This is a genomic window from Paenibacillus sp. IHBB 3054 (assembly GCF_051594305.1).
In the GTDB taxonomy this organism is placed as follows: Bacteria; Bacillota; Bacilli; order Paenibacillales; family Paenibacillaceae; genus Paenibacillus_AQ.
Genome location: NZ_JBOFBG010000045.1, coordinates 1 through 57,671, shown reverse-complemented (window position 1 = coordinate 57,671; position 57,671 = coordinate 1). Strand labels below are relative to the sequence as shown.

The 57,671-nt window shown below is 45.8% G+C and carries 52 protein-coding genes, 1 tRNA gene, 1 pseudogene and 1 riboswitch (1 of these 55 running past the window's edge); of the genes and pseudogenes, 15 read left to right on the top strand and 39 right to left on the bottom strand.

Translation table 11 applies throughout. The features are described 5' to 3' along the window. The 3 genes from ACQ76X_RS30945 to ACQ76X_RS30935 all read right to left on the bottom strand — a co-directional run. Positions 1-574, bottom strand: the 5' portion of a protein-coding gene (locus ACQ76X_RS30945) for a helix-turn-helix domain-containing protein (protein ID WP_438497595.1). It extends 215 nt beyond the left edge of the window; the window shows 574 of its 789 coding nt (coding positions 1-574); its start codon is at positions 572-574; the stop codon falls past the left edge of the window. Positions 575-678: 104 nt separating this feature from the next. Further along, positions 679-1,590, bottom strand: a complete 912-nt coding sequence (locus ACQ76X_RS30940) for an alpha/beta fold hydrolase (protein WP_438497586.1) — start codon at positions 1,588-1,590, stop codon at positions 679-681. 156 nt (positions 1,591-1,746) lie between these two features. Beyond that, positions 1,747-2,499, bottom strand: coding sequence for a MerR family transcriptional regulator (locus tag ACQ76X_RS30935; protein WP_438497585.1), 753 nt, complete (start codon positions 2,497-2,499; stop codon positions 1,747-1,749). A gap of 167 nt (positions 2,500-2,666) precedes the next feature. On the opposite strand from ACQ76X_RS30935, the gene ACQ76X_RS30930 reads away from it, so the two are divergent. The 3 genes from ACQ76X_RS30930 (at position 2,667) to ACQ76X_RS30920 (ending at position 5,933) form a co-directional block, all read left to right on the top strand. After that, complete coding sequence (locus ACQ76X_RS30930) at positions 2,667-4,358, top strand: M3 family oligoendopeptidase (protein WP_438497584.1); 1,692 nt, start codon at positions 2,667-2,669, stop codon at positions 4,356-4,358. A 179-nt stretch (positions 4,359-4,537) separates the two neighbouring features. Further along, positions 4,538-5,188 (top strand): Vat family streptogramin A O-acetyltransferase, encoded by a 651-nt coding sequence (locus ACQ76X_RS30925; RefSeq protein ID WP_438497583.1) that lies wholly within the window; start codon positions 4,538-4,540, stop codon positions 5,186-5,188. A gap of 22 nt (positions 5,189-5,210) precedes the next feature. Further along, positions 5,211-5,933: a class I SAM-dependent methyltransferase gene (locus ACQ76X_RS30920; RefSeq protein WP_438497582.1), complete on the top strand. Its 723-nt coding sequence runs from the start codon at positions 5,211-5,213 to the stop codon at positions 5,931-5,933. Between the two features lie 65 nt (positions 5,934-5,998). On the opposite strand, the gene ACQ76X_RS30915 is transcribed toward ACQ76X_RS30920, so the two are convergent. Together ACQ76X_RS30915 and ACQ76X_RS30910 are read right to left on the bottom strand one after the other, a co-directional pair. After that, a complete protein-coding gene (locus tag ACQ76X_RS30915; RefSeq protein ID WP_438497581.1) occupies positions 5,999-6,337 on the bottom strand; it encodes a hypothetical protein in 339 nt (112 codons plus the stop codon). Positions 6,338-6,603: 266 nt separating this feature from the next. After that, positions 6,604-6,831, bottom strand: coding sequence for a helix-turn-helix domain-containing protein (locus tag ACQ76X_RS30910; protein ID WP_438497594.1), 228 nt, complete (start codon positions 6,829-6,831; stop codon positions 6,604-6,606). A 203-nt stretch (positions 6,832-7,034) separates the two neighbouring features. Between ACQ76X_RS30910 and ACQ76X_RS30905 the strand changes: the two genes are divergently transcribed. Beyond that, positions 7,035-7,559, top strand: a complete 525-nt coding sequence (locus ACQ76X_RS30905; RefSeq protein WP_438497580.1) for a helix-turn-helix domain-containing protein — start codon at positions 7,035-7,037, stop codon at positions 7,557-7,559. Then, entirely contained in the window at positions 7,552-8,520 is a 969-nt protein-coding gene (locus ACQ76X_RS30900; RefSeq protein ID WP_438497579.1) for an alpha/beta fold hydrolase, read from the top strand. The genes ACQ76X_RS30905 and ACQ76X_RS30900 overlap by 8 nt, the downstream gene beginning before the upstream one ends. A gap of 516 nt (positions 8,521-9,036) precedes the next feature. Here ACQ76X_RS30900 and ACQ76X_RS30895 read toward each other — a convergent pair. From ACQ76X_RS30895 to ACQ76X_RS30885, 3 genes are all read right to left on the bottom strand, one after another. Further along, on the bottom strand, positions 9,037-9,270 hold the full coding sequence (locus tag ACQ76X_RS30895) for a hypothetical protein (RefSeq protein ID WP_438497578.1): 234 nt from the start codon (positions 9,268-9,270) through the stop codon (positions 9,037-9,039). Between the two features lie 297 nt (positions 9,271-9,567). After that, entirely contained in the window at positions 9,568-10,203 is a 636-nt protein-coding gene (locus ACQ76X_RS30890) for a hypothetical protein (RefSeq protein WP_038589222.1), read from the bottom strand. Between the two features lie 134 nt (positions 10,204-10,337). Then, positions 10,338-11,102 carry a hypothetical protein gene (locus ACQ76X_RS30885; RefSeq protein ID WP_438497577.1) on the bottom strand — a complete coding sequence of 255 codons (765 nt, stop codon included), beginning with the start codon at positions 11,100-11,102 and terminating at the stop codon, positions 10,338-10,340. A gap of 229 nt (positions 11,103-11,331) precedes the next feature. On the opposite strand from ACQ76X_RS30885, the gene ACQ76X_RS30880 reads away from it, so the two are divergent. Together ACQ76X_RS30880 and ACQ76X_RS30875 are read left to right on the top strand one after the other, a co-directional pair. Further along, positions 11,332-11,706: a hypothetical protein gene (locus ACQ76X_RS30880; protein WP_438497576.1), complete on the top strand. Its 375-nt coding sequence runs from the start codon at positions 11,332-11,334 to the stop codon at positions 11,704-11,706. Between the two features lie 152 nt (positions 11,707-11,858). After that, positions 11,859-12,746 carry a stalk domain-containing protein gene (locus ACQ76X_RS30875; protein ID WP_438497575.1) on the top strand — a complete coding sequence of 296 codons (888 nt, stop codon included), beginning with the start codon at positions 11,859-11,861 and terminating at the stop codon, positions 12,744-12,746. A 96-nt stretch (positions 12,747-12,842) separates the two neighbouring features. Here ACQ76X_RS30875 and ACQ76X_RS30870 read toward each other — a convergent pair whose 3' ends face one another. The 19 genes from ACQ76X_RS30870 to ACQ76X_RS30780 form a co-directional block, all read right to left on the bottom strand. Continuing rightward, positions 12,843-13,487, bottom strand: a complete 645-nt coding sequence (locus tag ACQ76X_RS30870; RefSeq protein ID WP_438497593.1) for a formylglycine-generating enzyme family protein — start codon at positions 13,485-13,487, stop codon at positions 12,843-12,845. A gap of 64 nt (positions 13,488-13,551) precedes the next feature. Next, positions 13,552-13,920 carry a DUF4180 domain-containing protein gene (locus tag ACQ76X_RS30865; protein WP_438497574.1) on the bottom strand — a complete coding sequence of 123 codons (369 nt, stop codon included), beginning with the start codon at positions 13,918-13,920 and terminating at the stop codon, positions 13,552-13,554. A 24-nt stretch (positions 13,921-13,944) separates the two neighbouring features. Further along, on the bottom strand, positions 13,945-14,598 hold the full coding sequence (locus ACQ76X_RS30860) for a TetR/AcrR family transcriptional regulator (protein WP_438497573.1): 654 nt from the start codon (positions 14,596-14,598) through the stop codon (positions 13,945-13,947). Positions 14,599-14,776: 178 nt separating this feature from the next. Then, positions 14,777-15,691 (bottom strand): class I SAM-dependent methyltransferase, encoded by a 915-nt coding sequence (locus ACQ76X_RS30855; RefSeq protein ID WP_438497572.1) that lies wholly within the window; start codon positions 15,689-15,691, stop codon positions 14,777-14,779. A gap of 479 nt (positions 15,692-16,170) precedes the next feature. Beyond that, a complete protein-coding gene (locus ACQ76X_RS30850; protein ID WP_438497571.1) occupies positions 16,171-16,485 on the bottom strand; it encodes a hypothetical protein in 315 nt (104 codons plus the stop codon). Positions 16,486-16,808: 323 nt separating this feature from the next. Beyond that, complete coding sequence (locus ACQ76X_RS30845) at positions 16,809-17,111, bottom strand: hypothetical protein (RefSeq protein ID WP_438497569.1); 303 nt, start codon at positions 17,109-17,111, stop codon at positions 16,809-16,811. Positions 17,112-17,193: 82 nt separating this feature from the next. Next, positions 17,194-17,742 carry a hypothetical protein gene (locus tag ACQ76X_RS30840; RefSeq protein ID WP_438497568.1) on the bottom strand — a complete coding sequence of 183 codons (549 nt, stop codon included), beginning with the start codon at positions 17,740-17,742 and terminating at the stop codon, positions 17,194-17,196. Positions 17,743-17,865: 123 nt separating this feature from the next. After that, the gene (locus ACQ76X_RS30835) at positions 17,866-18,114 is read right to left on the bottom strand and encodes a hypothetical protein (protein ID WP_438497567.1); all 249 of its coding nucleotides are present in this window, start codon (positions 18,112-18,114) and stop codon (positions 17,866-17,868) included. Positions 18,115-19,038: 924 nt separating this feature from the next. Next, a complete protein-coding gene (locus ACQ76X_RS30830) occupies positions 19,039-19,584 on the bottom strand; it encodes a hypothetical protein (RefSeq protein WP_438497566.1) in 546 nt (181 codons plus the stop codon). 5 nt (positions 19,585-19,589) lie between these two features. After that, positions 19,590-21,431, bottom strand: coding sequence for a polymorphic toxin-type HINT domain-containing protein (locus ACQ76X_RS30825; RefSeq protein ID WP_438497565.1), 1,842 nt, complete (start codon positions 21,429-21,431; stop codon positions 19,590-19,592). A gap of 293 nt (positions 21,432-21,724) precedes the next feature. Further along, positions 21,725-22,027 (bottom strand): hypothetical protein, encoded by a 303-nt coding sequence (locus tag ACQ76X_RS30820; protein ID WP_438497563.1) that lies wholly within the window; start codon positions 22,025-22,027, stop codon positions 21,725-21,727. Continuing rightward, the gene (locus ACQ76X_RS30815) at positions 22,024-23,046 is read right to left on the bottom strand and encodes an RHS repeat-associated core domain-containing protein (protein WP_438497562.1); all 1,023 of its coding nucleotides are present in this window, start codon (positions 23,044-23,046) and stop codon (positions 22,024-22,026) included. The genes ACQ76X_RS30820 and ACQ76X_RS30815 overlap by 4 nt, the downstream gene beginning before the upstream one ends. 267 nt (positions 23,047-23,313) lie before the next feature. Next, positions 23,314-23,673: a transposase gene (locus tag ACQ76X_RS30810; protein WP_438497591.1), complete on the bottom strand. Its 360-nt coding sequence runs from the start codon at positions 23,671-23,673 to the stop codon at positions 23,314-23,316. A gap of 243 nt (positions 23,674-23,916) precedes the next feature. Next, a complete protein-coding gene (locus ACQ76X_RS30805; RefSeq protein ID WP_438497561.1) occupies positions 23,917-24,375 on the bottom strand; it encodes a helix-turn-helix domain-containing protein in 459 nt (152 codons plus the stop codon). Between the two features lie 338 nt (positions 24,376-24,713). Beyond that, a complete protein-coding gene (locus ACQ76X_RS30800; RefSeq protein WP_438497560.1) occupies positions 24,714-25,541 on the bottom strand; it encodes a rolling circle replication-associated protein in 828 nt (275 codons plus the stop codon). Between the two features lie 871 nt (positions 25,542-26,412). Then, the gene (locus ACQ76X_RS30795; protein ID WP_438497559.1) at positions 26,413-26,760 is read right to left on the bottom strand and encodes a hypothetical protein; all 348 of its coding nucleotides are present in this window, start codon (positions 26,758-26,760) and stop codon (positions 26,413-26,415) included. Then, positions 26,757-33,737 carry a DUF6531 domain-containing protein gene (locus ACQ76X_RS30790; RefSeq protein ID WP_438497558.1) on the bottom strand — a complete coding sequence of 2,327 codons (6,981 nt, stop codon included), beginning with the start codon at positions 33,735-33,737 and terminating at the stop codon, positions 26,757-26,759. The genes ACQ76X_RS30795 and ACQ76X_RS30790 overlap by 4 nt, the downstream gene beginning before the upstream one ends. Positions 33,738-33,762: 25 nt before the next feature. Then, positions 33,763-35,796 carry an S-layer homology domain-containing protein gene (locus tag ACQ76X_RS30785; protein WP_438497557.1) on the bottom strand — a complete coding sequence of 678 codons (2,034 nt, stop codon included), beginning with the start codon at positions 35,794-35,796 and terminating at the stop codon, positions 33,763-33,765. A 144-nt stretch (positions 35,797-35,940) separates the two neighbouring features. Continuing rightward, positions 35,941-36,034, bottom strand: a riboswitch (cyclic di-GMP riboswitch). Between the two features lie 272 nt (positions 36,035-36,306). Beyond that, entirely contained in the window at positions 36,307-36,987 is a 681-nt protein-coding gene (locus ACQ76X_RS30780; protein WP_438497556.1) for a TetR/AcrR family transcriptional regulator, read from the bottom strand. Positions 36,988-37,289: 302 nt separating this feature from the next. On the opposite strand from ACQ76X_RS30780, the gene ACQ76X_RS30775 reads away from it, so the two are divergent. Then, on the top strand, positions 37,290-38,078 hold the full coding sequence (locus tag ACQ76X_RS30775; protein ID WP_438497555.1) for an SDR family NAD(P)-dependent oxidoreductase: 789 nt from the start codon (positions 37,290-37,292) through the stop codon (positions 38,076-38,078). A 39-nt stretch (positions 38,079-38,117) separates the two neighbouring features. After that, entirely contained in the window at positions 38,118-38,483 is a 366-nt protein-coding gene (locus ACQ76X_RS30770) for a VOC family protein (RefSeq protein ID WP_438497553.1), read from the top strand. A 126-nt stretch (positions 38,484-38,609) separates the two neighbouring features. Here the strand turns inward: ACQ76X_RS30770 and ACQ76X_RS30765 are convergent, their stop codons facing one another. From ACQ76X_RS30765 to ACQ76X_RS30730, 8 genes are all read right to left on the bottom strand, one after another. Then, positions 38,610-39,842 carry an RICIN domain-containing protein gene (locus tag ACQ76X_RS30765; protein ID WP_438497590.1) on the bottom strand — a complete coding sequence of 411 codons (1,233 nt, stop codon included), beginning with the start codon at positions 39,840-39,842 and terminating at the stop codon, positions 38,610-38,612. 418 nt (positions 39,843-40,260) lie between these two features. Then, complete coding sequence (locus ACQ76X_RS30760; RefSeq protein ID WP_438497552.1) at positions 40,261-42,189, bottom strand: FtsX-like permease family protein; 1,929 nt, start codon at positions 42,187-42,189, stop codon at positions 40,261-40,263. Next, positions 42,173-42,964, bottom strand: a complete 792-nt coding sequence (locus tag ACQ76X_RS30755) for an ABC transporter ATP-binding protein (RefSeq protein WP_438497550.1) — start codon at positions 42,962-42,964, stop codon at positions 42,173-42,175. Before ACQ76X_RS30755 ends, ACQ76X_RS30760 begins: the two co-directional genes overlap by 17 nt. A gap of 104 nt (positions 42,965-43,068) precedes the next feature. Next, the gene (locus tag ACQ76X_RS30750; RefSeq protein WP_438497549.1) at positions 43,069-44,112 is read right to left on the bottom strand and encodes a sensor histidine kinase; all 1,044 of its coding nucleotides are present in this window, start codon (positions 44,110-44,112) and stop codon (positions 43,069-43,071) included. Continuing rightward, positions 44,109-44,792: a response regulator transcription factor gene (locus ACQ76X_RS30745; RefSeq protein ID WP_038599269.1), complete on the bottom strand. Its 684-nt coding sequence runs from the start codon at positions 44,790-44,792 to the stop codon at positions 44,109-44,111. Before ACQ76X_RS30745 ends, ACQ76X_RS30750 begins: the two co-directional genes overlap by 4 nt. Positions 44,793-44,892: 100 nt before the next feature. Further along, positions 44,893-46,977 carry a serine hydrolase gene (locus ACQ76X_RS30740; RefSeq protein ID WP_438497548.1) on the bottom strand — a complete coding sequence of 695 codons (2,085 nt, stop codon included), beginning with the start codon at positions 46,975-46,977 and terminating at the stop codon, positions 44,893-44,895. Between the two features lie 169 nt (positions 46,978-47,146). Continuing rightward, positions 47,147-47,473 carry a carboxymuconolactone decarboxylase family protein gene (locus tag ACQ76X_RS30735; protein WP_379143006.1) on the bottom strand — a complete coding sequence of 109 codons (327 nt, stop codon included), beginning with the start codon at positions 47,471-47,473 and terminating at the stop codon, positions 47,147-47,149. A 20-nt stretch (positions 47,474-47,493) separates the two neighbouring features. Then, positions 47,494-47,886 (bottom strand): tautomerase family protein, encoded by a 393-nt coding sequence (locus ACQ76X_RS30730; protein WP_438497546.1) that lies wholly within the window; start codon positions 47,884-47,886, stop codon positions 47,494-47,496. Between the two features lie 110 nt (positions 47,887-47,996). On the opposite strand from ACQ76X_RS30730, the gene ACQ76X_RS30725 reads away from it, so the two are divergent. Next, entirely contained in the window at positions 47,997-48,887 is an 891-nt protein-coding gene (locus ACQ76X_RS30725; protein WP_438497545.1) for a LysR family transcriptional regulator, read from the top strand. Between the two features lie 303 nt (positions 48,888-49,190). On the opposite strand, the gene ACQ76X_RS30720 is transcribed toward ACQ76X_RS30725, so the two are convergent. Together ACQ76X_RS30720 and ACQ76X_RS30715 are read right to left on the bottom strand one after the other, a co-directional pair. Next, positions 49,191-49,263, bottom strand: a tRNA-Lys gene (locus tag ACQ76X_RS30720). A gap of 144 nt (positions 49,264-49,407) precedes the next feature. Continuing rightward, complete coding sequence (locus ACQ76X_RS30715; RefSeq protein WP_438497543.1) at positions 49,408-50,739, bottom strand: APC family permease; 1,332 nt, start codon at positions 50,737-50,739, stop codon at positions 49,408-49,410. A gap of 305 nt (positions 50,740-51,044) precedes the next feature. Here ACQ76X_RS30715 and ACQ76X_RS30710 point away from each other — a divergent pair, with 305 nt between their 5' ends. Then, positions 51,045-52,133 carry a low temperature requirement protein A gene (locus ACQ76X_RS30710; protein ID WP_438497542.1) on the top strand — a complete coding sequence of 363 codons (1,089 nt, stop codon included), beginning with the start codon at positions 51,045-51,047 and terminating at the stop codon, positions 52,131-52,133. A 121-nt stretch (positions 52,134-52,254) separates the two neighbouring features. Here the strand turns inward: ACQ76X_RS30710 and pyk are convergent, their stop codons facing one another. Further along, the gene (gene pyk, locus ACQ76X_RS30705) at positions 52,255-53,349 is read right to left on the bottom strand and encodes a pyruvate kinase (protein ID WP_438497541.1); all 1,095 of its coding nucleotides are present in this window, start codon (positions 53,347-53,349) and stop codon (positions 52,255-52,257) included. Between the two features lie 132 nt (positions 53,350-53,481). Between pyk and ACQ76X_RS30700 the strand changes: the two genes are divergently transcribed. From ACQ76X_RS30700 to nfi, 4 genes and pseudogenes are all read left to right on the top strand, one after another. Continuing rightward, positions 53,482-54,369 (top strand): fructose bisphosphate aldolase, encoded by an 888-nt coding sequence (locus ACQ76X_RS30700; RefSeq protein WP_438497540.1) that lies wholly within the window; start codon positions 53,482-53,484, stop codon positions 54,367-54,369. Between the two features lie 226 nt (positions 54,370-54,595). Continuing rightward, on the top strand, positions 54,596-55,207 hold the full coding sequence (locus ACQ76X_RS30695) for a Crp/Fnr family transcriptional regulator (RefSeq protein ID WP_438497539.1): 612 nt from the start codon (positions 54,596-54,598) through the stop codon (positions 55,205-55,207). An 81-nt stretch (positions 55,208-55,288) separates the two neighbouring features. Then, positions 55,289-56,128, top strand: a pseudogene (locus ACQ76X_RS30690) (DNA alkylation repair protein). Positions 56,129-56,200: 72 nt separating this feature from the next. After that, a complete protein-coding gene (gene nfi, locus ACQ76X_RS30685; protein WP_438497538.1) occupies positions 56,201-56,878 on the top strand; it encodes a deoxyribonuclease V in 678 nt (225 codons plus the stop codon). A 62-nt stretch (positions 56,879-56,940) separates the two neighbouring features. On the opposite strand, the gene ACQ76X_RS30680 is transcribed toward nfi, so the two are convergent. After that, the gene (locus tag ACQ76X_RS30680) at positions 56,941-57,615 is read right to left on the bottom strand and encodes an Imm3 family immunity protein (RefSeq protein WP_438497537.1); all 675 of its coding nucleotides are present in this window, start codon (positions 57,613-57,615) and stop codon (positions 56,941-56,943) included. Between the last annotated feature and the right edge of the window lie 56 nt (positions 57,616-57,671).

Genomic DNA, 57,671 nt, shown 5'->3' with positions numbered 1-57,671 from the left:
GCGAGAACATTCCGATGGACAGCCCGCCGATGGCGAAGACCCCAACGGCAAGACCCCCAATAGCGATAATTCCTGCGGCCAGTCCGCCAATGGCCAGAAGCAAGCCGAGAGCCAGCCCGGCAATACTGATCATCCCCCCTGCAAGTGCGCCGAAGCATAGGCCGCCAAGTGAGAGGATTCCGACTGACAAACCGCCAACGGCAATATTCCCAATAGCCAGAACTCCCTTGGCGACATAAATTCCGCGTCCGACATTAATATGCACCAGCGGAATCCCGAACAACGTTCGTTTGCTCTTGTATTCATAATGATACTTTGCAGTTACATCAGCGTGGAAATTCCCAGTAACGAGTGGCGGGACTGCTTCCTGATTGCCCGAAACTTCTTTGACCATATGGTCCATACTTACACCAAAGAACTCGCTTAAGGCAATCATCTTATCCATTTCCGGGTACGACTGGCCCGATTCCCACTTAGATACGGCTTGCCGCGACACACCGATGACCTCCGCCAAATTTTCTTGGGACATCCCCCTTTGTTTTCTGTAGCCTTGCAATTTATCCGCAAAATCCATCATCATCACCTCAAGCTTATCGTATTAAACCGTCATGTTCCTGACTACCAAGCGACGTTAACAATCTGTCAACCACAGGTTGCATATGTTCGGAAACACGGTTTTTAAAGCATTTGACGGATTCCTTGAGCTACGATATCGGGTCGTTCGATATGAATATTATGTCCGCTGTCTTCCACAACGACCAGTTCGCCCTGGTCAGACAAATGGGACATTTCTTCAGCTACATCCAATAAACAGCTTGTTATTTTATCGGCTATCCCTACCGGCACTTTCTCTAAATGCTCCACTTTTCCACTTTTTAGTACAAGCAAGGGCATTCCTGGCGGAAGATTTTTTTTTCGGACTGCATCATAGCCAAGCTGTAAATTTTTGAATTCCTGATATACTGCCAATCCTGTCGCTCTCTGTGGGGTCATTAGTCTCATCCGTAGCGCTATAGACTCAGGGAACTGCTTCAACAGAGCTTCAAAATCCTTCAGCTTGTTCCGCTGCAGTAGCCATTTCAGAATACCTGCTCTAGTCAACCAATATAGCATCCGAAACATCAATATTCCCGACTTTTGGCCCTTCACATGTTCTCTTGGGAACCGGTCTGTCAGCTCATCTTCGTGACTCGCATCAACAAGCACGATGCCAGCCAGATTTTCCGGATACCGCTCCGCATAAAGACGCGCATTTACACCACCATAGGAATGGCCCACATAGATAAAAGGCTGTCGAACGCCTGCTGCCTGAAGCAGCTCGTGCAAGTCTTCAACAGCTTCCTCATTGTTTCTAGGAACGGATCCCTTCTCACTCCAACCATACCCCGCCCGATCGTAAACAACAGTCTGTGCAAATGGCGCTACTTTCTCCTCAACTAGTGACCATGTATCCGAATAAGATCCGTAGCCGCAGCCATGATCGAAAACAACGGTCTTACCTCCTGGTAACCCACTTATTCTGATATGCATCTGTTTGCCTTTAACCCGAATTAACTTTCCTGGTGGTGGGATCAACTTCGTCTTCAACATCAGCACTCCTTTGCTGAACAGATGATAACATGGATGCATTTGGATTTCCGTGACAAAAAAATAGTCTTGTACCGTATCACCAAAAACCGCCAAACACTCAAACGTGCTTGGCGGAATAACGGTGCGTACAGCTCTGCTGTCCGTTTGGAATTCACTCTACTGCGCTTGCGCTGCAAAATAATCAGCTGCCGCAGACAGATAATAAGCAAGCCCGGTCTGCTGGCCTTCAAGCATCTGCAAATGAAAGTCATCCCCGAGGAAAAAGCGGTTCTGCAGTGCAAAATCCTGTGCTGAAACCGGATGCCCCTGACCCTTCAAAAATCCGAGATGGCTTTCGATTAACTGTGTGATGGCCACATCACTGTGCTTCACTCCTGAACGCAGAGCTTCTGCCATCGCCTTCATAAAAGCTGCTGCCTCCGCCGCCATCTCATTCATCCCCTGAAGATCAACGGGAGCTGTACCGAGCAAATCAAAATCATATGTTTCTTTCAAATGCTCATGCTGTGGCTGCATGGCCTCCGCCCACTTTTCCTCACTCTCAAAACCTGTAAACAGCTCTTTATCCTCCATTTGTTCTCCCTTCTTTCTGCTTATAATAGATTTTTTTAATGTTTCCAGCATACTTTCCAGCCTTTGCTTGCGGAGAAGCAAAAGCTTCTCCTGCTCCACAAGAATCGTTAGTCTATCCGGCTCATCTTCCAGCAGCTGCTTGATTTGCTCCAGGGTAAGATCCAATTCCCTGTATAAAAGAATCTGCTGCAGCCGTTCAAGCTCCTCCGTCCCATACAAACGGTACCCCGCTTCACTGATCTCACACGGCATCAGCAAGCCGATTTTGTGATAGTGATGCAGAGCTTTGACGGTTACCTTGGATAGTGCGGCTGTCTCCTTTACGCTATAAAGCAACTGAACCCGCTCCTTTCAAAACTTAGTTTAGGGCCTCCTCTAAGAGGAGAGTCAATACCACCCGTCCAAATTAATTAAAGGTCTCCGAACATTAATTTTTTTGTTTTTTTGAGGCTCCAGCGTATATAATATAGTGCATATGGTAGAGAAAGGATGTTGATGGTTTCATGAAATTTACAGAATACCCTTATGAACGCCCCGACGCAAACAAGTTCAAACTGGAGTTCACGGCGCTGTTAAAAGGTCTCGAAGCGGATAACTGGGAGGAACAAAAGGCCGCAATCCTTGCGCTGAACAAACTCCGCAGTTCTTTTGAAACCATGACAAGCCTCGTCTACATCCGGCATTCCATCAACACTGAGGATGAATTCTACAAGGCAGAACAGGATTACGTAGATGAGATCAGCCCCATTGTCCAGGAATACATAACTGAATACTACGAAGCGCTCGTAAACTCCAAATTCAGAGCTGAAATTGAAAAGGAATGGAGCCCGCAGCTGCTCCAGCTGGCTGAAATTTCGCTCCGGATCTTCAGCCCGGAAATTATTGAGGATCTGCAGCTGGAGAACAAGCTCTCCACCGAATACTCTCAGGTGATCGCTTCCGCCAAGATCCAGTTCGATGGGGAAGAACGCACCTTGTCCCAATTGACACCGTTTGAAACGGCAACAGACCGCGATACGCGCAAACTTGCTTATCTGGCCAAAAATGAATTTATGGCCGCACATGAAGCCGAATTCGACCGTATTTACGACGAACTCGTTAAGGTTCGTGCCCGCATAGCCAAGAAGCTGGGTTACGCCAGCTTTGTAGAACTCGGTTATGACCGGATGATGCGAACCGACTATAACGCCGGGATGGTCGCCAATTTCCGTAAGCAGGTGCTGGAGCATATCGTTCCCGTCTCCCTGAAGCTGAAGCAGCGCCAAGCCGAGCGTCTGGGTCTGGATGCCCTGAAGTATTACGATGAAGGCTTTAACTTCAATACAGGCAATGCTGAACCCAAAGGCGATCCCGAGTGGATTGTGGCAAATGGTGCAAAGATGTACAAAGAGCTTTCTCCGGAAACAGATGAATTTTTCACTTTTATGAAGAACAACGAGCTCATGGATCTGACAAGTAAAAAAGGCAAACAATTCGGCGGATACTGTACCTATCTGAGCCAGTATCAGGCCCCGTTCATTTTCTCCAATTTCAACGGAACAGCAGGAGATATTGATGTGCTGACCCATGAAGTGGGCCATGCCTTCCAGGTCTATTCAAGCCGTAATATGCTGTTACCTGAGTATGAGTTCCCGACTTCCGAAGCGGCGGAAATTCACTCGATGAGCATGGAGTTTTTTGCCTGGCCGTGGATGGACCTGTTCTTTGAGCAGGATGCCGACAAATACCGCTTCAACCATCTGGCATCCGGATTGGAGTTCATTCCCTACGGTGTTTCTGTAGATGAATTCCAGCATTTTGTCTATGAGAATCCAGAGGCCACACCGCTTGAGCGCAAGCAGGCTTGGCGGGCAATTGAGAAGAAATATTTGCCGCACCGCGATTATGACGGCAACGCTTATCTGGAACAAGGCGGGTTCTGGCATAAGCAAGGACATATCTTCCGCTCACCGTTCTATTATATCGACTATACGCTGGCCCAGCTCTGCGCTTTCCAGTTCTGGAAACGTTCAAATGAAGATTTCAAATCTGCCTGGAGCGATTATTTGCGCCTCTGTGAGGCCGGGGGAAGCCAATCTTTTGTAAAGCTGGTTGAGCTTGCCGGTCTGATCTCACCATTCAAGGATGGTTGTGTCAGCTCCGTCATCGGAGAGATTGAAGGCTGGTTAAATTCCATTGACGATAAAGCACTGTAACTGATAAAGCTGCAACACAAAAAGCAATTCCTGCCGGGTTGGAGGAGTTGCTTTTTTCGCTTTTCCCTAAGTCTCTTGAGCTTGACGGACTGCCATAAGTTAGTAAGAATAGAATGACTGCGGAGTTTCGCTTGCCCCTGCTTCAATATTCCGTAAATATAACTCGCGAGGTGAAAGCCATGATGGTCGGGCCGGATAAAAACAAGCTGTACCCCAATGAGAATATTAAAACTGTGTGCTATATCCGTAATCTGCCAGCCAGGGCAAATGTGGAAATCGGTGACTATACCTACTACAGTGACAATAACGACAGCCCGGAGCATTTCTATGAACACATTCTGCACCATTATGAATTTTTGGGCGACAAACTGATCATTGGCAAATTCTGCGCCATTGCAGAAGGTGTTACGTTCATTATGAACGGTGCCAATCACCGCATGGATGGACTGACAAGCTATCCCTTTAATATTTTTGGCGGCGGCTGGGAAAAGGTGACACCTACGCTGGACCAGCTGCCTTTTAAAGGAAATACCGTAATTGGCAATGATGTCTGGATCGGCCAGCAGGTTACAATTATGCCGGGTATCACTATTGGGGACGGCGCCATTATCGCTTCCAATTCAACCGTAACAAAAAATGTAGAGCCTTATTCCATTGTCGGCGGTAATCCCGCCCGTTTAATTCGAAAACGCTTCAGTGATAAGCTGATCGGGCTGCTGTCCAAAGTGCAGTGGTGGAACTGGGATGAGCACAAGCTGTTTCAACATCTAGAGTTGCTGGTATCGGGCTGTGACGAAGAAGAACTTCAAAGTTTGCTAGAGGAAGGTTAATTGGGAAAAGGGGGAGAGCAGAATGCACAAGGAGTCGGTTTCGCTGGATTCTTATGAAGAAATGGCAGAATACTATCTCAACTATGTGGACAAAAAACCTTATAATGCTTTCTATGAACGGCCAGCTACCTTATCTCTGCTGCCGGATGTGGAGGGCAAATGCGTAGTGGATGCAGGATGCGCGGCTGGCTGGTATAGTGATTGGCTGCTTGGCAAAGGTGCTTCGGTTACCGCGCTCGATTTCAGCCCCAAAATGATCGAAATGACCCGGAGAAGAGTTGGCGACCGGGCCAAACTTGTCTGTGCGGACCTGAATGAGCCCCTTGATTTTATCGGGGATGACTCCACTGACCTGGTGATTTCCTCGTTGGCATTGCATTATCTGAAAGACTGGACACTCGTTATGCGTGAATTCCATAGAATCCTGAAACCGGGCGGGTCCCTCGTTTTTTCCGTTCATCATCCGTTTATGGATTATACCGTATTTCAACGGGAGAATTACTTCCTGACTGAATTGCTGGAAGATGATTGGGATGTCAATCACGTCAAAGTGAAGGTTCAGTTCTACAGACGGCCTCTAAATGCGATTATGTCCGCTGTACTTCACGCTGGCTTTATACTCGAAGAGCTGCTGGAGCCTATGCCGACGGAAGAATTCAAGCAGGCGCTGCCTGGTTCGTATGAGAAGCTGCTGCGCAAACCGCAATTTTTATTTATCCGGGCAAGAAAAGCCTCCGAACGCTGATGCCATTATTTCTTGTGAAGGCTTGGGGATTAACCACCTGTGGTTGTCCCCTCTCAATTCCACTTCTACACTTTCCGTTTTGCGATTGCCCGGTAATTGTCGGTCACGGCGACAGGTATACTTCCTTTGAGATAAAAGCGGTCTCCCACTTTCCACGTGTGGCTGCCCTTGTTTTCTCTGCGCATATAGACATAGTTATACGGGGATGTGGCATAGGTACGATACCCTTTGGCGCTGCATCTGCGTAAAAAAGCAACATCTTCCCCCAGCGAACGATCCGAAAAACGTACCTGCCTCGTCACTTGCCTGCTGAACAGCAGCGTTCCCCCCTGCACAAAATCCGCAGCTTTATTCTTTTCTCTGGGCGATCTGATGATGAGCCGTTTGGTGCCTGACAGATACACAAGACAAGCATGTTTTCCGACGATATCACTTTTGGTACGCTTGAGCGCATTAATCTGCTCCTTCAAATAGTACGGGGAGTAGTAATCATACAGTATTTTGCGGCAGGAACAGAGAGAAAATCAACAGTACAAGGCGAAGGATATGGAGTTATAGATAGCCTTTTTTACTTCATATTATTTCAGCGTACTACAATTTTACTGTTCATCATCTTGATGAGATATGATTATACACATCATGTAGTTGAGTAGAATAAATCATATTTGCTCTATGAATTGTAAATTACTTTAAATCCTTTTGGAAAAAACTGGTCTACCGATACATCTAAAAGAGTAACAAGCTCATAAAAGCTTTGCAGGCTTGGGTGCTGTCCGCTGTTCTCTATGGACGCAACATATCGAGGGGCAAGGTCTACCACCTCGGCTGTCATTTCCCGCGTCCATCCCTTTTTATTCGGGCTTCCTTTATAGCCTGTCTCATAGCTGTAAAGTCGTATTTAGCTTTCTTTGACATAGTAATATCACCCTATGTCATTTTACAATTCGCACCACAAAAGCTAAACGATTACACACAATACATTATGTAGTTTTTTGTTTCCATTATATATAAATATGCAGAACAAGAGCTTCATTATAATAAACTCTTGATTAATCTCATAAATGGTATTATTATAATATTTAAGAACAGTGGAGGTGAATCATGCCTAAAGACATATACGAAATTATGCTAAACCCTACGCGAATGAGAATTGTACAAACGCTCGCTATCCATGAAAATATCACAACAATGGAATTATGCGAAGTAATCAAGGATGTTCCACGCACTACGCTTTATCGCCATATTAGCATTTTGATTGATGCTAATATTCTTGCTGTCATTGCAGAAAAGAAAATCCGTGGGAGCTTGGAAAGAACACTTGCGCTAAATGTTGATGAACTTAAGCGTCATAATACGACAGAGGATATATCACAACAGGCGCTCCGATTTATGATGAATACCTATGTAAAGTTTGAAAAGTATTTTGGCAGAGATAATTTTATGCCGGGAACAAACAAGATATTTATCAACAACACAGTAATGATGCTGAGTGACCAAGAGTTTGACTTATTTTTATCGGAATTGCAAGCATTGTTTGTTAAATATCATTTTGAGGTAGTAGAAGGGCGAAAGGCACGAGATATATCAATTATATCTGCACCTCCGGCGGTGAATGAAAATGAGTAAAGGAAAAAAGAAACGAGGCGGAAAAATCTTGACTGTGCTTGCAATTATTATAGGTATTATCGTTTTATTGAACCTTATCAGCCTGTTTATCAATCAGGTTTTCTTTTCCCACGAACTTGACAATATAGCTCCCTATGGTGAATTGGTAGAGGTCAATGGGGAAAATATGCACGTTTATTCTATGGGCAATGGCAAGAAAACGATTGTCTTGCTGCCCGGCTTCACAGTTCCCTTGCCGAGCGCAGATTTTGCACCATTAATGAGGGAGCTATCCAAAGAATATACGGTTGTCTGTATAGAATATTTCGGTGTGGGTTTTAGCGACATAACAGATACACCCCGCACGAATGAGAACTACACAGAAGAAATTAGGCTGGCCTTAAATGCTGCCGGTTTTTCACCGCCTTATGTTCTCATACCCCACTCCGGCTCGGGAATATACACTGAATATTACGCTACAAAATTTCCCGATGAAGTGTCTGCAATCATTATGCTCGACACCACATCATCAGCCGAATTAAGCACCAATGTACCGAGGTTTGTTTACGGTTTGGGCAAAGTACAACAGGCCATTGGACTTATGCGGCCGCTCAATTCTATCGTAGTTAAGTCTACGCTTGAAATAAGCGAGGGCAACGGATATACACAGTCAGAAATTGCCGATTACACAAAATTCATGAACCACTATTACAACGATACAATCGCAGACCAGTTATCACGACTTAACGACAGCATAGAGGAAGTAATGACTATGCCTTTCCCAAGCGAAGTGCCAGTGTTAAAACTTGTTGCTTCCGAAACTGCACAAGGCAAGCAAACGGGTGAAGAGTACCAAAACGCCCACATAGGCCGATTGGGTGAAAATGCAAAGTGGATAGTCATTGACGGAAACCATTTTCTATATCATGGCCATGTAGAAAACATTATAAATGCAACTACTAGCTTTTTACACGGCAGATAATTGACGAATATGGACTGCTGCCAACGGAAATAATAAAAAACGTTGTAGTGGTGGCCGAGTATCTATGCGCCAAGACAAAAATACAGTGAGCCTAACGGCGGTTTTGACATAAATCAAAGCCGCCGTTTTCCTTTTTCAAAAACTGGGTTTCGGTGAGTGTGTTAAAGTTGCTTTTTAAGGATATGGCGGTATCAAGGGAGGTATCATTATGTCCAATCCTATTAGTATTTGTACCTTTGAAAACAAGCCTTTTATTAGTTACGGCTTGCTTTAATCAGAAAAAGATAATGTAACAAAGATATTGAAGATATGGTAATCGCCAAGCTAATAAAAGCTGCTATGCAGTTTAGGCTTGATTATGAGAAATAATGGGAGATAGCGAAAAGACATATCAAATCCACGAAAAACTGTCAAGGGTCAAGATGAACGGCTGCGCCGCCCTTGACGGTTTTTCCTGCCTTTGCTGTATGGCAGCTAAGAGGGTGTAAGCAGAAAACTGCCTACACCCTCTGATAATTATGGGATAAAGAGAAAAATATCATTTAACCCCTTGACAATATCCGTTCTGGGATAGGCGCGTATTTTACTTTGATACTGCTTCAGATTCATGCTGTTTCTGTTAAGTATAATGATTAATTCTTTCGTTTTGTATTGCTGACTTCTAAAGCTGCCTAACAGATTATCAAAAAATTGCGGGCGGTTGGTGCACACGATGATTGAAACGCCGTATGGATCAGCTGCTTTTCCCAAGGCCGTTCTCCCCTCTCCTGTCGTCCATTCAACATATGAGCAGGAACAAGCTGCGGTTCGGGCTTATGGTTTGTGATTTTATTCGCTACACTAAAATGATTATAATGATATACCAATATATGTAATATATAGACCATTGATTTCACTGACCTTATATTTTATAGTCAGCCAATTGCCTCTGCGGCAACTACGCTCTTCTCGGTCCGACTAAACGCTCTGAAGTGTGTACTGTAAATTACAAAAGCAACCCCGCCTGGTGGCAGGGTTGCTTTTGTATGGTTTCATGCTTTTCACATTTTAGTCCAATCCATGCTCTTTACGAATATTGTACATGCCTGTAATCAGCAGCTCAGACGGATCACGGTTCAGCTGCAAATGGGTTAGCAAGAAATGTAGCGGAATCGCACAAACGTTAGGGCCATCAGTAATGGCCGGGAATCCGGCTTCCAGGACCGGGCCATGCTCCGGGTTCAAGGCAAGCCCCGCGTGAATTTGCTCAGGAGCAAATTCTTCACGAATAGCTTCGATGCATTGCGGAACCAACACGTTGTCGATGACCGCTTTTGCTTCTTCCTCGTTTGCAGGCGGTTTGGGAAGATCCTTGCCTCCTGGAGTCTTCATCAGCTCGTGGAAGAAAGAAGCCATCCAGATCGCAGGATCATTACCCGACTGAAATCTTGCGATCAGCTCGCGAAGGAAAAACCCGCAGAAATAGTCATTGTTCGACGCATCCTTAACACGGTACACAAACACCGCACCGTAAGCCTCCAGCTGCGACACTTGTCCTTCCACTTCATTAAAGCTCATTTTCAAAGCTACGAGGCCGTTATGATGAACAGCGTTCAGAAGCTCGGACCAATTCTCGGCAGACATATTCTCTTGATTGCCTTCTACTTCCTCGTTTGTTGGTTCATTCGTTGTCTCATTATTCATTGTCCAATTCACCCCACTTCCTATCATACCATTCAGCAGCTTGGGAGACTATCTGTACCGATTAAGAGCACGCGTGTTTTGAAAATTGTCACTTATAAGCTTCTTACCCGTCCTCCTGCTGCTAAAGGTCCTGTTTATTCTGTTATTTTCTTCAGTTTCGAAGGGTTGTTGATCTTATACTTTACAGGATGCTGGGTGAGCTTCTTGGCAACCACCTTTGCTTCAAAAGAAACTTTATCCCCGACCGCAAGTTCAAGTTTCTTTAATGTGGCGCTGTGGCTGGACCAAACTTCCCCGAGCTCCAGCTCGTGGCCTTCTATAGCTACCTCATCATAAATGATGACTTCATCATCATTATCTGAAAAGTGGTTGGGCACGGTGGTAAACTCTTTGACTGTAGCGGACATTTGCAATTTCTCTTCAGGCAGTTCAAGCGCTGCTTTCTTTTTCGCTTTCTCCTGTTTCTTCAAGGGTTCTTGCGGTTGTTCCTCTGCCTTCACACCGGCAGCCGGCGGAAGTGGTGTTGGTTCGATTGCCGCTGGTTCAATTACGGTTTCTTCACTTACCGCTTCATTGCCAGCTTCATCCGCTCCCTCTGTCACCTCAACTTCAGCAGCTGCTGCTGATTTTTGTCCAAAACCGGAGGTCTGCATCTCCTTTAAATAAGCAGGGTGAATGCAGTGCTGCTGCTTATTCTCAAACTGTATCACTACAGTCATACTATCGACGTACCCCACAATTTCACAAGGCAGCGTGATGCCGTTTCTCTTGTACTGATAGGTCTTCACCCGTGTTGCTGTACTCGACAGGAGATTCCATTCCTTGCATTTGTTTATCAATTCATCTTCACTGTCAAATTCCTGCAGCTCTATAGGTCCAATTGCGAACGAATAGGTCATCTAAATTCTCACCTCTCCAATCATTGTAACTTATTATCCCACATTTCCAGGGTCAGCTCAAAACGGATGGCTCGGCGATAGCCGATTCCCCCCGCAACACAGGTATCAGAAAACGATAATTAATTCATTGACGGGTGGTAAAATATAACTTATTATCACCGGGTAAACTGGCATCAGCTTTCTTCAAACTGTTACCCGTTTAGTATAAATCCCTTAAAGGAGAGAATGTATGCTGAATCCACAATTATATTTGAATGGTGATTGCTGCAAAGCTATCGAACTTTATCAAAAGGCTTTTAACGCCACTACAGATTCCATCATGTATGATCCCGACAAGGAGCCCCAGAAATTTGTCATTCACGCGGAAATGCATATTCTCGGCCAAAGGGTTATGTTCAGCGACTACGGCGGCAACAAAGAACATTCATCCGATTCTATCTTAGAGCTGGTCGCTACCTTTGATAACGAAAAAGTTCTGCGGGAGGCCTATCAGATCATGAATGATGGAAGCACCACCATTACGCTCATAGGTCCGGTATTCTTTAGTCCATGTATGGTCCAATTTGTGGACAAATTTGGCGTTCGATGGTGTTTTATGGTGTAAACTCCAAAACTCTCTCTATTCTTCCTTGATAATAACATTAAAGTTGACGATAAGAATAAGGTACTATAAATTAAAAAGAGAGGAAAATTAAACCTCATTTAAAGTACATAGTCAAAATAAACCAAGCGATGAATTAGGAGGATTTAATATTTATGCACATTTCAAAAAAAGCATTCGTTTCTACCATTCTGGCAAGCGGATTGTTGTTCGGGGCTGCCGGTGTCTATGCTGCTGACGGGATTTCTTTAGTCAAAGCTTACCTGAATAGCACAATTAAGTTTACTGTAGATGGAGCTTCCTGGACTCCTAAAGATGCCAGCGGAAACAAAATCTCCCCTCTGGTCTACAACGGATCTACTTATCTTCCCGCCAAAGCCGTCGGTGAAGCGCTGAATGCGGAAGTCCTCTGGAACAGCGGCAGCAACACCGTTGTCATTTCAACCACTGGTGGCGCCAATGCCGGTATCCCTTATAATGATGCTGCTCCTAGCACACCATCAGCGAGTGCTCCAGCAGCCAGTGCTCCAGCAGCCAGTGCTCCGGCAGCCAGCGCACCTGCAACTCAGACGGCCAGCACACCGGCTGGTTTGATTACACTGCCTGCGAATCATGATCTCAATGCCTCAGGTGACAAATACAAATCCGTAGGATTGGCATTTATCCAATCCTACGGCAAGGCCGTTAGCTCCGGTTCAACTGCCGATTACGATGCCCTGGTGGATAAATATGTGATCGATGATTTAAATGACTATGACATGGGCTACAAAAAAAGAGCGAAGGAAAACTTCGCCAAAACTGTCCAAGCCTTTGTCAAAGTCAATGAAAAAGATATTCTCACGAAATATGCGGCTATTCTAAAAAATGCAACTGTCGACGGTGTAACGTTAGACACGACATACTCTGATAAAGGTGCTACTTATACTACTATGGTTTATGAAGTTGACTTGCCCGGTTTCTTCATCTCTAAGTTCAGTGTCTTTATGGAATTTGAACTAGACAAGAAGACCAACATGTATTACCTCAAAGCCGTCAATATGTAATTTTGCATTATAGTCCATTGAGCGGGGATCCCCTCTAGCAAATAATTGGAGACACTATGGTTGATCCGATTTATTTCTAGGGGGGGTCCCGCCTTTTTATTGGGATCTGGCAACACGAAATCCGAGATCGTCAATGGAAAATGTAGGGTGACTGCGGCGGCGGCAGGTTGCTCCACAACCTCTGGCTTCTTCCGCCCAGCTCCCACCACGGAACACCCTGTAGGAACCGTATATTTTCGCATCATATTGATCCCAGCACCACTCCCACACATTTCCCAACATATCATGGAGCCCCCATGCATTCGGCTTTTTCCCGCCTACCTCACGGACCCTCCCTTCTGAATTCCCTTCATACCAGGCAACCTCATCAAGCCCACCGTATTGATACCCGTAAGTTCCTGCTTTACACGCATACTGCCATTCCGCTTCTGTAGGCAGACGGTACCCATTTGCTCCCCAGTTACAGACAACACTCTCGCCATCATTACTTACCGAGTAACATTCTTTTAGACCTGCTTGCTGAGACAGCAAATTACAAAAGAGGATCGCATCATGCCAGGAGACATTCACTACCGGAGTCTGAAGATCGTCCATAGGTCCAGATGCACCCGGCAATATCGAGACATATAACTCTTTCGTAACAGGAACCGGCGCAAGCCAAAATGATTTCACCTCTACAGCCCATGAGGTCTTTATCCGATCATCCCTTAATGTAATTTCTCCTGCAGGAATTTCCACCATAGGAAAACCGGTATGACTGTGCTGCGCTTTTGACAACTGAGTCCCTCTCCCTCCCGGTCTATTTTCACTTCAGTGTGCTTAACTTTTCAATCGCTTGTTGTTCGGTTGGCATGAATAAGAAGTCATTCCCATGGTTACATTCATAGATGAAATCTTTTAGGCTTTGACTGGTATACACAGAAAAATCACCAACCAGCGCAAGCTTCACTTGATAATTAATGAACTTTTGCAGGACCTCGCCAGCCAGGCGTGTTTTCAAGTCGAAAAAGCTGTCGCTTACATTGGATTGGTTCAGAACAATACGGTCACAGTCCGTTTCATATCGTACGGTAGCTATAAAATCCAGCGCTGACTGCACATCCCCAATTAATACTTCGCTGCTGCTCACAACAGCAATATCTACGCCACCTGCTTCTACCTTCGCTACATTCATAATTGTCCTCCTAATATTGCATATTCAATGCTTGGTGAACCTTCTGACATAATCCTCGCAAATGTACCGGTTGTCTTCGCTGCGGCTTGGCGGTATGTCCGCTACTCTGAAGAAGCTTAGTCCTACTACCATAGCCAGCAGCCCATAGGCAGCACTATGCGCATCCTCTACAGTCATTTGTCCCGCCTTGTTGCCGTAATCAAAGATCTTTGCGATGCCATGGACATCAGCCAGATAACTGCTGGACACAACTTCCTGTAAATTACGGTCCAAGACGGCTTTCGAAAAAAACTGAATAAACAGCCTGCCTTGAGCTGAATACGGGATATGCATCTTTTCAATTCCATCCAGCTGCGATACATTAATCTGCTCTCCCGTGTCATTACGGGCTGGCGGTAAGATATGCTTCAGTGTAACGTCGAGCATATCCCCGGCTGTCATGGTGTTTGTAATTTCCGCTTCGATCTTTAGGCCATAATAGGCCAAAAACGACTTAAACGCTTCGATCGTCAGGTTATCCTTGTTCTTAAAATAATAGGTGACTACTCCCTTTGAGCAGTCTGCAAGCTCGGCAACCTTATCCAGAGTCATGCCATCCATTCCGTAAATGCTGATACAGGTTAACGTGGCGTTGATAACCTCAGCCCGGCGAGTGGGTTCCATTCCTAGTTTGGGCATATGTTCTCCTTGCTTTTTTATTTATACTGAACAGTCGGAATAAATAAATTGTACTTAATGATTTAGCATTTTGTCAAACCCTGGAGTATCATGAGTTAAATATTCAGCTGGACAAATAGAAAGAGACCGCAATCTCAAGGAATGCGGTCTCTTTCCTAAGCCTGCGGTCATTGATCGATTATTTTTTTATCGCATGGAGATAATGAATCGTCTCAAAAGCAGACAAATAATCCGTCCGGTGACTGAAGAAACGGTCATTGATCTCAGCCGGTGATAGATGCTCGTAGATTAGTAAGCCTGCGCTCTCCAGCAGCTTCTCGATTTCCGAATACGTGAAGCCTGATTTCATCGGTTCTCCACCGGCTGAAGCCATTTTCACCATATTATCAACTCTATTAGACATCCCTTTTTCCTCAAACAGTCTGTCGTCTGCATAATCAAGGACTATTGAGCTGCCTGACGGGACGTTAGCAAATAAATGATGGATCAAGTTCGAAATTTCCTCTTTCGTTAAATAATAAGAAACTCCCAACAGGCTAAAGAACGTTTTTGTGCTGTCAAATCCCGCCTCTATCAGATGCTGATAAGAAAACTGTTTGGTAAAGTCCATAGGAACAAAATGAAGATTTCTCGGGATTGTTAAATTAGCCTCATCCAACCTGTTCTTCTTCAATTCCTGTGTAGCCGGATGATCAACCTCGAAAATTTCCACGCTGTTCTCCAATTCCGGATGCCTGAAACAAAAAGTATCTAGCCCGGCTCCAAGGATAACATACTGCTTTAGTCCGAGCATCGCTTCATTCAGGAATACATGTTCACAATATGCAGCCCGTGCCAAAGGCGTTGGAGAAAGCTGGACTTGTGTAATCCATTTTAAAATTTCATCCGGGTCCTCTTGATATTTTTGAGCAATCTCTTGGTTAAAAAAGGATATGCCTTGGATCATATTCTCGCTGATGTCTGTAAATTCTTTTGCCGTAATTAAATCTTTAGCAATAAAATCATCGAAAATTTTGGGTGCGTCATATTTACTATGATAGGCTCGACCAAATGCTGAGATTAAGGAAGTTAAACTGGACTCATTTGTCTTCATACAATCATCCTCCGCATAAACAAAAATAAGACTCCCCCTGGCCAGGAGAATCTTATTATAAACGTTAAATTCGGATATGTAAATTATAGCATAAATAATATATTTTGTCAATGATAAATCTGATCAACATTACTTCAACCGATGGTATTGTGCAATTAATTTCTCATCAGTTTCTACCCAATCATATTTAGTTTCCTAATTAAATCCATCTCCAAGTACTGAAATCCGTCCTTCGCCAAATTCACCAAGATAATATTGATTCTTGAATACATTCAACCACCGAAATGGCTTAGCTTTTCGTTCCCTAAGTGCTTGCGATACTACATCTATACTGTGGCCGATAACTTGAATATTTGCGAAAGATGTTCCCATCGCACTGCTCCTTTCCTACTCAAGATTAAAAATATAATAAACTGATATTCGACTTCCCCTCACCATGAGTATTCTTCGTCAATTACTAAGTGGATTGATTACTTGAATCACTCTATCAATGAAGTTCTAACTTCATCCATCTCTTTTTTCAACTGATTAAATAATTCTTTATTTGTTGCAGTATTCTGAATTTTAAAATTTGTTTTACCTAAGAAAGCCATATAAATACTTGCTATCTTTTTTTCTGTTTCCTCCTCTTGTTTAGTATGATCCCGTTCGAAAAAAGCATCTATTTCCTTTCTTAGCCTTTCAGAAAATCCGAAATTATTAATACAACTATTGAGAGAATCAATGATAAAAAGGACTTCTTCTTTAAAATCATTTCCTAAATTCGAGTTCCTTCCATTTCCACCTCTGTCCATTGAGCACCCCGCTAAAATGATTAATGTTAAAAGTATCATGTTCCGTCCAGTCATTTTCTCTTATTGAAATTGTAATATCGCTCTCAATAGAAAAAGCTATATAGATTGAACTTGTGGTTTTAGAGTAAGGATCAGTCGCAACTACGGTGAATATTTGGACTTCCGGCCGCTGTTGTCTTCAGATTTCTTGATTTTACCCGCTATTTAGCGGTAGAAATCCGAAGACAAAGGCGGACACTACCGTTCCTCCAGTTCCAAAATCCCCCTCCGTCGCTCCTTTCCCTTCTCTCAAGTTTTAAGTTCAATCTATATAGCAAATTTGATTATTGATAAAGAGCATCACTAAATACGGCAACAATGCCCATGTATAACTCTGTAAGTATAGTACTATCTGGATCCTTGTTATGAGCAGCTTGACTTACACCTGTTGTGTAAAGGTAGAACAATTGATATGCCAAAGGTTTAGATATTTCATTTCTTCCTTTAGTGAATTTTCTTAGTGCCTCTAAAAAACCCAGTAGTTCTCTTATACTTTCTTCCGGCAACTTCCTATTCGTTCTTATATACAGAAGAATATTTAATATGAGAGTTGATATTTCCTTTTCTAATTGAATTTCATCACTCATAGAATCCACACTACTTTCCAGTCATTTCAGCTGCGCACTCTTCCTTCATTGGTTCATACACATTATCTAGGCATAGAATATATTAAAATCCCTTATGATTTGTGCGTATGTTTATACTGATTACTTGCCCTATATTTCCAATAATACCCTTTTCAAAAAACTTTGCAGGAACTGGAATTAAGTCATCACCATTCAACGTGGAGTTGATCATTCTTTGGTTTGCCAAGTCATAAACAGTCACAAGAACACCGTTCAGGAAAACCGCGGATCTCATGCCGTCATCACTCCAAAGAATTTCAATAGCCTCACTATCTAATTGGAGATGGCCAGAATAACTGAATAAAACATCATTACACTGCTGTACCAAAGTAATCTCATTCTCAACTAAAGACAATACAGTCCTCACTTCGGAACGGGTGTCTTCGACCTCGATAGCCCATTTCCCACCAGGAGACATCTCCATCTTAAGTATTCGTCCAGGTAAAACCGATGTATTCAAATCCAGCCTCATATTTGACATCATAATGTTCATCAAAATTCCCATGGCGTTTATAGCTCTGTCGTTCACAAATATCTCATTGTTCTCTATCCTGATCCTTTTAGACCCGGTTACTTGTGCATCTCCACTCAAGCAGTAACCTTTTGGCCCAAAGACCTTTTGAACCAAATAAACCAGCCATTCCACAATATTAACCGTTTGTTTACTGGAGTTCCACATGATTTGCTTACGATCTTTGGTTGGTATCCAATGCAACTAGAGGTCCGGTTGGCAACTGGGCGGAGTGTTATAATCAACAATGGATGGATCTACGCTCTGTCCAGACTCTGAAAAATCTAATGGATTATAATAAAATTCGCCGTCAACCCCCATATCTTTATCTGGAACCATACTAGAAAGTATCTTGACATCTCTTTTCATTCTTCTTGTTTTCGCAAGGCCTTCCACTAAATGATAGGTCTCTTCATCCAGTTGTCGGTCAAAGTTTATAGCTATCTTCACCATACTTCCCCTCCCAATCGAACAGAACAGCACCCTGAATTCATTTGTGGCTATAAAAAAAATTCAATGTACTGAAACATTTCGTCCTACGCCTACTGCTTTGTTTTGAATTTGGTGCAATAGACTGCTAAGGCTCTATTCACAGTCAAGGGATTCTGACTAAAGTGGCAAAAATGAACAATACACTAAAACTTCAAATGTAATCTGTCTACAATAAAAATTAAATATATTATTTTCATATTCATCAACCTTATATCTGAGACCTTCTAAATGGTCTTTTGAAACATCAGAGATATCGAAAGCTAAACCAAATAAGCCAGTTAAATTTCCTATTTTCAGATCTTGCACTCCTGTGAAAGTTATTAGCAATTGTTCATCGTAATCAAATGTTGATTTGGCAAGAATAATTTGTAAGGAATCCTCAAGGTCTAGGGAAAATAAATATTAAATTTCTTTCATTTGTTTCATGTACTCCTCGTAGGCTTCCTGAATTTTCTGCCTACATATACGTTCCCATAATTCTTTGAATTCAACTTCCATATTTTCATCTTTGTCAACAGGGAACATTTCGCCTCCTAATCCAATCCATGCTTTTGAGTCGGGTACTACCCCAAATTCTCCTGAGTAAGCAAGTTCATGCGGAGCATACGTATAACTAACATTCGGACAATTCTCAGATAAACAATGATATCCAGGGTTACCTATTCCATCTTTTCAACACAAAGGAGGTCCAGAAGTATTGTTTTCACAATATACTTCTAAAAGAACATGCCTAAGTTTCATTGAAACACCTCAATTATAATAATCATTGTGGGCTGTTATAACTTCTACCCCAGTTCATTCGGCACTGGGTGGGGGAAAAGAAAGACCTTGAGAATTGTCGCCCCCAAGGTCGGTTTACTATAGTAGTTCTATTTCGATATCAAATTACTTGCCCCTTAATGCTTCAAAAAATGCTTTTCCACAGTTCATAGGTTCAGTAATGCAATTATAGGGCAGAGAGTACATTTCGTAAAACCTCCGCTTTTTTTGCTCAAATGCTTTCTGACTCCTTCTTATTTGAAAGTCGTTTGTTAAGTCTATTTCCTCTTTCAGGCGCATATCAATAGTTTTCATTCGTAGCTGCTCATTCAAAACTTTGCAAATAAATACAGCCACTTCAAATGTTTCTTCATTGCTAGTTACCGCAAAACGTACCGAAATTTCCTCTATACCTTCCTTTTCAACTAATCCGGCGTTTATTTCGATCTCAACAATACTTTTAACATCTGAATAAACATAATAACATTCCGCCTTTTTCCTTACTGTTATATCGGGTGGCACATATGCTCGAATCCCTTTTATAGATAAAATAGCTTCAACTGCTTTGGAAAAAGGGGTTCTTTTCCCTCCCACATAGTCAACAATATCATCTTCAATAGTAACTTGGGAGTCATGTGGAACTAATAACAAGTTGTATGATTCTAAACCCATTACAATCACCTTCCGTAATAATAATCATTAAGCAACTGATCTGGAGTTTTCTTATAAATGTCTCTGAGTTGCTGCTCTGTTAACATTTTAACTGGTACATTCTCAATGCCTGCTTGCCTTGCAGCTTTAGCCCTATGATGTCCATTTACAATAAAGTTTTTACCATTCATTTGATATATCTCTATTGGGTCGCCAACCCATCCGTTCTTTTTCATATTCTCAGTAATGTCTTTTAGATTCTTCTTTGATATTGCATCGCCCGTTCCCTCTAAATCCCAGACTCTCATTACATCACAACCAGTATTATGAACCCAAATCCCCAAATCACTTACAAAATAGGTATGGAAATTAGCAACCGTAAAGTTGTATACCTTAACTGGGTTATCATGCTTGACTATCTTGATATTGTCAATCATTAAGATATTTCCGTTGCTTTGCTGTAGCTTATCCCCAGCCTGCAAGTCAGCCGCAAGCACCCAACCTTTACCTTCAACCCAGAACGGATGATTGTCGGTTGTCTCAATGACCTGGTTGCCTATTGTAAGTTCATAGATGATTTCCTTGTCATTTCGATACAGATGTGTGACTTCCTTATAAGCCTGCTCTCCACTCTCTTCATCCTTGGAAAGAACCTTATCTCCGACTTCAATGTCTTCAATATTCTTCTCCCCTTCGTCTGTTTGAACCTTAGTACCCGCTACAAAGCAATTACATCCAGATGAAGATTTGCTCTTCGTCTTATTCTGGTTGCCTACACTGCCACGCATACTGACGTTTGTAGCAAATCCCATCGCCATAGCTGCGACATACTCTGCCTCTACTGATTCATAATACGCACTTATTAACTCTTCTCTCGCCCAGCCTGCATTACCGGCACTGTTCGTGTAGGCACTTGTTCCCGTTAACAATCCATATAAGTAATTGTACTGGTTTTTCTTCATGAAAGATGCAAAGTTGTAGTGATTCCATATGAAATCCTTGTACACCTGATAATTCTTATTGGTTGTACTGAATTTAGATTTCACCCTAGCTTCATCCACTATGATTCTTAGCTGCTTGACATTATAGGGTTCCCATGCCATATTCCCGCTAGGATCTGTATACCTCAACGGATTATTCTTTACATACGTATACAAATTCAACGTCTGCGGATCATTAATATCCCCTTCATAAGTATCCTCACTCATAAACCGGCCAATACTAGAGTCAAAATCCCGCGCCTGCGCATGGGAATAGCCGCTGTAGTAATCATAGCCCAGGCTGGTGTAACCGAACAAGTTGTCTGGACCGGACCAGTTCAGGTCGAATTTCTCCGGGTTTTCGGCTATGCCGAATTCGTCGTAACGGTAGCGTGCCGAGATGCTGCCGTCCTGGCCTTCCAGGCCAATCACGCTGCCCTGTGCATCACTCAGATAATAGAGTGTCTTCGGCGCTGCAGCCGCCACTCCTGCACCACTGGCTCCATCAGCCGGTTCCCAATCGTTGCTCTCGTCTCCGCTGACCAGATAACTCATGCTGATCCGCTCTTCACCGGATCCGTAGACGTAGGACTGCTTCCAGTTCTGGCCGTCACCTCCGGTTGCCATAAGAGGCTGTGGAATGCTCATGGTGATGTCATTGGTAAAATAAATATCAATCTGCCGCTTCTTATATTGCGGCTCCCAGCCATCCCGGTTCCCAGCAGGATTGCTTGAGAGATAAGCATCCTGAATAGCACCGTCACCAATGGTGGTCCGCATGGAGACCCGGTTCCCGTCACCGTCATACTTGTATGTGGTGATTTCGCCGTATGCGTTGGTGTTCCCGATCAGCCGGTTCGATGCATCCCAGCGGTTGCTCTCCAGCACTTGAGGGCCTGCTGCCTGCGCAACCTTCAGCAGCGCGTCAGGTTTCAGGACTTTGTCTGTCCCGTATACCTCTTCCGTGACGCCAGATTCAAGTTTTGGCACAGGGTGGTAAAAGGAAAGGCCTTGGGAGTTAATATCATCAAGGCCCTCAAAAATTAAAGATTATTTAGGTTAAAAAAACTTAATTTCTTGTGTATGATAGATTTCCGACGACTGGTTGCTTAAACTTAGTAGGTGTTTTTAATCTCTGTTTCACAAACAGGGCGCAGTCCCGTTTCCTCTCATGTGGTCTTTTATTGATAAAGGCCATCATTGAAAACTGAAGTAATCTTCATATATAATTCTGTAACAATGCTGATATCCTCATCTTTATTGTAAGATATTTGGCTAATAACAGTTGTATATAGATAAAATAATTCATATACTAGTTTTTTAGATATATCATCTCTTCCTTTAGTGAATATTTTTAAATCATCCAAATAATCAATCAACATTGAAATTTCTCCATTTGGTATAATTCTGTCTTTCCTAATCAAAATAAGAATTTTATGAACAATCGATGATATGTCCTTCCTTAATTCAGCTTCATTTGTCATGGAATCCACCCCACAATCGCACTTATTGGAATGTATTTATAAACTGATACTTCACTATCATTCTCTGCCATTTCAGCTGCATATTCAACACCAAATGGTTCATACAGTCCCATAAATTCATATTGTGCGGACTTTTTAATTGAACTAACTTTATTTAAGTCAATCACAACAATTCCATGCTTGCCTCTATATCGCTCATTAGCTATTCTCAACTCTCTAGTTGTAGCTATCCAAGGATCAGAACCCATAGATATATCTTTTCCATCTTCTTTCTTATTTCCATCTAGTATGTGCTCAAGTAAAGACCATTCTCGATGGGGAGGGGTGTGTTTGGAAAGAATACCTCTCCCAGCTACTAGGTTACCGACATCATAGGAACTAAGCGATCTATACACTATATTTTTTGATGTATTTTTTTTTATATCCTCTGCTTCTTCTAAACTTAGAATAGAGATATTTAAACTTTCTGCAACCTTTGTATTTATATATTCTTGATCTTCACCTACTGGAGTTGCAGCAAAAAGCGCGCTTATAAAAGCACTAACAACTGAGCCAATCAGCCCTGTTTTTGAACCTTTCTTAGCCCCTTTAGCTGCCCCGCCTGTTATAACCTTAAAATCTCTAATTACTTCATCTACAGTTTTTGGTAGTGCCTCATGTCCGCTAGGATCCGTATACCTCAACGGATTATTCAACACATACGTATATAAATTCAACGTCTGCGGATCATTAATATCTCCTTCATAAGTATCCTCACTAATAAACCGGCCAATACTAGAGTCAAAATCCCGCGCCTGCGCATGGGAGTAGCCGCTGTAGTAATCATAGCCCAGGCTGGTGTAGCCGAACAAGTTTTCTGGACCGGACCTGTTCAGGTCGAATCGACTTCCATATTTATGTTGAAAGTTTTTTGAAAAAAAGACCACATAGAGGATGGAATACTCTACTGTGGTCAGAAATAGAAGCATAAGAGTAAAGATAACTAGTTCCTGTTTTTCTCCAAGGCGAATTCCTTCCATACCTCATTTTCCGTATTTAAGAATTCTTTTACATCCTGGTACTTTAGTTCAAATTCTTTATGATCACCTGTACCATGAAGAGCGGCTAAACTAATACCGAGGGAATCCTTTGTAAAATAACTGAATGCAAAATTGCTAATCTCAAACGAAGAATCAGCACCGTTGAGGTATTTAAGCAATTCTTCTGAACTAGTACCTTGACCGCATCAAATTTGAGGATAGAGATGTTTTAATTTCCCTCTAGCTTGCTGGGTGGTAAATTGCCAATCAATCGATTTCTGAACGTTCGGCTTCCCATGCCGACACCTCATTTTGTAATTCGGTCATAGAGGCGATTCGGCGGTTCAGGCACTGAATCGTCAGTGTACTAAGTTCAATCTCAGCGATGTTCAGCCAACTGCCATGCTTAGGGGTGTAATGGATTTCTAACCGTTTCGCCAAGGCTAAAGCCTGTTCAGGTGCAAAAGTTTCATACAAAGAAGAGATCGTATGGGTGTTCAAGTTGTCCATGACCAATCGAATTCTTTTCGCCTCTGGATAATGGACTTCTAGCAGTTCTTGGATCTGCAGGGCCCAGTCGGATTTAGTGCGTCTTTCCGAAGCCTGCACGTGACGCCACCCTGCCAGCTGGTTCCGTGAACATAAACAGGCTGCAGCTTCCTTTACGGATATATTCGTAATCTTCTTTCTGAACTTGTCCAGGCTTCATCATTTGTGGAGGCCTCGAATGATCCAGCAATTGAACGGGCTGCTCATCCATACAAATCAGTGGAATTCCCGGGTCGTATGGAAGGGCATAGGTTTCCAGAACATCCTCCATACGAGCAACAAATTCGCTGCTGGATTTAGCCGGAATACACCACTGTTTTTTCAGGTGAGGCTTAAGCCTTGTTTTTTTAAAGTCGTTCGAATCGTCTCCCGTCCTACGGACTCCAAAATATTCAATTCAATCACTCGGCGAGTCAACAGACGTACCGTCCAGCGGGCATAGCCTTTAGGCGGTTCGGAGCAGGCCAGAGCAATGATGCGTGCCTCGACCTCTCCGGTCACTTGAGAAGGCCGTGCAGGCTCGGCACGATCACGGTAACGCAGAGTTTCTTGAATCCCACGAGTGCAATAGTCTCTAACCGTGTTGTGTACCGTGACTTGGCTGACTCCCGCGCGCCTGGCAATTTCCGCGTGAGTGGGAATCACTCCCTGGCTTTCGTCTGCCAGAAGAAGTACGAGACAACGATTTCGAATACCTTTAGATGTGGAAATGCTGTGAAGGAGTTGCTCAATCCATTGGCGCTCCTCTACTTGGAGTTGAATCTCGTATTTTTTGTTCATGTGATGTCCTCCCAAATTCTTCTTATAGGGAGAGCTTAAAGATTAAATCAGAATTGGTCAAGGTACTAGTTTAGCGCTTTTTTTGGTAATTAATTCCTTATAATAAAAGCAAGCATAATACGCTTCGCAGAAGAGTTCAAGCTTTCTCTTCCTCCGTTGTTACTTGGTATTAAGTTCCCATACAGGCTATCCAAGTAGCCTTCGGGGAGCTTAATTCCATGCAAAAACTCTAGTTTAAGCTCTAAATTATGGCTACCTTAAACAGATTGGACCCAAGTGCGCCTGAGGGCCTGGAGGGACTTTTTATACACGTTTCGTTAAACTGCCGAGCTTCACATTTAAGCGATAATTTGATGTGTTTCTAACCGGATATAATCCAAATAGTCCACAGAAAATTGTCTGGATTCCACCAGCTTTAGCTCAACTCCCATTTTCCGAAAGCCCTCCATAAGCTCATCATAGTTACCCTTAATTATTTCAGGCAGCTTTAGATTCTTGCTTTGGAGGAACAGCCGCTTGCCATAGGAGCGCTCATCCGCTTTAAATTCCTGAAGGTTCTTCAAGAGATACTTCTTAAGCTTATTTCTCCGATCTCCTGCAGATAATTCGTAAACCTGCTTAAAATCCACATATCCGTGACCCCAAATATCACTAAACGTACCATCCGCCAGCTCCTCCCTCGGGATACGCGGTAGTTTCGCCAGCAGGTGGAAGTGGATCGTTCCTCTGCCTTGAAATGAACGTACAGCAAGATATTTAAAGTCCCCGTACCGCTCCCGCATCCGCTTCACCCAGTTTTCATAATCCTTACTGGCTTCGACCAACGAAACGTTCTCCTTTCCATACGTTAGGGAGATGTACTTATGACCCTTGGCGAAGTTCAGGTCCATCAGATTTTCGAATCGTTCTCGTTCTGCCAATGACAATCGTCTAGGTTGTAGAGTGCTGTTACACAGGTAGGAATTGCCCTTATCCAGCGATTCCACGATCAACGTTTCAACCTGATTCTGTTCAAGTCTCAAGGACGTGTTAGATTTACTCCCTTCCACTTGGCGCTTATTCATCGTTTGGTAGGGCTTCATGCAGCCAGGGTATATGGGTTTCCCATACATCTTTACCTTCAAGTAGTTCCCTATCCACGTTGCCTGACAGTTATAAGCATTCATACTCTTCTTCCTCCTTAGGGTAAGGCCCCTTTGGGGTAGCCTTTGCCATAAATAAAGTAGGGGGAGAAGAGTGTGCTCCGTGTGTATGCCATGGGTTGAAGATTACTTTTGACGGATTTGTTACGGTTAATTACGAAGATGTTTGAGGGAAGCATGATTGCGGGGACTTAAATGGATACAGCGGATTGTAATAGGGCAAATACAAGCGTAAGTGAAAGTCCAGAAGTTTACCTTACTTACGAATTCAAACACCTCCTGTAGTGCCTTAGAAAGGTATAGCACCCATCTAATCGCAAATGGGGAGGACCGTTTAAGTATTGCTATCCCTCGCTGCGCTCGGAGACTCCGCTTCGCTTCGTCCAGAGTTTGGTTTAAGAAATTAATATGGGATTTGCGATTTTAGTGCTTGTAAAGAAGGTAATTCACGTTTAGAAGGTTCGGCCATCTAGAGTGTTTTCTGAATGCGTAGCATTCGTTCTATTGCTTAGGTTCTGGGCATGTTCTATACGGCTAGTCTACTATGCTGATTCTTTTCAAGAGAATGTTTATTTCAACTCGTCTGGAAGTGTTTAGATGCGAATGAGTGAGTGGGGTGGAGGTAGTCCATTAGCCGAGGAAAGTAGGTATATATTATTAAAATAAAAAAGATACTTTCGTGCAAGATGCACATTTAAAAAGTCGACTATCTTAATTTTTATCACTGATTAATCTAAGTCTGTGTTGCTTAAATAATGTTTTTTAACTTGAGACGAGATACAGAAAGGCCTTGAGAATTGAGATCCTCAAGGCCTAGATATTATCCATAAAAATCCATACTAACGTTATTCCTCATTTATTCCATAACACTGATTGGAAGAACATAGAGACCAAACTACCCTAAGATTTCAAATGTAATCTGACTACAATATAAACTGAATATATTTTCTCCACATTCAGCAACTTTGTATCTGATACCCTCTAACTGGTCTTTAGAAACATCAGTGATATCGAAAACTAAAGGATATACTCCAGTTAAATGTCCTAACTTTAGATCTTGTACTCCCGTGAAAGATATTGATATCTGTTCATCGTATTCAAATGTTGATTTGGCAAGAATTATTTGCATGGAAACCTTCAACCCGTTTAACTGTGTATCTCGTGTTAAATGAAATGAAGTTAAGTAGATAAAGCCTCTTTGCGCTTTATAAAAGTTATCTATAAGATTATTGTATTTGTTCACGGTTGATACTCTCCTTTAAAATGTGTATCATGCTTTAGAGGCGTCTTGCCCGGTCCCCATTCAAAAGTATGATGATGTACTGGATCTATACCAGCCTTTTTATTACCCAATGTATAGTCCGTCCTAGCTTTTATTCTGCCATATTCATCATAGTATGCTGTCCAAGGTTCAATCCTACCACCACTACTTCTATAATACCCTTTCAATTCTGTAGTTCCAGGAGTTACTTGATAAGGAGCTTCTTTCGTCAAATAACCACCAATTTCTAGTAATGTTTCAGCTGATTTTCCAGCCCCCTTTTTTATACCCAGCTTGAGTGCTGACGATGTCAAAGTTTTAAATATAGATGTAAAGGTACCATCAAAAAGATATAAAAATGGATCATCAAGTAAAGGAACTTCTCGGGCTGAACCGTATAATAACTCATTGTACATATTTATTGTCAGATCTTTATAACCAGTTCCCTGAATGTAATTCGTTCTATTTACTGTATCAAAATATTTTAATCGAATGTAATTTGCTGCATCATGAGCAGACTGCATAATGATAACGTCATTCATCTGCTGGGCCATGCTAAAAATGGACTGATAATATTGAAGAGTATAACTATCTTCAGTGTTATAGATTGGACCAGTTTCAGTATGCATATGCCCTGACGGATCAGCATACTTTAACGGATTATTAGTTACATACGTATACAAATTCAAACTCAGCGGATTATCAATCTGCCCCTCATACGTATCCTCATTTATAAACCGGCCAATACTAGAGTCAAAATCCCGCGCCTGCGCATGGGAGTAGCCACTGTAGTAATCATAGCCCAGGCTGGTGTAGCCGAACAAGTTGTCTGGACCGGACCAGTTCAGGTCGAATTTCTCCGGGTTTTCGGCTACGCCGAATTCGTCGTAGCGGTAGCGTGCCGAGATGCTGCCGTCCTGGCCTTCCAGTCCGATCACGCTTCCCTGTGCATCACTCAGATAATAGAGTGTCTTCGGCGCTGCAGCCGCCGCTCCTGCACCACTGGCTCCATCAGCCGGTTCCCAATCGTTGCTCTCATCTTCGCTGACCAGATAACTCATGCTGATCCGTTCTTCACCGGCTCCGTAGACGTAGGACTGCTTCCAGTTCTGGCCGTCAGCTCCGGTTGCCATAAGAGGCTGTGGAATGCTCATGGTGATGTCATTGGTAAAATAAATATCGATCTGCCGCTTCTTATATTGCGGCTCCCAGCCATCACGGTTCCCGGCAGGATTGCTTGAGAGATAAGCATCCTGAATTGCACCGTCACCAATGGTGGTCCGCATGGAGACCCGGTTCCCGTCACCGTCATACTTGTATGTGGTGATATCGCCGTACGCGTTGGTGTTCCCGATCAGCCGGTTCGATGCATCCCAGCGGTTGCTCTCCAGCACTTGAGGGCCTGCAGCCTGCGCAACCTTCAGCAGTGCGTCAGGATTCAGGACTTTGTCTGCCCCGTATACCTCTTCCGTGACGCCAGATTCAAGATCTGCTTCCGGCAGGCCGGATAATGAAGCTTCTTCAGCATCGGTTGGAATTGTTCCTGCTGGATTTAAGGATGGATTTGCAATCGATGACAGCGGATCTAATAGCTCCGACAATGCATCTGTATTGGTAACTGCATCTGCATTTGCGTCTGCGGCCCTGCCTGCTTCCAGTCCTTTTACTTCCTTATCCGAATAGACACTTTCCGGCACTGTAACCTTTTGCGCATTGGTCTTCGCCGTGAACAAGCTCAAAGCCGTTTCGCTGTCGATCCCGCTCACTTCCAGCAAATTGCCGCGCTTATCGTAGGCGTAGTCCTTGTAGTCGCTGCCTTTTTCGTAATGGGTCAGCTTGTTGGCCGCATCGTAGGTGTAGCTCTCCAAGGTGGTAATTCCGGCTTCAGTTGCTTCTTTGCCCAGACGATTGCCTACGGTGTCGTAGGAGTAAACGACCTTGGAACCATTCTGCTTCTGCACTTCAACCAGTTGGTTCAGCGCATCGTACGCATAATCCGAGACGTCTGCCGGACGCTGTGTGCCTACCGGATTATCCTCATCGCTGCCGCCTTCCTGGCGTTCCGTGCGTATTTTGTTCCCTGCCGGATCGTAGACATAGGTCAGCTGCTCCAGAAGCGCGCCGCCCGGTGCCTGATGCTTCATCTCCAGCAGTTGTCCAACCCCGTCATAGGTATAAGTGCTTTGACCGTTGTTCGGCAGCAGCTTCTCCGTCAGGCGGCCGCCTGCATCGTACTGATAGCTGGTCGTCTGGTTCTGCGCATCCGTCACCTGCTTGATGCGGCCCAGCTTATCGTAAGCATAGTTGACCACTGAGTTATCCGGATAGATCACTCTGCTGCGCTGTCCGGTTGCGGTCCATTCATAACGCACGTTTTTGCCGTCCGGATCAATGACCGACGTTGGCCGGTTAAGTGCATCATAGGTATATCTTGTGTTTCCGGTACTGTCCGTCATCAACTCACGGCGTCCCGCGAGATCATATTTGTAATTTACAGTAAGATCGTTACCGTACTTAATCTGCTCCACTTGATTGCCTTTATTATAAGCATACACGGTTGTATTACTGTCCGGTTCAGTAACCTTCTGCAGGTTGCCGTTCTTATCATAAGCAAGGCTGGTCTTCTCCTGCAGTGGATTCACTGATTCAATCACCCGGTTCAGTGCATCGTAGTGATAGGAAGTCACTGCTCCCAGGGCATTGGTTTTGTCCAGCAAGTTGCCGGAGGCGTCATAGGTGTAATGGGTGGTGCTGCCCTCCGCATTCTTCACATCCGTTAACCGGCCCAGCGGATCATACGTAAAGGCAGTTTCACGCTGATTCGCATCCACGATCTTCTCTACATTGCCTTGAGAATCATAAGCATATGAGGTTTCGTACCCGAGCGCGTTGCGTACCCGTGTACTGCGTCCCAAATCATCGTATTCGTAGGTGGTCTTCTGGCCTGCCGCATCGGTGAACCCGGTCATTAGTCCGCGTGTATTACGGGTTACGACCGTTTCCTCATTCAGCGGATTGATTGTCCCTGCATCCAGACCTCTGCTGTCGTATTTGGTCTTCCAGATGGAATGATTAGGGTCAATGACGGCGATCTGATTGCCGTTCTTGTCGTACTGGTATTCCGTTACCCCACGTAACGCATCTGTTACCTTCACCAGTTGTCCCAGTGCATTGTAGTCATAATAGGTGCTATTGCCCAGCGCATCCGTCTCTTTGATGGTATTGCCAGCCGCATCATAACGGTAACTCGTCTTGGCATCGAGTGGATCGGTCACACTCAGCAGTTCATTGCGTTTACTGTAGGTGTAGGAGGTGAGGTTACCCTTGGCATCCTTCCGGGTGAGCACATTTCCGTTATCGTCGTAGGTATAAGTGCTCTTCCCGCCTTCAGCATCGGTAACTTCCTTTACCTGCCCGACACTGTCGTAGCTGTAAGCCGTTGTCTCACCCGCCTTATCTTTTTGCTCTATCACGCGGCCAAGCGCATCATACGTATTGCTGGTACTATGCTCAAGTCCGTCCTTCGTGCCGCTTAACCGGTATACCTGGTAAGAGCTGACGGTCTTTGTCCCGGCTTCATCCGTTTGTTCTTCCACATTGCCATTTGCGTCAAAAGTGACCGTGCTCGTCTGGCCAAGTGCATTGGTTATGGAAACGGCACGGTCCTTCTTGTCATATTCGACACCTTGCAGCTTGCCATCGGCATCTGCCACTTGGGTGGTGCGGTGCAGGGTATCACGCTCAATCACTGTCGTATATCCGCTCGGGTCCTTAATTTCCTGTGCGAACCCGGCAGCATCATTGATATATGCTGTGGTATGCCCTTCAGCATCGGTTACGGAGACCGGAACCCCTGCACTGTCTCTGACAATGGTGACAGTGCTGCCGAGGGCATCCGTACTTGTGACAAGATTGCCTGCGGTATCATAATCGTAGGTGGAAGGGTTGCCGAGGGCATCGATCTTCTCAACCGCACGGTTCAAGGCGTTATAACGTGTGAGGGTGGAAGTACCATTCTCATCTGTCAGCTGAGTAACATTGCCGCGCTCGTCATATGCCAATTTTTCTTTATTGCCGTTAGCATCTGTGATCGCGGTTACCCGGTCACTGCTGTCATAGCTGTATTTAACGATCGAGCCATTCGCCGCTTGCCGCTGAACGACTTGGAAATTATTATTCCATACATAAGCAGTATCTTGATGAAGCGCATTGGTCCACGTTGTCTTATTCGCAGTAGTGGCGATGGAAGAGGCCAATCCGGCAGCACTCACCGTTCTGGCATTCCCGGAATTCACATCGCTTGCTCCGCTCTCCGAGTAGGTCAAAATGGTCTTGCCTGCTCCCACTCCCGTATGAACAACAGGAGTCTGGTTCGGAGTCATGTCTCCGCCAAGGACGAATAGACCGCCCGTCTGCACATTCAGATTATTGTTGACGCTGACGTTGTCACGAACGAACAGATCGCCGCCGGACACGGTTAGATTCGCCGTCTGGTTGTTGGATACGATCCCGCCAACGACCATCTCCTGGGCGATGTTCATTTCCACCCTAGTGTTAATGGACAAGTCTCCGGCAATCAATATCCGCTGCGCATCAATGGTCAGCCCGCCGCTGTTATAGGTCAAACTGCCCGTTTGCAGTGTATCCCCCACAGTTACGGAAGAATCATTGTTGAGATGAATCGTTCCGCCGGACCACAGATTGCCGTACAAACCTTGAACCTTCTGCACATCCAGTGCAAGCTTGGTATTGGCATTAAGTCCCTGCTTCAGAATCAGAGTACCGTACACACGCACGGTAATATCCCGGTTCGTATTCATACCATCCACGATCAGCACCACAGGCTTGTTCGGCGACCCGAATGTTACGCTTTCTTCAAGATTTAAATGACCCGAACTGACAACTGCCGGAGATGTACTGCTGGCCGCAATTGCACTTTGGATGGCAGCAATCCCGCCTGGAGCGGCAACCGCAGAAGTAATGAAGGCATCCCGTTTGTTCTCGATGGCTCCGATGCTGCCCGCCAAATAGTCAGCAATGAGCGGCTTCAGCCCTGCAACCTGCCGGTATGCAGGTGCATGAGCAAGATTATGCATCGTACCGGACAAAATCACTTCATCCCAGTCCGGAATATCCCGTCCGTTCGCAGGATTTATCCCAGTCTCGCCGCCTTCCGACACCTCTCCCCGAACTACTGGAGCTACACGCCCTTCATAGCTGGATGAACTCGTCTGCCCGTAAAAATCGGTAAAGCCGGTCACGCGTTGATGGTCATCATAGTTTACACTCATCGCGGCGGTCCCTTTGGCATCCGTAACACTAAGCACATGGTGCTTGTTATCATAGGTAAGCTTGGTTATAGCTCCATCCACATCAGTAATCGAGGTCAGGTCCCTAGTGGCCGGGTCATAATGAAATGACATTTGGCGGCCGGTTGAATCACTTGCAGTCATCAGTTTCCCTGCTCCGTCGTAGCTTAAGCTCAGAGAAGCCCCGGCTGTACTGACCGTTGCCAGCTTCGTACCCTGGTAAGCAAATGTGATCTTATTCCCGTTCAAATCCGTAATGGACTGCAGCAGCCCCTCTGCATTGAACCGGTAGAGATCGCCTTGAGGTGATGATAGAGTATACGCCCCTGCTGACGGAGCACTCAGCGTCCAGTCCGTGCCGCGCGGTGTCAGATACTCTCCTCCCGACAAAGGTACGTACTCAAAACGCGAGCCATCCGGGCTCATCACTTCTACCTTACCGTCTTCTACCGCAGTCAGCTTCCATTCATAGCTGTGATGCCACCCTAATCCACTTACACCTGTAAAAGGGTCACGGCTTAAATAGTTCAGGCCAAATTGCAGCGGCATCAACGCCTGCAGCGAGATTGAATCACTGGAGTAGACAAAATCTCCCCGGGCCGGATCAACCGGCGCCTGTCCGGACGGGTTCACAATCCGCAGCCGATCCTGAAGGGCCGCTTCCGTAAACTGCGGCAGATCCCCGCTGTTTATAGCACGGCTGGTTTGCGGATTGGTCAGCAGAATGGAGGTCAGGCCGCTGATTGTTCCCGCCGAGGTTGCAGACTGGTTCAATACTGCAATGTCCTGAGCCTTCTCCTGCATGGCCTGAACAGTATCCAGCTTATAATAATAGGCTGCCAGCGCCTCCCAGCTGAGTGAAAAAGCAGGCATAGGTGCACGCAGCACTGCGAGCGGCTCCGAAACCCCCGAGTACTTACCTTCCTCTTTCGCTCTTGCCGTGATATGCACGGCTTTGCCCAGCGTTATCCCGATCTGTTCACTCCATTGGCCTGCGCTGTTGACCGCAATATTAGAGTACAGCCGTTTTTCCCCACTGGACGGATAATAAAGTTCCACTTCCAGCTGGGCCCCTGGTTCAGCAGTTCCTGAAACCACAGATTGTCCTGCAGCAGCAGGTTTGATCTGCAAAGCTGCCGGAGGAGGCAACTCATCGCCTCCAAGGATTTCAAAGCTGGCGATCTGCCCGTAGTACACGCCAACACCGTTATACTCGGCAGGGGAGATACAGATGTTATAACGCCCTTCATCCAGCGGTACACCGCCGATTTTCCCGTCCCATTCATACTCATGAACGATATATTGGCCGTTCAGCTTCGTTGGATATTCACCGCTCTTAATCAGATCCCCGAGGAGCGGGGACGATCCGTCCCGCTGCGGAGTACAGAGGCTGATATTCGTTTTATGATACTCCTGACCGTTGTCGGCCGCGTTGAAGCTGAAGGAGATTTTAACCGATTTTCCCGATTCCGGGTTAAGTTCGCTGGGTTCAATCCGCATATTGGTAGCAGCATAGGCCGGAGAGATGAACTTATCCAGACCTGGAAGGATGGGAATATAAGAAATGACCAGCAGCAAAGCAAGCATGAGGTTAAAACGCGCCTTCATGCTGCCGCCGCGCCACTTCCTTTTGAGCGCTCCGAATTTCATGATTTGATCTCCTATCCGTTGTAAGTTAGAGTAATTTCAGCTCAGCCAGCAGCTTGTACATCACGACCGCTGCTTCTGCTCTCGTTGATGAATCTTTAGGCTTCAAAAGCTGTCCGTTACCCTGCACCAGCTTCTTGCCCACCGCCGCAGCTACGGAATCCCTTGCCCAACTGCTAACGCTGCCGTTGTCCTTATATCCGCCCAATTCAGCTTCAAGCTTGGCAGATTCTGCAGCAGAAGCCCGGCTGCCGATAGTGCTGTCTATTGCCCGCATCAGCATCACCATCATCTGTTCACGGGTCAGCGGATCATTGCCGTGAAAAAGTCCACCTTCTCCCGTTACGATTCCTGCCGCTGCAGCTGCTTCCACATAAGGGTAGGACCAGTTCGCAGCTGAAACATCTCGGAAAGCCGGCGTCTCCGGCCGCTGCGGCTGCAATCCAAGAGTTGCTGCCAGCAGCTTGGTGAATTCAGCCCGGGTCAGGATCCCTTTTGGCGCATAAGCGGTTCCGTTCATCCCGTTCACAATCCCCCTAGCCCCCAGCACCTCTACAGCTTGCTGCGCCCAGTGACCTGACATATCTGTGAATTCAGCTCCACGCAGCATTACCGTATATAGTCCGGAAGCTGTAATTCTGGATTGAACAACGGCGTCTTCCGCCGCAGTCACTCCGCCAATATAGTTCCATATGCCTTTTGCCGGATCGTTGCTATAGATTCCAAGCTTCTCACGGCCTGTCGTCCAAGGCGCTTCCTTCGGGTACCCTACCGTCAGCTTGGCCGGCTTCAGGAACGGAGCATTCGCTTGCACCTGCCACGCAGAACCTGCCTTCAGCAGTTTTTTGCCGGTTGCGTCGAGCAGTACCTCTTTCTCCAGCTCAGCTTGGGCCAAGCTTACAATGGTATTGTCTGGGAAGGTTCCTGCTGAAATCTCCAGCCGTGCCCAGCCATTCAGTACAGACAAAGTACCTCCAGCACTTCCGATAACCTGACTGTCCTTGGCTCCGGTTACTACAGGGGTCTTCACTTCCGGGGTTGAACCCGGGTTCGGATCTGCGCCTGGATTTGGAACTGCACCTGGATTTGAGGTTGTCCCTGGAGCTGGAGTCGTTCCTGGGGTTGCCCCTGGACTTGGAGTGGCTCCCGGACTCGGAGGGGTTGATCCTTCTTTCAGGTCAATCGACTCTATGTAGTCATCGTTCTTGCTGTAAAGCAGTTTATCCTCGGTAATGCCGATCAGCTTCGTTCCGGGCTCTATCGCTGGCAGTGATTTCACTGCATATGTAGAAAGGTTCACTTGCTGCAATGTGACAGCACCGTCCCTCTCCTCTTGAAAAACTGCCTGCCCTTCACCTATCGACATAAAGGCATACTGGGTTCCTCCAGGCTTCATCTGGGTGAGATCCACAGGCAGAGCAGTCAGATCCTTGATATTCAGAATCACATATTTGCTCTCGGAAGACCCATTTTTTTGCTTGAACAGCACATCGCTGCCGTTAAAAACAAACCAGTCCACATAACTTGCTCCGCCCAGACTAACAAGTGCGCGCGTAGCTCCGCTTTTCAAATGGAGCAGACTGAGCCCCCCGTCACGGGCATTCTTATACACCACATTGCCACCGGCCAGCACCGGGAAGCGTCCTTCGCCGAGGTCGGCTTCAACACCCGTAGCCAGATCATGATAGATCATGCTGCCGTAATTTTTGCGCTCGTACCAGACTACACCGACTCCATCCGTAGTCGGATTGCCATATGTGCCAGACTGTTTGTTAAGCTTTCTCCGGGTACCCGTTTCAAGATCGGCAGTGTAAATATCCCAGTTCAGTGAAGACTCCTGCTCTGTTCCTTTGTCGGACCACACTGCAACGTTGCCGCTCACATAAGGCGCATCCTTGGCGGATGAACCCGATGTAAGAACAGTGCTCGCACCACTGGCCTGATTCATCGCGTGAACCTGCTTCACCCCGTCGGCCTCTGCTTCCAGCCATACAATCTGGTTGCCGGATACGTTATAGTCCGTTCTACCCGGATCGGTCCCGGCAGCCAAAACCTGCTTCATGCTAAGACCTCCGCTAAACAGGCCCACAAGCATACTCACCGCCACTGCGGACACAACTGTCCGTGAAAACTTCCCTTTCCTTCTAAACCTCATTTACTTCTCTCCCCCAGCGCTATTTGTAGGCACGCCAAAAAACCAAGTGCCTTGAGCGGCCCGGCTGTCTTAACATCCTCCTTTGGATGAAGTAGACCCGTGGCTTTGCGTCTCCGACTTTCGTACGGATTTGCCTTTGTTTCAAACTCGGTTTTTCTGTCCCGTTATGGGTATGCAGGTGTGACTTTAGTTGTACAGGACTCTTTCTTTATCGGAATTTATCCCTATTAAATTAATAAGTCCTAGTTCTCCCTTACTTATATACCTTTTCCTTTTTTTCGGAAATAGGCCTCGTTCTTCGGCATTTGTAAAGATTTAAAACAAATTTAGAAACAAAAAAACGGCATCTCTGCCGTTTAAATTGTGTTATAGACTCTCAGGATTCGAACCCCGGCCCTATATAAAGGATTTCACTAACTACTCCTGCTTTAAATGCTTGGCTGCGGCTGTAGGTGCAAACAGCGAGCTTGCAAGCAGAGCTACCGTTCCTTTATACACTGCGTGCGACGCTGCGACACTTCCCAAATGTCCTCCTATGTGCAGGTGAATCACTCCGTGAAGAGAGGACCAAATCGTACCTACAATAAATTCCGCATTTGAATCACCAGCAATTAGGCCTTGCTCTTGAGCGCTGACAATCACGGACAACAAGCGCCGCATAGCAGTAACAGTGCCTTTCATGCTCTGCTCATCCGGTTTGAAATCTGCAAATGCTCCCCCAAACATCAATTTATAGTAGCTGGTATAGCGCTGGCCAAATTCCCAATACACTTCTGCCAGATTAATTAAATACTGCTGCAGATCCTCTGACTGTGAAGCACTCTCAAATTCGTTCGAGAGTATTTTGCAGCCCTCCAGATATAATTGCTGGGCTAAACCTTCTTTATTAGCAAACAGACTGTAGATGATCTTGGTCGAGCAACCCATCTTCTGAGCTACTTTTCGCACGGTGACAGCTTCCGGCCCTTCTTCCTGAAGAATAAAGGCTGCTGCATCAACTACGAGTTGACGAAGACTAGCTGTGTTCTGTAAGCGGGCTTCCTGGTAGGTTGTCAGCTTTCTATTGCTTGCGTCAGCAAAATTGTTAGGTTCATTCAACTTAATCGCCTTCTTTAGTTATGTTGTTATTCTCGGGAAACGCAGTTTCCAATCATATACCACGCATTCTATACAGTCGATTCCACAAAGTCAATCCTACATACACATATCTTCTTGCAAATTTTAAAAAAAGAAGGTTTGACTTTCTCCAGCCAGCAGGTTACTATGATTTCAACAGGAAACACCGTTACCAACTAACAAGCAAATTTTTCTTTGGGCACTACGTTTAAAGTAATTTTTTTTGCTCAATCGGTAACATCGTTTCCTAACGAATACATCGTTTTAATAGGAGGAGTAATTTTATGAATATTCAAGGAAAATGGTCGCTAGTCACGGGTGCCTCTTCCGGCATTGGCGAACAATTTGCAATACAGCTGGCTAAACAAGGAAGCCATCTGGTTCTCGTAGCCAGATCTAAGAACAAACTGGATAACTTGGCAGCGGAACTCGAAAGAAGCTATAACATCAAAGTCGAAGTCATAGCTATGGACCTTACGGAAGCAAGTGCACCAAGGGAATTGTTCCAGCAATGCCAGCTGTTGAAGCTTGAGATTGAGCTGCTGGTCAATAATGCCGGATTTGCCACTCATGGGATGTTCGAGCAAATCTCAGGCCAGCGGCAGCATGAGGAGATTATGTTGAATGTTGCTGCCGTCGTAAATATGACCCATTTATTCTTGCCGGATATGCTGCGCAGAAGCTCTGGTACTGTGATCAATGTATCGTCCACTGCAGGATTTCAGCCGCTCCCCTATATGGCTGTGTATGGGGCAACCAAAGCTTTTGTCTTGTCCTTTACAGACGCATTATGGTGGGAGAATCGTGACCGTGGAGTCCAGTTCTTCGCACTTTGTCCCGGTTCTACCGATACAGATTTCTTCACCGTTGTGGGGACTGAGGAAGCTTCAGTCGGGAAGAAAGCAACTCCACAGCAGGTAGTTGAGACTGCGCTGCGCTCACTCGCGAAAAAGAAGATATACACTGTTCCAGGCTCGCAAAATTACCTCGGAGCACAGTTGTCCAGATTTGTTACCCGAAAGCTGAGTCTGCGGATTGTTGGAAACATGCTTCGCCCCAAAAATAGCGTATAATGAACAAAATAGAAAATCCACAGAAAGGGGATAGGATACATGATATTGAGCATGAATTGGATTACGCTCAGGGTGCGGGATCTGGAGGCATCCCTTAATTTTTATCACAGCATTCTGGGACTTCCGATTGACCGCAGATTTGAGAGCAGAGGAAGACAGATTGTTATGTTAGGCACGGAGGGGCAGCCCAAGATCGAGCTTATTCAGGGAAGCGACCCGGCTCTGAAGCCGGAATGCGGTGTGTCCATTGGGTTCGAGGTGGCGTCACTGGATGAGGCAATAGAGAGTTTCAAAAGCCAGGGTATCCCGGTAGCGCGTGGTCCGGTCACGCCGAATCCACGCATATCGTTCTTTTATGTACTGGATCCGGACGGTTTCGAGGTACAGATCGCAGAGCACAGCTAAGCCTGTGTTTTCGTCTTTTCCCCATGGAGCAGAAGCAATAAAGCTGCACCCCGTCACAAGATTCATAAATTACCCGAAACGGGGCACGGCATTCAGACAAATTTGTTTCAGTGTCCTGCTAGGGTGTTAGTTAACTTTGGTAAACAACCACTTCTGAGCATCAGTTCCATTGTCGGTCCATTGCTGGACCACTGCCCCATCTGCCGTAGAAGATCCGGATACGTCTATGGCCAATCCGCTCACTTTGGAAACAAGTTTGAAGTACCCGCCTCCCGCATCCACGATTCTCCACCGCTGGGCATTGGAACCATTATCGTCCCATTGCTGAAGCTGTACACCGGTGGAAGTACTTGAGCTTGGGACATCCAATACTTTTCCGCTATGCACTGCTGTAAGCTTGTAGTATCCGTCACCCGTACTCTCTACCTTGAATTTCTGGTTATTGGCAGTGTAATTGGTCCATTGCTGCATTTTCGCTCCACTGGCTGTGGAAACGTCCACTACATCCAGCGCCTTGCCGCTCGCCTTGTTTGTTAAGGTATAAATACTGCCGCTTTCGATGTTTGGCGAAGTGGACGCCTGATACACGCGTACATAATCAACCAGCATTTGTGCCGGGAATGGAGTTGAATTGTTGGGACTGCCCGGCCAATTCCCGCCCACGGCAAGATTGAGCAGTATAAAGAATGGCTTCTGGTATTCTTCCGTATTTCCAGTTCCGTTCTCAATATAGAAGGCATTATATTGGTTGCCGTCTACAAACCACCTTATATAATTTGCATCCCACTCAATGCTGTAGACATGGTACTGGGAAAAATCCAGATTGCCGGATACCTGTCCATACTCAGCATGTCCATTGGCATCCCAATGCACTGTGCCATTAACAAAGGCATTATTGTTTACACGTTCCATAATATCGATTTCCCCGCACTGAGGCCAATGCGCCGAATCGATGTTCGTTCCAAGCATCCAAAATGCCGGCCATATTCCCTGCCCTGAGGGCAACTTGATTCTCGCTTCGATTTTTCCATAGGTAAAACTTTTTAATCCTTGAGTCTTTATCCTTGCAGAGGTGTAATTCTTTCCGCCATAGGATTCTTTTAGTGCAGTAATGACGAGATTCCCCCCGGTAACTTTCAGGTTCTGCGCACGGTTGGTGTAGTACTGCAGTTCATTGTTTCCCCCGCCATCGCCGTTAACTTCGGCAGACCAATTGCCAGTATTCAGGGAATTTCCGTCGAATTCGTCGCTCCATACCTGATTCCAGTTAGAAGCTGCATTTGAATGCCCGGCGGGTATTAAAGAAATCAAGAGTGTGAACAGAAGTAATAGAACCAGAACTTTTCCCCTTCTCAACATCATCTTTCCCTCCTCTTAAAATGATAGTTTTAATAGGACGCAGGAAAACAGACGGTAACAGTCTACCCATGATCAGCCCAGTAAAATCACCTCACTTATTTTCTCTTATTTCAATGTACGGCGCGCGCTCCGCACATTTGAAACCCGGAATAGCCAGAGCATAAATAAGCGTTTTCCACACTGTATTGGTGCCGACGCCTTTGGAGGGGGTCAGTCTAATCGGCTCACATTATTGCTATTCCAATCGGTTTCGTATATAAACGCCTGTTGTCTTCGTTACAGGGGTAGTTTCACAGGAATTATGTAAGCGCAAACATTTTGTATAAACCCATTATAAACCGGTTTCGGTTCATGAATCTACCTAAATTTTGTCCAATTTTCAAAAAAATAGTGGATATAGTACAGGAGCTCGCACAACTTAGCAGCCTTGATGCTGAGACATCTTCACAATCCGGCGATAATAAACAATAGTGAGCACAGCGAACAGAAAATAGATGAGCGTATATACCGACATGGCAATAGCTGCCGGGAAGGTGAGGTTGGATAAGGACAGCGCAGAAGCCGCTTTTACGGCGAAGATGGAATGCAAAAGCCCGATCGCAAGCGGGATCGCGAATACAAACATCTGCTTGCGGATAATGCCGCCCATGATCTCACGCTCTCCGAATCCGAGCTGCCAAAGAATCGTATAGCTATCCCTCTCCTGCTCCGCCTCTGTCATTTGCTTGAAATACAGAATACTGCCCGTGGAGATGAGGAAGATCAGGCCGAGAAAACCTGCTATGAAAATGATCAGCCCGAATTTCCGGAGTGACCCTTTATAAAAGCTATCGAAATCGGGATTGCCTCCCTCTTCCTTGACATATTTCGCATAGATGCCAGCTGCCGCTGCACGCTCATTCTTATCCGCAATTTGGTAGGTGTCGATCACAATCGCTTCATATGCAGGCGAAGATGGCATTTGCTCACGAATAGCCCTTATCGAGGCCAGCGGCATCACAAGCTGATGACCGTGTAAGCTGAAATTCATGGCATAGCGATCATTTCCCCGTGTTAATTGTATGTTGCCGTGAACCCCACTTGCCCCGAAATCAACAGCTTGTGGAAAAGTAACCGGAAACGGCTGCTTGCTTAGCACCTTTTTGAGGCCAGTGTACCAGACAGCCTCCCCCTGTACTGGGACAATAATGTCTGCACCGCTTGCCTGCAATTGTTCTGCCGCGAGCAACAACAGGCTGCGTCCGTCCCCTTGCCCTTTACCGATCGTGCCAGGCAGCCGGACAGCCTCAACCGGTTGATAAGCAAACGCAATTCCGGCCTTCTCCAGCTCAACTCGAAAAGACTTCGCATCCCGCTCATTATTGGCAAAGATAAAGTCGTAAGGCAGCATTGCTCTAGACTCACTCTCCGCCGAATAGTACAGCGAATAAGAGATGGCTACCATCGTCAGCGTCATCGCAGATAGGATGGTAATCAGGGTGAGCGAGTTCGCATTCCCTTTCATGCGATGCATGATCGGGGCTAGCGACAAACTGTTTTTTAGCCCGAGCTGTCCATCCTTCCCCTTTCGTATCTGGAAGAACAGCCAGCCTATCGTCACACGAAACAGCAAATAGGTCCCAAGTATGGTCGAGGCAAGAATCACAAGCACCTGCTGGAACAGATTCTGGCCGAGGGTTTGGCTGGAGAGCAGATAGCCCGTAACGATCAGTCCAATACCAAGCAGCCCCATCAAAGCGGACAGAACAGTCTTCGGCTCTTGCGGATAATCGCCCTGCTTGTCCGCCTTGAATAGATCGAGCAGCGTTGAGCGGTAAACCTTGAACAGCATTTGTATCATGGTAAGGCCGATTAGCACAGTAAATACGATGACGGTCTGCAAGGCGGCTCCACTCGAGAAAGAGAGGGTTACAACGCTTTCTATACCGATCAATTTCATCAGAATAAGCATAAAAATCCGCGCCACAAGCGCGCCCCCAACTATTCCAATCAGGAGCGCCCCCATCCCAAGCAGTGCACTCTCCGTGATGAGCAACCTTGCTACCGCGCTGTGCGACAGCCCCACCAGCTGATACAGCCAGATTTCCTTGCTGCGGCGTTTCAGAAAAATGCTGTTTGCGTAAATCATGAATACAACCACAATCGTGAGCACCAAAATTCCGGCCACATCAAACACCAAAGTAAATGGAATATCGCCGAATGATGCTGCCATTACCGATGAGTCATTCTGCAATGTGGCAAACACGAAATAAAGGGCTGTACTGAAAATTAGTGCAAAATAATATAAGTAGTAATTTTTAATATTTTTCCGCACACCACGGATAATCAACTCAAACAGTGTCAACATGATCACCCCCGAGCACGGCCTGCACATTCAATATATCTTTGAAGAAAGCTTGCCGTGTCTTACTGCCACGGTACAATTCGGAATACAGCATTCCGTCCTTCAAAAACACAACGCGGCTGCAATAGCTCGAGGCCACAGGATCATGAGTCACCATCATAATGGTAATATTGTGCTGCCCGTTAAGCTCCTCCAGCATTCCCAATAGAGAGGAGGCCGCCTTCGAATCCAAAGCACCAGTCGGCTCATCCGCAAATACGATGGAGGGCCTGTGGATTAATGCGCGTGCAGCAGACGTCCGTTGCCGCTGCCCCCCGGAAATTTCATTCGGATATTTATGGGCAATCTCCCCGATGCCAAGATCTGCAGCCATGGCCTGAAAATCAGCCTCCACCGATGCTTTCTTCATCTTATCAAGGGAAAGGGGCAGCAGGATATTCTCTTTTACCGTCAACGTATCAAGTAAGTTGTAATCCTGAAAGATGAAGCCCAGCTTCTTGCGCCGAAAAGCAGACAATTCGGTATTTTTCATAATCGAGACGTCCGTATCTTCGACGAGAATTTTCCCTTCCGTCGCTTTATCAATGGTCGCCAACACTTTGATCAAAGTCGATTTCCCCGACCCGGACGGCCCCATGATTCCGACAAACTCACCTTCCACTACACGCAGGTTGATGCCCTTCAGCACCTGCTGAACATTTCCCCTGACACCAAATGATTTACGGACTTCCTGCGCATGCAGCACGGTTCTCAGCCCATTGTTTTGATTCGTCTCCATAGCCTCAATAGCCTCCACTCTGATATAACCTTCATTTTAGAGAAACAGGCCATGCCCGTCGCCCGTATCAGATGACAAGCAGGAGGTTCTACGTGACAATATTATCATATTGAAGTCCGGACAGATTCGAACGCATTGACCGCGGTGAAGGTCATCTGCATGGCCGTTCCTAATTGGGGCTCCGACTCTACCGTTAACCTAATCCCGATTTTGTCCGCAACAGTTTGAGCTAAATAGAGCCCCAGTCCAGTTGCCGCATTTTGCAGTCTGCCGTTCCCTCCGGTAAAGCCTTTATCGAAAATACGCGGCAAGTCATGTGCGGCGATACCCGGTCCTTCATCTCTAATCATCAATCTGACAGGCCCATCCTCAGTGGCTGTAGTCGACAGAACAATCATTCCGCCCTCCGGGCTATATTTAACCGCATTCGTCAATATTTGCCGGATAATAAAACGGCACCATTTGCGGTCCGTTCTAACTAAAGTCTCTTCGCCTTCAAACTCAACAGCTATGTTATTCTCCATACACCAGGAGCTAAGCTCACGTACTTCCAGTGCAGCAAGCCGCTGAATACCTGTCTGTTCCAACACATAATCAGCCTCAAGTGTCAGCAAACGCGAAATGTATAATTGCTGGTCGATGAGTAAATGAATCCGCAGCCATTCCGATTCGATTTTACGCATCGCCGGATGGTCTCTGTTAGCATCTATGATTAACTTCACCGCAGTCAGCGGCGTCTTTACCTCATGCACCCAGGCAGCGATATAATCCTGCTCCATAGATCGGGCAGAATGGCTCTTCGATATTTTATGCCAGTACCAGTGGTCCACTGCTCGTAAGAGCTGGCTCGTCGCTTCCTCCTGATACAAAAAAGTTGAAGGCAAGGTTTCAATCCAATCCTCGTGGATCCCTTCAGCCAGTTCTGCCAGCGCTCGCGGATACCTCGTTTCTTTGCGAAAACGCCACCCAAGGAAAACGATCATCGCCAGAATTAGCAGCATATTTAAATAGAGCATCGAATTGCCCCGGATGGAAATGCCATTATCGATCCAGATCAGCAAATCTACAAATAACAATGAGAACAGGAAGAACACAATCCAGCTTTTCCTGTCATACAGATAGCGGAGGAATAAACGTTTCCCGCTCATAACGTACACGCCATATAACCTAGCCCTTTTTTTGTTACAATCGCTTCTTCCAGTTGGAAAAGCGCCAGCTTTTGACGCAGCCGCGTTATGTTCGCTGTCAGCGTATTGTCGTTGACGAAGGTCTCATCATCCCACAGCTTGCGGATCAGATCCTGGCGTAAAATCACTTTATCCTTCTCCTTGACGAGCACCACCAGAATAAAAAATTCGTTTTTGGTCAATAGCACGTCCTGCCCATCCTTACGGATCAGTCCACGCTTCATATCAATAATGGTGCCGTTCCATTCGATAAGGTCATCAGCTTCCTCTCTGTAAGCATAGGTCCGGCGGAGAATCGCTTGTATTTGCGCGAGCAGCACGTCTATATGAAACGGCTTTTGAATATAATCGTCCGCCCCCATATTCATCGCCATCACCATATCCAGCGGATGATCGCGCGAAGATAGAAAGAGAATCGGCACTTTTGACACTGCCCGAATCTCCCGGCACCAGTGAAAACCATCATACATTGGAAGTTGTATATCTATGATGACCAGTTGGGGCTGCACTTTAATGTAGGTGCTCATCACATCATCAAATCGCTCCGGTCCCGTGACATGAAACGACCACTGCTCCAATCGTTCCTTTAAGGAAGCAAAAATGGCCTCATCATCTTCGATAATAAATATATTAAAATCCATATCGGCCAACTCCCTTCCGGCTGTTGCTCCTTCATCATACCATTCCGTGCTTCCATACAAAAAGGGGAGGCAAATGAATCGCCCCCCCACTGTAATGAACTTATTGCGGAAGCAGCATCGTGAACAGCAGAGCCGCCAGTTCCTGCTTGTTCAACGCCCGCTGAGAGCCGTAATCGAACATGCCGTTCGATTCGGTCACCTCCGGTCCATGCAGCTTCCAGATGACTGCAGAACTGACAGCATCGGCAGCCCATTTCGACGTGCCCGGTGCAAGGACAGCTGTGGAATCCGGCACCCTAATTCCCGTTACAGTAAGTAAGCGGTAGACGATAGCCGCAGCTTCTTCGCGAAGAATCGGACGGTCCGGTTCGAACAATCCGCTCCCCGTTCCATTCAGCATACCGGCCTCGACAGCGGCTTGAATATCCTTTCGGTAGGGAGAATTTTCAGTATCCTTGAATGCGGACGGGTTTGAAGACTCAGGGATACTCCATATCGCGTTAAAAGAATGTATGAACGCTCCACGGGTGACCGTTTGCGTAGGCTCAAATGGCTGTGACAAATCTTCCGTTAAGAAGCCCAATGACTTTAAGCTAAGAATGTAGCTGGCATACGGATGATCGGCCGATACATCCGGGAATCCGGCTGGATCCTCCGGTATTTTGGCCGCATAGCTAAATAAATTAGAGTATTTCATATAGAGGATACGACCCTCGGCATCCGCCTTGAAGGCTAGAGGATTCCCCTCCTCATCAACGAACAGCAGCTCGCCGGTCTGCTTCAACTGGTGACGGCTGAGCATATCGCTCACCCTTAGAGTGCCATCTCCTGCCACTTCGACTTTGGTCAGTAGTTTAATCCGCAAATCGGAGTACAGGCCTTCAAACTTGGCAAGTTCTTCCGCGGACTGTACCTTGAAACCCTTCGCTTCATACGGCGATTTGCCACTCGCATAATAATGATTCATAAAAGCGGTGAACAGATCATTACGCAAATCCTGATTCGTATTGTAAGAAACGAAAACACCCGTTTTACGGTCAGGTAGAATCCATAGCAGCGAACTATAGCCCAGAATGTCGCCACCTTTGGAGATCACAGCTTCACCCTTCGTTTTGGCCGGAAGCACGGGCGATTCAAAGCCATATGTCATATCCGGAAAATCCGGATGGATGGCCATCTGGTAAGCCGACATCGCCTTCACCGATTCAGGTGACAGGATAACCGTACCGTCTGCCGCACGGCCATCATTCAGAAAAGCTTTCATGAACAATGCCATATCGGAGGCTGTCGATAACATGCTGCCCTCCGGCCATTCACTTGGCGAAAAACCATACACCGGAATAGCATTGCCCTCCGCATCATAAGAAGTTACGAGCCGGCGGGTCAAATCTTTGGTCATGCTAAAGCTGCTTGAAGTCATACCGAGCGGCTTAAACAGATGTTTTTGCACATAACTCCCGAAGGATTCTCCACTTACCTTCTGCACAATGTATCCTTGCAGCCTGGAAGCAAAATTATCGTACATATAGGACGTTCCCGGCTTGCGAACAACAGGGGGGAACACATCGTAGATGCTTTCTTTTAAAGAAACCGGTTTCTGGGAAGGGTCAAATAAATAGCTGGCATCCGTAGGTTCGCGTACTTCAAAACCGGTCGTATGCGTCAACAGATGCTCTATCGTTACCGGTGTATCGAAGGGATTTGTTACTTTATAACCATCCAGGTACTTTTCAATGTTGTCCTGAAGCGAAATTTTCCCTTGATCGACAAGTTGCATAATGGCTGCGGCTGTAAATACTTTGGAAACGGAGCCGACCCGGAAGGTACCCAGGTTGGCATCTACCCGTGCCTTCGACGTTTTGTCAGCTACGCCGTAACCTTTGGAGACGAGCAACTTCCCGTCTTGAACGACAGAGATCGCAGCCGATCCGGCTTTTTGCTTAATGGCATCCCGGGCAAAAAATGCGTCAAGAAACGCCTCAACTTCCTTCGCATCACGGGGCCCGTTCTTTAAATCTCCCGGAGCAGTGCTGCTGAGTGCGGCTACTTGTTGGACCAAGGGTAAATGATCTGATGGCTCAGACGGCTGAGCATACGCGCTTGCTTCACCGGCAAGAGTCAACATCAGCAGAGCGGCCAGCATGCCGGACGTGCGGCGGGTTTTGTCATTCTTATTCTTACTCAACGAAAATCCTCTCCTTGCTTCCCTTAAATTTGGGCTTAACCCAAGTCAGATCGAACAGGCAGTTCCAACCAACACATTAATTGTATGGTTAAGCGCAAACCCTGTCGTTCGATCCAGGTGATAAGCAGGAGGGGGTTTGTTACATTGTTGTCACTTTGGGAATCACTTTCTAGTTTTCTTGGAAAATATCCTTAGCCACCTGTATCGCAGATGCGGCGCGCGGCCACCCCGCGTAAAAAGCGAGATGAGTTATCGCTTCGATCAATTCTTCTTCGGATAGACCGTTCTCCCGGGCCAGACGGATATGAAAGGGCAACTGCTCGGTAAGTCCACCAGCGACTAACGCCGATACCGTAAGGAGACTGCGTTCCCGAAGCGATAATTGCTCTCTCCGCCATACCTCCTCGAAGAGCACTTCTTCCGAATAGCGGGCAAACGCTGGGGCAATCTCCCCAAAGGTTTCAAGGGCTTTCGATGCAATTTTACGATGCTTCATTCCAATCCCCTCCTTTCCTTCTATGGACGTTCAATCATTTGTGCGATGCCATTGCCAAACGTCCAGTCCTCAAATTCCGTATCGACCAGCACGACGAAGACGTCTTCTTTCCTGATGTGGAGGGTGTTCGATAACAGTTGAGCCAACTTGCTGTAAAAACTCTTTTTTTGCTCCGTGCTTCTTCCGGATTTGAGCGTGATTTGAATGAAGAGCAGTCCATCCGTTCGCTCTATGTTCAAGTAATTCGGACTATAGTAAAACTCACTTGCTTTGTGTGCATGGAATACTTGAAAAAAATCATCCTCAGGTACGTTAAAATGCTCAACTAGAGCACTCATGATATCACGGCTAATAATGGGTAATTGCTCCGCATCGTATTTGTTTTCCAAGTAACTCACCCTGACGAATGGCATGTTCACTTCACTCCTTTAGCGATTTATCCTTATTGTACTCCCCACCTCTTATTCTGTATAATTGAATTAAATGATATTAAAATTCAATTTTTCCGATGGAGATATAGACTATGGACTTAAAGGAACTCACTACATTTCAGACTATCCTTCAAGAAGGAAACTTCTCCAAAGCCGCCGCAAAACTGAACTACGCACAATCTACGATTACGAACCAGGTTCAGCGGCTGGAGAAGGAACTGGGCATCAAGCTTTTCAAACGAGGCTGGGATTCAGAGCTTACCGCTGCCGGGCAAATATTTGCAACAGAGATCGACAAGCTGATTCAACACTGGAACTATGTAGCAGAACAGGCCAAAGCTTTGCAAAAAGAGGAGATCGGCACCCTCAGTATCGGAGGGCTGGAATCGTTAACAGAGCAGGTACTGCCAAACTCGCTGAAGCGGTTCCGCGACTATAAACCCAATGTATCCTGCCACTTCGTAATCGGGAACACAGCCTCCCTGTCCCGTTCACTACTTCAGAATGTATTGGACTTTGCCCTATGCGGAGAACCTGCCGAGGCGGCTTCGTTTCACTTTGAGCCACTGTACAACGAGCGTATCTCTTTCATCGCAGTGCACAACCACCCTTTGGCCGGGAGAGACAGAATCCCTTTTGAAGAATTACTGGGTTATCCAATCATATCCGGGGGAACTACCTGTTTATACTATTCACAGTTATCGAAGCAATTTTCCCGTTACACTGAAACTCCTTTTCTGTATACAGTAAGTCAAATCTCAGCCATTGCGGGGTTCGTCCAGCAAATCCCTTCCTCCATAGGAGCCGTTCTCGATTCTACGCCATTACCGCCAAATGTTGTGAGAATCCAAGTTGAACTGAAGGATTCCGCCATTCCGGTCGGCCTGCTACAAGCACGCAATGATGAGTATATATCCTCTTCCAAGAAGCTTTTGATGCAATATATAAAAGAAGAGCTGGAGCTTGATCAACGCCGAAACTAAACGCAAAAAAACACGCCGGTATTTGGCGTGTTTGGTTCGCTTGTCCGATAAGAGCAAGTGCTTTGGAGTCGCTTTGTATGTGCCGACCGCCCTGGTCCAAAGGATGCGGTCTATCTCTGCCCGTAATACCTTAAAGCCGCCGCCCTTAAAAGCGGCTATTGCCTAGAGAGTCGTGTTGACGCACGGCTCTCTTTGCATTGTACGTCTTTTCTATCCAAACTATACCACGATTCAAACCAAATAAAAAGCCACTCCACTACCCGAACAGCAGAAAAAACGGCATCGCTGCCGTTTTTTCTGTGATGGACTCTCAGGGACTCGAACCCTGGACCAATTGATTAAGAGTCAACTGCTCTACCAACTGAGCTAAGAGTCCAAATAGATGTCTAATTATTCGAATTCCACTAGACTAGAATCTTTCAAAAAAAGAAATCATCTTTAAAAGACGCTTTAATATCATATAACTTTATATTGCTTCTGTCAAGGAAATTATCACTCGAGTTCTTTCATTATTTTAAAACTACCGGTTTTTGCGGGACAGCACATAGTAGACCGGGAGTCCGGCCAGCGTAATGCCGATACCCACAAGAGAACGCAGCGGATCACTCACAATTGTGCTGGCCAGAATATAGATCCCGCCTGCCACCCCTAAGATAGGGGTAACCGGGTAGAGTGGCACACGGTAACGTCCTTTCTCCTGCGGCAGTTTTTTACGCAAGATGAACACACCAAACACACCCATTGTAAAGAAAATCCACAACACAAACACCAGCAAATCCGTCAGCGTATTAAAGGTTCCCGAGAAAATATAGATGACCGCCAGCACACTTTGAAAAATGAGCGCATTGGCTGGAGTCTGGAACTTGGGATGGATGCTTCGGAGTACCCGGGAAAAAGGAATCTGATTCTTCTCCCCCATTGCCTGAGGCACCCGCGCCGCGGTCATTAAATACCCATTCAGCGCACCAAGTACAGACACGATAATCCCCGCAGTAATGAAAGCTCCGCCGCCGCTGCCAAACAAAGCCTCGGCTGCATCAGCCCCAGGAGTCTGAGAAGAAATGATCTGATCGTAAGGCAGCGCCTTGAAAATTGCAATATTGAACAACACATAAACGGCGATCACGAACATCACACCAAGGGAGATGACCTTCGGCAGGGTCTTGGCCGGATCTTTAATTTCACCTGCCATATTGGTCACGCTGATCCAACCGTCATAGGCCCATAATGTGCCCAGAACCGCCGCCCCAAAGCCCGCACCAGTCGCAGTAGCTCCAATCCCTCCAAAGCCGGGAGCCAAATCCGAGAATAAACCTACTCCTACGATACCTGCAACCGGAATCAGCTTCCCAACAGTCGCAACCGTCTGAATAATACCGCCGAATTTGGTGGCAATTACGTTCATGAGGAGAATGAATGCCAGAATGGACACGGCCAGCAGCTTCTGCTGCCATTGATTCAGCGGCAAAAAGTATCCGGAGTATGTGGCAAACGCTATCGCCAGCGCCGCAACAGAGGCCGGATAGGAGATTACAGCCTGCACCCAACCCAGCAAATAACCGAATACCCCGCCGTACAGTTCACCTAGATAAGTATAGAGTCCTCCTGACTTAGGAATGGCGGCTGCGATTTCCGCCACGCTCAGCGCCGAAGCCAGTGTAATGATTCCTCCAATCCCCCAGGCCAAAATACTCATCCATGGCGTACCGGCATGATTCAGCACAATACCCGGCTTCAGAAAAATCCCCGATCCGATGATCATCCCCACCACAATGGCCAGAGCTTCAATGAATGTTACAGTTTTTGTTAGCGGCTTCGTATTCATAGTGAAATTAAAAGTCCTTCCTGTCACGAAATTATAGATCTCCCGGTTGTATTATATGTATTGGGGAACCGCAGCAGCTTCACCGGTTCATCCGGGTTTACGCGAAAATCACGTATATATAGTTTACGACATAACAGCAAAAAACACATTACGATACCGCAATGTATATAAGGAATTATATCGGTATTACGTATGCTGATTCTTCTAATAACGGATACGCTAAAGGGTCTAAATATTTGCTTATTTTTTAAGTAATTGTGTGCTAATATATTCTGATGAAACGTCACCAGTCTCCACACCTATTCTGCAGAATCTGAGGGGGCTTTCTAACAATGCATGAGAAAAAGGTTTCTTGGCTAGAGCTTTTTTACGATTTGTTATTTGTAGCTGCTGTTTCCAAAGCTACCCATGTATTGCTGCATGTCGAGCATAACAGTATTTCCGTTGAGCATCTGGTGAAATTCATCCTGATTTTCGTTCCGATTTGGTGGGCTTGGGTAGGGCAATCCGTATACATCAACCGATTCGGCCGTGACAGCAATGCGCAACGGCTCTTTATGATCGTGCAGCTGTTTTTTGTTTTGATCATGACCGCCAGTCTTGATGTGGACTTTGATGCAAATTATTTGCCGTTTTTCGTCGGATATATCGGTTTAAGGAGCTTAACCGCCGTCCAGTATGTGCTCTCTTCGCGGACAGAGGCTGCACATAAGCAGAAAACAGCCCGATTCTTAGGAGCCTCCTTTGGGCTGGGGATCGTTATCTCCTGCGTTTCCCTCTTTTTTGACTCCTCAGTACGGTATTTGTTTCTATATGCAGGCATTGCTGTGGACATTATTGTACCTCTGCTCGGACGAAAGATTTTGGTCAAGACGCCGATTCATACTGCGCATTTATTAGAACGATTTGCGTTGTTCACCCTGATTCTGCTTGGTGAGTCGGTAGTCAGCATGCTGTCTGTCCTGCAATCCTATAAATTCACAGGATCTTCTGTTTTATTTGCAGCCCTGGCTTTTCTATTAGTGATAGCCATCTGGTGGCAATACTTCGAGAATGTGGAGAAGCACGTAGACAAATCGAAACAAACAGCAGGACAGAGCCTCATATACGGGCACTTATTTATTTATTTTTCACTCAGTATGATTGCCGCTTCCATACAACTTCTCTTTATAGATCAATTGGAGTACGTATTTATGCTTTGTTTTGCCTTTGGCTCTGTGCTGATCTATTATATTTCCGTGATGTTCATACTCTATCAGTACAAATTCAATCATCTTAGACCCAGCTTCACCGTTGTTACTCTGTTAACCGGCATTCTTTGTGCCCTGTTTATCCTGGACCTATTTTTAGCGGCTTCTCCACATCTTATATTAGGCGAGTTGATGTTGTTCTTCATCATATTTGCCAAAGCAACGGCTTGAAATAGGTTATCACCTAAACGGCGGTTGAGCGAAAACACAAAGCAGCGAATCTCCAATAACCGGGAGACCCGCTGCTTTGTTCACCTTTCGGATTCTCGGGACGATTTCCGCCAGCCGCTATTTATTTTATGTGTCCCTTATACAGATTATCAAATAGGGACTCGGAGCAAATTTCCTCCAGTGAAAAACCGTTTTTCCCTTGCTCTCGCATGTTCTCTGCAAATTTGGCTACTGTATTCAGGGCTCTTGTGCTCTGCACAGGATAATGACCAACCGAGCTCTCAGCTGACAGCATCACGGCATCGCTCCCGTCCATTACGGCCTGAGAGACATCTGTTACCTCTGCGCGCGTCGGAACCGGATGATCGACCATGGATTGCAGCATTTGGGTGGCCGTAATTACATAGGTCTTCGACAGGCTGCACTCGCGAAGAATCGCTTTCTGAATAAAGGGGATACGTTCAAAAGGCAGCTCCACGCCAAGATCTCCGCGCGCAATCATGATTCCCTCGGACGCCTCCATGATGGATGGAAAGTTACGCACGGCATGAATAGTTTCGATTTTAGAAATAAGGCCAGGTTGACTATATTTCCCCAGTGAAGCTACAAACTTTCGAATTTCCTCCAAATGCGACGCCTCACGGATGAAGGAACACGCAATCCAATCCACATGATGCTCCAGCAGAAACTGAAGATCCCGTTTGTCTTTTTCCGTAATGGCCGGCAAGTGAAGTACCGTTCCTGGAAGATTAACGCCTTTTCGGCTGCCGATCATTCCACCGACTATAACCCTCGTAGTGATCCTAGACGAATGCTTGTCCGTCACCTCAAGCTTGACTTCCCCGTCATTGATTAAAATAGTTGCTCCTTGTAAAATATCTCCCATTACACCAGGATTATCGAGCGCTGCGCGTTCCCGGCTCCCCGGTTCATCAGACTGGTCAAGGATAAACGTTTGGCCCTCATCTAAGCGAATCGCGTCCCCTTTTACGTTCTTCAGACGGATTTTCGGTCCCTGCAAGTCACCCATTATCCGTACGGGCTGTCCCAATTCGGCAGCGGCTGCCCGCAAAGCTTCGATTACCCGCTCATGCTCTTCATGGCTCCCGTGCGACATATTGAGCCGGGCAGTCGTCATACCGCTCAGCAGCAATTCCTTGAGAACCGCAGGAGAAGAACTAGCCGGACCTATCGTGCAGATCAAATCAATACTCATGTGAACTCACCTCTCATACTTGATTGGCTTCCCTGTCTTTTCCTTTAGTTTGCATTGTTCGTTTAATCTAACTAAACTATACATGATTGAAACAGTTACCATTCACTTTATGGAAGGGAAGGGGAAACGACCATGAATACGAAACAATTGGACCGGATTCACACGGGAAAGGGCTTCATTGCGGCTTTGGATCAAAGCGGTGGGAGCACGCCTAAAGCACTGCTGCAATACGGTATTCAGGAAGACCGCTATTCCAATGAAGAAGAGATGTTTGAACGGGTTCACGAAATGAGAACACGTATTATCAAGAGCTCAGCGTTTGATTCCAAGCACATTTTGGGTGCTATTCTTTTTGAGAACACGATGGATCGTTTCATTGACGGGCAATTAACCGCCGATTATCTCTGGGAAGAGAAGGGCGTTGTGCCTTTTTTGAAAATCGATCAAGGTCTGGATGAACTTGAAAACGGGGTTCAGCTCATGAAGCCTATTCCCGGATTGGATGACCTCCTGAAGCGCGCAGTGCAGAAAAACATCTTCGGGACCAAGATGCGCTCGCTGATTAAGGAAGCAAATCCCGAAGGCATTCAAAAAGTTGTCGAGCAGCAGTTCACCATCGCTAAGCAAATTGCAGGTTATGGCCTGGTGCCGATCATCGAACCGGAAGTGGATATCCACAGCGCAGATAAGGGACAAGCTGAGAAGCTTTTAAAACATGAGCTCTCCACTCAATTATCCACCCTTGGCAAAGATGTAAAAGTCATGCTAAAACTGTCCATACCGACTGAGGACAATTTCTACAGCGATTTGATTGAAGATCCGCATGTGGTACGGGTCGTGGCTTTGTCTGGAGGCTATTCCCAAGCTGAAGCCAATGACAAGCTGGCACATAACCATGGACTGATAGCCAGCTTCTCCCGCGCTTTATCGCAAGGGCTCAGCGATCAGCTATCGGACGATGAATTCAATGCTATGCTCGCAAAATCTACACAGGATATCTACGAAGCTTCCATTACCTAAGTGTGGCTATCGGACAAAAAATGAACCCCGGGCTTTTATGCAGCCCGGGGTTCATTTATACGGCAGAGCCGTGATTTACATAGTTTGTTTCGTCGGAACTGTGGCTCGATTATGGTATGGTAGTACCAATTACATGCCAAGGAGGATCCATGGATAGCATCCAGTATTTACCCAGTTTAATCTTCTGAATAATCTGTCCACTGAAGACTTAATGGAGATGGAGGAGATGACTTCCATTACAGCAGTCCCGGTGAATACATTGATCCAGACACCGTCGACATTTACAGAAGGTTTGTTTTTTGTCAAAAAGGGCAAGGTTCGTCTTTACCAGCTGAGCAGCACCGGCAAGCAATTTACGCTCGATATTCTGAGTGAAGGAAATGTTTTTGGCGAAATGGCCGGCATCTCGCTTGGGACAAGAGAGCTCTTTATAGACACGCTGGATGATTGCGATATTTGTCTGATGAATAAAGACCGCTTCGAAGGGTTCCTGCTGAGCCGGCCCCGTTTCATGTTGAACCTGATACAGACTCTAAGCAGCCAATTTAATGAAATGGGCAGTCTGATGTTGCAGTTGGCACTTGGGGATTTGCGGTTTAGGCTTGCGCATATTCTGCTGCGTTTGTCCCGCAGGTTCGGCTGTGAAGAGCATGACGGATTATCCAGGATCAACCTGTCCTTATCCCACCAGGAACTCGCCAATATGGTTGGAGCCACCCGGGAGGCAGTAAGCGGCGTCCTGCAGCAATGGAACAGGGACGGTCTGGTCCAGACAGGCTTTAAAACGGTCCGCATCCATCCGCAGCGACTTGAGAAGTTGATATCAGATCGTCTTTAAGCTGTAATCTGCATTACATCTCCCATGCGGTTGCTCAGGGTATTTTAAGGAAAGCAAACCCATGAGGAGGTTCTTTTTTTGATGAACGAAACGGCTTCGCTTCCCGCAGATATCCTTAAGCGCAAAGGCGCCAACAAGGCTGCGGATATTCCGCAAAATGTGCTGAAACTCTTAAATCAAGGTCTTATTGAGAGCGTCAATCTGACAGAATGGCTGGCAGTGGATCACCGGGCGTTATTGTCCATTGTGCTGAACACCTCAGGTCTTTAACATGAAGCAGAGGTAATGCTGCCAGCTTTAAATAAGCTTAAAGAAGACAAGCCGATGAAGATGATTCCGGCCACTGCAGCGCAGTGGCATCGCCTGCTGATCGAGTTGCCCGAGACCGGGCCCACCCAATTGTTCGCCATGCTGGCGTCACACCGCTCCGACAGCGTCCGCTGTTGGGCGGCTTATATCGTCGGAGTCACTCCAGATATGGATATTGCCGGCATACTGCAGCATATCCGCCCGTTTGCTGCCGATTCCCATTTTGGAGTGCGTGAGATTGCTTGGATGGCCGTAAGAGCCCACATCTCAGCCAATCTGGAGGCAGCCATCACCCTCTTGGCAAAATGGGTCCGGGACGAAGACGCAAATATCCGCAGATTTGCCGTGGAGTCGACACGTCCCCAAGGCGTCTGGGCAAAGCACATACAAGCCTTGAAAGATAACCCAACACAGGGGCTTCCGCTCCTTGAACCCCTTCGTTCCGATCCGGTCAAATATGTGCAGGACTCGGTGGCCAATTGGCTGAATGACGCCAGCAAAAGCCAGCCAGATTGGGTGCTGCAGCTATGCTCCGACTGGCTGGAGTCCTCTGACACGAAGGAAACGAAACGCATTACTGAGCGGGCGCAACGGACCCTTAGACGCAAGTAAAGCGGTGACGCAGTTTGCATTTCTAAAAACAAATCTCTGTATATTCTAATGTTCGAAAATGAGGGATACAAAATGGAACCACTATTAAACCATTCATGGATTCTAACCGAAACGGAAGCAATAATATTACAGCAAAAGTTATCCTTAAAAGTTATAAAAGAAGATCAATTTGCTGAAATTCGTTATATCGCTGGAGTAGACGTGGCATATAGTGAACAACGTGACTTGCTGATCGCCGCAGTAGTCATTTTAGAAGCAAACTCATTAAACATAGTAGAATCAGTGGTGGTTGAAGATTCTGTTCAATTCCCTTATATCCCCGGGCTGTTTTCATTCAGGGAGCTCCCCCCTTTAGTTAAAGCATTTAAGCAGATAAAGACCTCTCCTCAGTTAGTTGTCTGTGATGGTCAGGGGATTGCTCATCCGAGGCGATTTGGTCTGGCCAGTCATTTAGGTGTTCTATTTGATATTCCTACAATTGGTTGTGGAAAAACCAGGTTATTAGGAGAGTATGAAGAACCCAATTTAGCAAGAGGATCTATTTCACCACTGCAAGATCAAGGAGAGATTATCGGAAATGTTCTTAGAACACAGAATAATGTTAAGCCTATCTTCGTCTCCACTGGTCATCGTATTTCATTAGATACCGCTTGTGAATGGGTTCTACACCTATCACCCGATTATCGTTTGCCAGAGACAACACGTCAGTCAGACCAACTTGTTAAAAAGGCTTTAGCAAGTATCGAATAAACTTTATGCAGGGCGGATTACCGCCCTAAATATGTTACCCTGTCTTCATTTCTAGCCCCCGGCTACATCAACAAGTTGCTGATTCGGATAGACAGATCTACCTTCTCAGCTTCTGTTAACTGTTCACCTACATCATTTATATCGAACTGTTCCAGCTCCTTTCTGATTTCTACAAATTGTTCATTTCCCTTAATATCATATCTAATTAGTAACTCTACAAGCGTAGTTTTAACAACAATATTTTCGCTAAGCGTATTCGTACATTCACGTTCAAAACGCTCCAATACTTTCTCTATCATTTCATTTTTATTATTCACTTTATTCATAATGATCCCAAAGAAATTCTTAACTTCTTTCTCCATCTCATGGTAGTACCATCTTGTGTATGGGCAATAATCTACTGGAATATTATCAATTTCATCTAATACCATATCTCTGCGCTCTAATATATCCTTATACTCATCAGGAGTTGTTTCAATTTGAAGCTTATGTACATCTAAAGAATTTAATGCCTCGACTATTCTTTCTTTTGCTTTAATGAATATTTTTGAATGCGTTAAGCAAATTCTTCCTTCTGAAATATATACAACAGCCTTCTCCATTTCCCCTCTACTTTGCACACCAAAATATGCATCAGCTGTACAGGCGATGGCTTCAGCATCGCTCATCTTCTCGCTTTTATAATCAAAATATATTTCATAAAACGCACCAAATAATGCTTCATAATTTCGTCTCACCTATCTGTCTCCTTTATTCTCACCGTACGGATGATTAATTCGTAAAGTGGGAGGTA

Coding starts and splice junctions, on each gene's coding strand:
- ACQ76X_RS30940 (WP_438497586.1), bottom strand. CDS start 1,590: ATGTTGAAGACGAAGTTGATCCCACCACCAGGAAAGTTAATTCGGGTT.
- ACQ76X_RS30930 (WP_438497584.1), top strand. CDS start 2,667: ATGAAATTTACAGAATACCCTTATGAACGCCCCGACGCAAACAAGTTC.
- ACQ76X_RS30925 (WP_438497583.1), top strand. CDS start 4,538: ATGATGGTCGGGCCGGATAAAAACAAGCTGTACCCCAATGAGAATATT.
- ACQ76X_RS30920 (WP_438497582.1), top strand. CDS start 5,211: ATGCACAAGGAGTCGGTTTCGCTGGATTCTTATGAAGAAATGGCAGAA.
- ACQ76X_RS30905 (WP_438497580.1), top strand. CDS start 7,035: ATGCCTAAAGACATATACGAAATTATGCTAAACCCTACGCGAATGAGA.
- ACQ76X_RS30900 (WP_438497579.1), top strand. CDS start 7,552: ATGAGTAAAGGAAAAAAGAAACGAGGCGGAAAAATCTTGACTGTGCTT.
- ACQ76X_RS30890 (WP_038589222.1), bottom strand. CDS start 10,203: ATGAATAATGAGACAACGAATGAACCAACAAACGAGGAAGTAGAAGGC.
- ACQ76X_RS30885 (WP_438497577.1), bottom strand. CDS start 11,102: ATGACCTATTCGTTCGCAATTGGACCTATAGAGCTGCAGGAATTTGAC.
- ACQ76X_RS30880 (WP_438497576.1), top strand. CDS start 11,332: ATGCTGAATCCACAATTATATTTGAATGGTGATTGCTGCAAAGCTATC.
- ACQ76X_RS30875 (WP_438497575.1), top strand. CDS start 11,859: ATGCACATTTCAAAAAAAGCATTCGTTTCTACCATTCTGGCAAGCGGA.
- ACQ76X_RS30870 (WP_438497593.1), bottom strand. CDS start 13,487: ATGGTGGAAATTCCTGCAGGAGAAATTACATTAAGGGATGATCGGATA.
- ACQ76X_RS30865 (WP_438497574.1), bottom strand. CDS start 13,920: ATGAATGTAGCGAAGGTAGAAGCAGGTGGCGTAGATATTGCTGTTGTG.
- ACQ76X_RS30860 (WP_438497573.1), bottom strand. CDS start 14,598: ATGCCCAAACTAGGAATGGAACCCACTCGCCGGGCTGAGGTTATCAAC.
- ACQ76X_RS30855 (WP_438497572.1), bottom strand. CDS start 15,691: ATGAAGACAAATGAGTCCAGTTTAACTTCCTTAATCTCAGCATTTGGT.
- ACQ76X_RS30850 (WP_438497571.1), bottom strand. CDS start 16,485: ATGGACAGAGGTGGAAATGGAAGGAACTCGAATTTAGGAAATGATTTT.
- ACQ76X_RS30845 (WP_438497569.1), bottom strand. CDS start 17,111: ATGAGTGATGAAATTCAATTAGAAAAGGAAATATCAACTCTCATATTA.
- ACQ76X_RS30835 (WP_438497567.1), bottom strand. CDS start 18,114: ATGGTGAAGATAGCTATAAACTTTGACCGACAACTGGATGAAGAGACC.
- ACQ76X_RS30830 (WP_438497566.1), bottom strand. CDS start 19,584: ATGGGTTTAGAATCATACAACTTGTTATTAGTTCCACATGACTCCCAA.
- ACQ76X_RS30820 (WP_438497563.1), bottom strand. CDS start 22,027: ATGACAAATGAAGCTGAATTAAGGAAGGACATATCATCGATTGTTCAT.
- ACQ76X_RS30815 (WP_438497562.1), bottom strand. CDS start 23,046: ATGGAAGGAATTCGCCTTGGAGAAAAACAGGAACTAGTTATCTTTACT.
- ACQ76X_RS30805 (WP_438497561.1), bottom strand. CDS start 24,375: ATGAACAAAAAATACGAGATTCAACTCCAAGTAGAGGAGCGCCAATGG.
- ACQ76X_RS30800 (WP_438497560.1), bottom strand. CDS start 25,541: ATGAATGCTTATAACTGTCAGGCAACGTGGATAGGGAACTACTTGAAG.
- ACQ76X_RS30790 (WP_438497558.1), bottom strand. CDS start 33,737: ATGAAATTCGGAGCGCTCAAAAGGAAGTGGCGCGGCGGCAGCATGAAG.
- ACQ76X_RS30785 (WP_438497557.1), bottom strand. CDS start 35,796: ATGAAGCAGGTTTTGGCTGCCGGGACCGATCCGGGTAGAACGGACTAT.
- ACQ76X_RS30775 (WP_438497555.1), top strand. CDS start 37,290: ATGAATATTCAAGGAAAATGGTCGCTAGTCACGGGTGCCTCTTCCGGC.
- ACQ76X_RS30770 (WP_438497553.1), top strand. CDS start 38,118: ATGATATTGAGCATGAATTGGATTACGCTCAGGGTGCGGGATCTGGAG.
- ACQ76X_RS30765 (WP_438497590.1), bottom strand. CDS start 39,842: ATGTTGAGAAGGGGAAAAGTTCTGGTTCTATTACTTCTGTTCACACTC.
- ACQ76X_RS30760 (WP_438497552.1), bottom strand. CDS start 42,189: ATGTTGACACTGTTTGAGTTGATTATCCGTGGTGTGCGGAAAAATATT.
- ACQ76X_RS30755 (WP_438497550.1), bottom strand. CDS start 42,964: ATGGAGACGAATCAAAACAATGGGCTGAGAACCGTGCTGCATGCGCAG.
- ACQ76X_RS30750 (WP_438497549.1), bottom strand. CDS start 44,112: ATGAGCGGGAAACGTTTATTCCTCCGCTATCTGTATGACAGGAAAAGC.
- ACQ76X_RS30745 (WP_038599269.1), bottom strand. CDS start 44,792: ATGGATTTTAATATATTTATTATCGAAGATGATGAGGCCATTTTTGCT.
- ACQ76X_RS30735 (WP_379143006.1), bottom strand. CDS start 47,473: ATGAAGCATCGTAAAATTGCATCGAAAGCCCTTGAAACCTTTGGGGAG.
- ACQ76X_RS30730 (WP_438497546.1), bottom strand. CDS start 47,886: ATGCCATTCGTCAGGGTGAGTTACTTGGAAAACAAATACGATGCGGAG.
- ACQ76X_RS30725 (WP_438497545.1), top strand. CDS start 47,997: ATGGACTTAAAGGAACTCACTACATTTCAGACTATCCTTCAAGAAGGA.
- ACQ76X_RS30710 (WP_438497542.1), top strand. CDS start 51,045: ATGCATGAGAAAAAGGTTTCTTGGCTAGAGCTTTTTTACGATTTGTTA.
- pyk (WP_438497541.1), bottom strand. CDS start 53,349: ATGAGTATTGATTTGATCTGCACGATAGGTCCGGCTAGTTCTTCTCCT.
- ACQ76X_RS30700 (WP_438497540.1), top strand. CDS start 53,482: ATGAATACGAAACAATTGGACCGGATTCACACGGGAAAGGGCTTCATT.
- ACQ76X_RS30695 (WP_438497539.1), top strand. CDS start 54,596: ATGACTTCCATTACAGCAGTCCCGGTGAATACATTGATCCAGACACCG.
- nfi (WP_438497538.1), top strand. CDS start 56,201: ATGGAACCACTATTAAACCATTCATGGATTCTAACCGAAACGGAAGCA.